Source organism: Nocardia acidivorans NBRC 108247, assembly GCF_001625085.1.
Lineage (GTDB): Bacteria > Actinomycetota > Actinomycetes > Mycobacteriales > Mycobacteriaceae > Nocardia > Nocardia acidivorans.
This window is the reverse complement of the sequence record NZ_BDAW01000059.1, coordinates 1-56,980: the sequence shown is the minus strand read 5'-3', so window position 1 is coordinate 56,980 and position 56,980 is coordinate 1. Positions and strand designations below refer to the sequence as shown.

56 protein-coding genes, 1 other RNA gene and 4 pseudogenes (1 of these 61 cut by a window edge) are annotated in these 56,980 nt (G+C 66.3%); 24 read left to right on the top strand and 37 right to left on the bottom strand.

Annotation, left to right across the window (positions count from 1 at the left end):
• Positions 1-580 carry the final stretch of an elongation factor G-like protein EF-G2 gene (locus NA10_RS27025; protein WP_067572862.1) on the top strand. It extends 1,616 nt beyond the left edge of the window, so 580 of the gene's 2,196 nt are visible here — the last part of the coding sequence; the start codon falls outside the window, past its left edge; the stop codon is at positions 578-580.
• 7 nt (positions 581-587) lie between these two features.
• Here NA10_RS27025 and NA10_RS39625 read toward each other — a convergent pair whose 3' ends face one another.
• Positions 588-713, bottom strand: coding sequence for an excalibur calcium-binding domain-containing protein (locus tag NA10_RS39625; RefSeq protein ID WP_084515284.1), 126 nt, complete (start codon positions 711-713; stop codon positions 588-590).
• A gap of 116 nt (positions 714-829) precedes the next feature.
• Here NA10_RS39625 and NA10_RS27020 point away from each other — a divergent pair, with 116 nt between their 5' ends.
• Positions 830-1,576, top strand: coding sequence for a DUF4191 domain-containing protein (locus NA10_RS27020; RefSeq protein ID WP_084515283.1), 747 nt, complete (start codon positions 830-832; stop codon positions 1,574-1,576).
• A 70-nt stretch (positions 1,577-1,646) separates the two neighbouring features.
• On the opposite strand, the gene NA10_RS27015 is transcribed toward NA10_RS27020, so the two are convergent.
• The 17 genes and pseudogenes from NA10_RS27015 to NA10_RS26955 all read right to left on the bottom strand — a co-directional run bounded on the left by NA10_RS27015 (position 1,647) and on the right by NA10_RS26955 (position 14,447).
• Positions 1,647-1,946, bottom strand: coding sequence for a DUF6510 family protein (locus NA10_RS27015; RefSeq protein ID WP_067572874.1), 300 nt, complete (start codon positions 1,944-1,946; stop codon positions 1,647-1,649).
• A 2-nt stretch (positions 1,947-1,948) separates the two neighbouring features.
• Complete coding sequence (locus tag NA10_RS27010; RefSeq protein ID WP_067572860.1) at positions 1,949-2,722, bottom strand: ferredoxin reductase; 774 nt, start codon at positions 2,720-2,722, stop codon at positions 1,949-1,951.
• A 1-nt stretch (position 2,723) separates the two neighbouring features.
• On the bottom strand, positions 2,724-3,323 hold the full coding sequence (locus NA10_RS27005; protein WP_067572859.1) for a sulfite oxidase-like oxidoreductase: 600 nt from the start codon (positions 3,321-3,323) through the stop codon (positions 2,724-2,726).
• 124 nt (positions 3,324-3,447) lie between these two features.
• Positions 3,448-4,347 (bottom strand): alpha/beta hydrolase, encoded by a 900-nt coding sequence (locus tag NA10_RS27000; RefSeq protein ID WP_067572858.1) that lies wholly within the window; start codon positions 4,345-4,347, stop codon positions 3,448-3,450.
• A 278-nt stretch (positions 4,348-4,625) separates the two neighbouring features.
• Positions 4,626-5,159, bottom strand: coding sequence for an RDD family protein (locus tag NA10_RS26995; RefSeq protein WP_067572856.1), 534 nt, complete (start codon positions 5,157-5,159; stop codon positions 4,626-4,628).
• 45 nt (positions 5,160-5,204) lie between these two features.
• Positions 5,205-5,417 carry a hypothetical protein gene (locus NA10_RS37115; RefSeq protein ID WP_067572854.1) on the bottom strand — a complete coding sequence of 71 codons (213 nt, stop codon included), beginning with the start codon at positions 5,415-5,417 and terminating at the stop codon, positions 5,205-5,207.
• A 656-nt stretch (positions 5,418-6,073) separates the two neighbouring features.
• The gene (locus NA10_RS26985; RefSeq protein WP_157556763.1) at positions 6,074-6,937 is read right to left on the bottom strand and encodes a hypothetical protein; all 864 of its coding nucleotides are present in this window, start codon (positions 6,935-6,937) and stop codon (positions 6,074-6,076) included.
• An 868-nt stretch (positions 6,938-7,805) separates the two neighbouring features.
• Positions 7,806-8,255, bottom strand: coding sequence for a hypothetical protein (locus tag NA10_RS26980; RefSeq protein ID WP_067572850.1), 450 nt, complete (start codon positions 8,253-8,255; stop codon positions 7,806-7,808).
• Positions 8,256-8,741: a DUF6572 domain-containing protein gene (locus NA10_RS26975; protein WP_157556762.1), complete on the bottom strand. Its 486-nt coding sequence runs from the start codon at positions 8,739-8,741 to the stop codon at positions 8,256-8,258.
• Positions 8,742-8,891: 150 nt separating this feature from the next.
• Positions 8,892-9,647 carry a hypothetical protein gene (locus NA10_RS37110; protein WP_157556761.1) on the bottom strand — a complete coding sequence of 252 codons (756 nt, stop codon included), beginning with the start codon at positions 9,645-9,647 and terminating at the stop codon, positions 8,892-8,894.
• A gap of 458 nt (positions 9,648-10,105) precedes the next feature.
• Positions 10,106-10,381, bottom strand: coding sequence for a hypothetical protein (locus NA10_RS37105; RefSeq protein WP_157556760.1), 276 nt, complete (start codon positions 10,379-10,381; stop codon positions 10,106-10,108).
• A gap of 65 nt (positions 10,382-10,446) precedes the next feature.
• Positions 10,447-10,950 (bottom strand): hypothetical protein, encoded by a 504-nt coding sequence (locus tag NA10_RS37100; RefSeq protein WP_157556759.1) that lies wholly within the window; start codon positions 10,948-10,950, stop codon positions 10,447-10,449.
• A gap of 67 nt (positions 10,951-11,017) precedes the next feature.
• Positions 11,018-11,871: pseudogene (locus NA10_RS26970) on the bottom strand (ISL3 family transposase); the annotation flags it as partial.
• A 116-nt stretch (positions 11,872-11,987) separates the two neighbouring features.
• The gene (locus NA10_RS26965) at positions 11,988-12,893 is read right to left on the bottom strand and encodes an IS5 family transposase (RefSeq protein WP_067572844.1); all 906 of its coding nucleotides are present in this window, start codon (positions 12,891-12,893) and stop codon (positions 11,988-11,990) included.
• A 267-nt stretch (positions 12,894-13,160) separates the two neighbouring features.
• Positions 13,161-13,841, bottom strand: a complete 681-nt coding sequence (locus NA10_RS38915; RefSeq protein ID WP_157556758.1) for an IS3 family transposase — start codon at positions 13,839-13,841, stop codon at positions 13,161-13,163.
• A gap of 47 nt (positions 13,842-13,888) precedes the next feature.
• Positions 13,889-14,110 (bottom strand): annotated as a pseudogene (locus tag NA10_RS38910) (transposase); the annotation flags it as partial.
• A gap of 148 nt (positions 14,111-14,258) precedes the next feature.
• On the bottom strand, positions 14,259-14,447 hold the full coding sequence (locus NA10_RS26955) for an IS3 family transposase (protein WP_157556757.1): 189 nt from the start codon (positions 14,445-14,447) through the stop codon (positions 14,259-14,261).
• Positions 14,448-15,064: 617 nt separating this feature from the next.
• On the opposite strand from NA10_RS26955, the gene glnA reads away from it, so the two are divergent.
• From glnA to NA10_RS26940, 3 genes are all read left to right on the top strand, one after another.
• Positions 15,065-16,501, top strand: a complete 1,437-nt coding sequence (glnA, locus tag NA10_RS26950; RefSeq protein WP_067572840.1) for a type I glutamate--ammonia ligase — start codon at positions 15,065-15,067, stop codon at positions 16,499-16,501.
• 100 nt (positions 16,502-16,601) lie between these two features.
• A complete protein-coding gene (locus NA10_RS26945) occupies positions 16,602-17,003 on the top strand; it encodes a hypothetical protein (RefSeq protein ID WP_067572838.1) in 402 nt (133 codons plus the stop codon).
• A gap of 175 nt (positions 17,004-17,178) precedes the next feature.
• A complete protein-coding gene (locus tag NA10_RS26940; RefSeq protein WP_067572836.1) occupies positions 17,179-18,087 on the top strand; it encodes a tyrosine-protein phosphatase in 909 nt (302 codons plus the stop codon).
• A gap of 62 nt (positions 18,088-18,149) precedes the next feature.
• Here the strand turns inward: NA10_RS26940 and NA10_RS26935 are convergent, their stop codons facing one another.
• The 3 genes from NA10_RS26935 to NA10_RS26925 form a co-directional block, all read right to left on the bottom strand.
• Positions 18,150-18,950 (bottom strand): FAD-dependent oxidoreductase, encoded by an 801-nt coding sequence (locus NA10_RS26935; protein ID WP_067572834.1) that lies wholly within the window; start codon positions 18,948-18,950, stop codon positions 18,150-18,152.
• Between the two features lie 66 nt (positions 18,951-19,016).
• Complete coding sequence (locus NA10_RS26930) at positions 19,017-19,610, bottom strand: TetR/AcrR family transcriptional regulator (RefSeq protein WP_067572832.1); 594 nt, start codon at positions 19,608-19,610, stop codon at positions 19,017-19,019.
• Between the two features lie 268 nt (positions 19,611-19,878).
• A complete protein-coding gene (locus NA10_RS26925) occupies positions 19,879-20,313 on the bottom strand; it encodes a TY-Chap domain-containing protein (protein ID WP_067572830.1) in 435 nt (144 codons plus the stop codon).
• A 149-nt stretch (positions 20,314-20,462) separates the two neighbouring features.
• Between NA10_RS26925 and NA10_RS37090 the strand changes: the two genes are divergently transcribed.
• Positions 20,463-20,660, top strand: coding sequence for a hypothetical protein (locus tag NA10_RS37090; protein ID WP_157556756.1), 198 nt, complete (start codon positions 20,463-20,465; stop codon positions 20,658-20,660).
• A gap of 39 nt (positions 20,661-20,699) precedes the next feature.
• On the opposite strand, the gene NA10_RS26920 is transcribed toward NA10_RS37090, so the two are convergent.
• A complete protein-coding gene (locus NA10_RS26920; protein WP_067572872.1) occupies positions 20,700-21,560 on the bottom strand; it encodes a sigma-70 family RNA polymerase sigma factor in 861 nt (286 codons plus the stop codon).
• 373 nt (positions 21,561-21,933) lie between these two features.
• Between NA10_RS26920 and NA10_RS26915 the strand changes: the two genes are divergently transcribed.
• Entirely contained in the window at positions 21,934-22,848 is a 915-nt protein-coding gene (locus tag NA10_RS26915) for an oxygenase MpaB family protein (protein WP_067572828.1), read from the top strand.
• Here NA10_RS26915 and NA10_RS26910 read toward each other — a convergent pair whose 3' ends face one another.
• Positions 22,849-24,807, bottom strand: a complete 1,959-nt coding sequence (locus NA10_RS26910) for a WD40 repeat domain-containing serine/threonine protein kinase (protein ID WP_067572826.1) — start codon at positions 24,805-24,807, stop codon at positions 22,849-22,851.
• A gap of 157 nt (positions 24,808-24,964) precedes the next feature.
• Between NA10_RS26910 and NA10_RS26905 the strand changes: the two genes are divergently transcribed.
• Genes NA10_RS26905 through NA10_RS26895 form a run of 3 tightly spaced genes read left to right on the top strand, consistent with a single transcriptional unit; the run spans position 24,965 to position 28,873 of the window.
• Positions 24,965-26,626, top strand: coding sequence for a CocE/NonD family hydrolase (locus NA10_RS26905; RefSeq protein ID WP_067572823.1), 1,662 nt, complete (start codon positions 24,965-24,967; stop codon positions 26,624-26,626).
• Positions 26,623-27,993 carry a M20/M25/M40 family metallo-hydrolase gene (locus NA10_RS26900; protein WP_067572821.1) on the top strand — a complete coding sequence of 457 codons (1,371 nt, stop codon included), beginning with the start codon at positions 26,623-26,625 and terminating at the stop codon, positions 27,991-27,993. Before NA10_RS26905 ends, NA10_RS26900 begins: the two co-directional genes overlap by 4 nt.
• 43 nt (positions 27,994-28,036) lie before the next feature.
• Positions 28,037-28,873, top strand: a complete 837-nt coding sequence (locus tag NA10_RS26895) for an alpha/beta hydrolase (protein WP_084515286.1) — start codon at positions 28,037-28,039, stop codon at positions 28,871-28,873.
• A 52-nt stretch (positions 28,874-28,925) separates the two neighbouring features.
• Here NA10_RS26895 and NA10_RS26890 read toward each other — a convergent pair whose 3' ends face one another.
• Positions 28,926-29,282 carry a hypothetical protein gene (locus NA10_RS26890; protein WP_157556755.1) on the bottom strand — a complete coding sequence of 119 codons (357 nt, stop codon included), beginning with the start codon at positions 29,280-29,282 and terminating at the stop codon, positions 28,926-28,928.
• Between the two features lie 194 nt (positions 29,283-29,476).
• On the opposite strand from NA10_RS26890, the gene NA10_RS26885 reads away from it, so the two are divergent.
• The 3 genes and pseudogenes from NA10_RS26885 (at position 29,477) to NA10_RS26875 (ending at position 32,224) form a co-directional block, all read left to right on the top strand.
• A complete protein-coding gene (locus NA10_RS26885; RefSeq protein WP_218021593.1) occupies positions 29,477-30,316 on the top strand; it encodes a class I SAM-dependent methyltransferase in 840 nt (279 codons plus the stop codon).
• An 84-nt stretch (positions 30,317-30,400) separates the two neighbouring features.
• Positions 30,401-30,769, top strand: a pseudogene (locus NA10_RS38905) (glyoxalase superfamily protein); the annotation flags it as partial.
• 15 nt (positions 30,770-30,784) lie between these two features.
• Complete coding sequence (locus NA10_RS26875; RefSeq protein ID WP_067572815.1) at positions 30,785-32,224, top strand: PPE domain-containing protein; 1,440 nt, start codon at positions 30,785-30,787, stop codon at positions 32,222-32,224.
• Positions 32,225-32,293: 69 nt separating this feature from the next.
• On the opposite strand, the gene NA10_RS26870 is transcribed toward NA10_RS26875, so the two are convergent.
• From NA10_RS26870 to NA10_RS26855, 4 genes are all read right to left on the bottom strand, one after another.
• On the bottom strand, positions 32,294-32,662 hold the full coding sequence (locus NA10_RS26870; protein WP_067572813.1) for a cupin domain-containing protein: 369 nt from the start codon (positions 32,660-32,662) through the stop codon (positions 32,294-32,296).
• Between the two features lie 85 nt (positions 32,663-32,747).
• Positions 32,748-35,744, bottom strand: a complete 2,997-nt coding sequence (locus NA10_RS26865; RefSeq protein WP_067572811.1) for a bifunctional [glutamine synthetase] adenylyltransferase/[glutamine synthetase]-adenylyl-L-tyrosine phosphorylase — start codon at positions 35,742-35,744, stop codon at positions 32,748-32,750.
• A 143-nt stretch (positions 35,745-35,887) separates the two neighbouring features.
• Complete coding sequence (locus tag NA10_RS26860) at positions 35,888-37,228, bottom strand: glutamine synthetase family protein (protein WP_067572809.1); 1,341 nt, start codon at positions 37,226-37,228, stop codon at positions 35,888-35,890.
• Positions 37,229-37,371: 143 nt separating this feature from the next.
• On the bottom strand, positions 37,372-38,883 hold the full coding sequence (locus NA10_RS26855; protein WP_373862429.1) for an alpha/beta hydrolase: 1,512 nt from the start codon (positions 38,881-38,883) through the stop codon (positions 37,372-37,374).
• 261 nt (positions 38,884-39,144) lie between these two features.
• Between NA10_RS26855 and panB the strand changes: the two genes are divergently transcribed.
• The 4 genes from panB to NA10_RS26835 all read left to right on the top strand — a co-directional run bounded on the left by panB (position 39,145) and on the right by NA10_RS26835 (position 42,491).
• Complete coding sequence (panB, locus tag NA10_RS26850; RefSeq protein ID WP_067572807.1) at positions 39,145-39,996, top strand: 3-methyl-2-oxobutanoate hydroxymethyltransferase; 852 nt, start codon at positions 39,145-39,147, stop codon at positions 39,994-39,996.
• A 207-nt stretch (positions 39,997-40,203) separates the two neighbouring features.
• Positions 40,204-40,644: a hypothetical protein gene (locus tag NA10_RS37715; protein WP_245677923.1), complete on the top strand. Its 441-nt coding sequence runs from the start codon at positions 40,204-40,206 to the stop codon at positions 40,642-40,644.
• The gene (gene pip / locus NA10_RS26840) at positions 40,644-41,600 is read left to right on the top strand and encodes a prolyl aminopeptidase (protein ID WP_067572803.1); all 957 of its coding nucleotides are present in this window, start codon (positions 40,644-40,646) and stop codon (positions 41,598-41,600) included. The genes NA10_RS37715 and pip overlap by 1 nt, the downstream gene beginning before the upstream one ends.
• Positions 41,601-42,491, top strand: a complete 891-nt coding sequence (locus NA10_RS26835) for a CHAD domain-containing protein (RefSeq protein ID WP_067572801.1) — start codon at positions 41,601-41,603, stop codon at positions 42,489-42,491. It begins immediately after the preceding gene.
• A gap of 16 nt (positions 42,492-42,507) precedes the next feature.
• Here the strand turns inward: NA10_RS26835 and NA10_RS26830 are convergent, their stop codons facing one another.
• The gene (locus tag NA10_RS26830) at positions 42,508-43,179 is read right to left on the bottom strand and encodes a TIGR00645 family protein (RefSeq protein WP_067572799.1); all 672 of its coding nucleotides are present in this window, start codon (positions 43,177-43,179) and stop codon (positions 42,508-42,510) included.
• 133 nt (positions 43,180-43,312) lie between these two features.
• On the opposite strand from NA10_RS26830, the gene NA10_RS26825 reads away from it, so the two are divergent.
• Entirely contained in the window at positions 43,313-44,317 is a 1,005-nt protein-coding gene (locus tag NA10_RS26825; protein WP_157556754.1) for a DUF4436 family protein, read from the top strand.
• A gap of 4 nt (positions 44,318-44,321) precedes the next feature.
• Here NA10_RS26825 and NA10_RS26820 read toward each other — a convergent pair whose 3' ends face one another.
• The 4 genes from NA10_RS26820 to rnpB all read right to left on the bottom strand — a co-directional run bounded on the left by NA10_RS26820 (position 44,322) and on the right by rnpB (position 47,929).
• Positions 44,322-45,809, bottom strand: a complete 1,488-nt coding sequence (locus NA10_RS26820; protein ID WP_067572795.1) for an RNB domain-containing ribonuclease — start codon at positions 45,807-45,809, stop codon at positions 44,322-44,324.
• Between the two features lie 15 nt (positions 45,810-45,824).
• Positions 45,825-46,034 (bottom strand): hypothetical protein, encoded by a 210-nt coding sequence (locus NA10_RS38900; protein WP_245677922.1) that lies wholly within the window; start codon positions 46,032-46,034, stop codon positions 45,825-45,827.
• Between the two features lie 522 nt (positions 46,035-46,556).
• Positions 46,557-47,384 carry a slipin family protein gene (locus tag NA10_RS26810; RefSeq protein WP_373862430.1) on the bottom strand — a complete coding sequence of 276 codons (828 nt, stop codon included), beginning with the start codon at positions 47,382-47,384 and terminating at the stop codon, positions 46,557-46,559.
• Between the two features lie 120 nt (positions 47,385-47,504).
• Positions 47,505-47,929: RNase P RNA component class A (gene rnpB, locus NA10_RS26805), an RNA gene on the bottom strand.
• 30 nt (positions 47,930-47,959) lie between these two features.
• Here rnpB and NA10_RS26800 point away from each other — a divergent pair.
• Positions 47,960-48,847 (top strand): alpha/beta hydrolase, encoded by an 888-nt coding sequence (locus NA10_RS26800; RefSeq protein WP_067572791.1) that lies wholly within the window; start codon positions 47,960-47,962, stop codon positions 48,845-48,847.
• 18 nt (positions 48,848-48,865) lie between these two features.
• Here NA10_RS26800 and NA10_RS26795 read toward each other — a convergent pair whose 3' ends face one another.
• Together NA10_RS26795 and NA10_RS26790 are read right to left on the bottom strand one after the other, a co-directional pair.
• Positions 48,866-50,059 (bottom strand): bifunctional RNase H/acid phosphatase, encoded by a 1,194-nt coding sequence (locus tag NA10_RS26795; RefSeq protein WP_067572789.1) that lies wholly within the window; start codon positions 50,057-50,059, stop codon positions 48,866-48,868.
• 101 nt (positions 50,060-50,160) lie between these two features.
• A complete protein-coding gene (locus NA10_RS26790) occupies positions 50,161-50,898 on the bottom strand; it encodes a zinc ribbon domain-containing protein (RefSeq protein WP_067572786.1) in 738 nt (245 codons plus the stop codon).
• 165 nt (positions 50,899-51,063) lie between these two features.
• On the opposite strand from NA10_RS26790, the gene NA10_RS26785 reads away from it, so the two are divergent.
• The gene (locus tag NA10_RS26785) at positions 51,064-51,507 is read left to right on the top strand and encodes an OsmC family protein (protein WP_067572784.1); all 444 of its coding nucleotides are present in this window, start codon (positions 51,064-51,066) and stop codon (positions 51,505-51,507) included.
• Between the two features lie 6 nt (positions 51,508-51,513).
• On the opposite strand, the gene NA10_RS26780 is transcribed toward NA10_RS26785, so the two are convergent.
• Both NA10_RS26780 and cobC read right to left on the bottom strand, forming a co-directional pair.
• Positions 51,514-52,638 carry a Nif3-like dinuclear metal center hexameric protein gene (locus NA10_RS26780; protein WP_067572782.1) on the bottom strand — a complete coding sequence of 375 codons (1,125 nt, stop codon included), beginning with the start codon at positions 52,636-52,638 and terminating at the stop codon, positions 51,514-51,516.
• Positions 52,639-52,669: 31 nt separating this feature from the next.
• The gene (cobC, locus tag NA10_RS26775) at positions 52,670-53,791 is read right to left on the bottom strand and encodes an Rv2231c family histidinol phosphate aminotransferase CobC (protein ID WP_245677921.1); all 1,122 of its coding nucleotides are present in this window, start codon (positions 53,789-53,791) and stop codon (positions 52,670-52,672) included.
• A gap of 37 nt (positions 53,792-53,828) precedes the next feature.
• On the opposite strand from cobC, the gene NA10_RS26770 reads away from it, so the two are divergent.
• The 4 genes and pseudogenes from NA10_RS26770 to NA10_RS36025 form a co-directional block, all read left to right on the top strand.
• A complete protein-coding gene (locus NA10_RS26770; RefSeq protein WP_084515278.1) occupies positions 53,829-54,470 on the top strand; it encodes a hypothetical protein in 642 nt (213 codons plus the stop codon).
• A gap of 71 nt (positions 54,471-54,541) precedes the next feature.
• Entirely contained in the window at positions 54,542-55,024 is a 483-nt protein-coding gene (locus NA10_RS26765; protein WP_067572777.1) for a low molecular weight protein-tyrosine-phosphatase, read from the top strand.
• Positions 55,021-55,860, top strand: a pseudogene (locus NA10_RS26760) (SURF1 family cytochrome oxidase biogenesis protein); the annotation flags it as partial. The gene NA10_RS26765 and the pseudogene NA10_RS26760, both read left to right, overlap by 4 nt.
• 410 nt (positions 55,861-56,270) lie before the next feature.
• Positions 56,271-56,980 (top strand): cobalamin biosynthesis protein (locus NA10_RS36025; RefSeq protein WP_174562559.1); only part of this gene is annotated, 710 nt, incomplete at its 3' end.

The following is a 56,980-nucleotide window of genomic DNA, read 5'->3' as shown; positions in this document are numbered from 1 at the left end:
CGGCCAGTTCGCCATCTGCGAGATCGAAGTCGCTCCGCTGCCCGGCGGATCCGGAATCGAATTCGTGGACAAGGTCGTCGGCGGCGTGGTCCCCCGGCAATTCATCCCCTCGGTGGAGAAGGGCGTCCGCGCCCAAGCCGCCCGGGGCGTCACCGCCGGGTATCCCCTCGTCGATGTCCGGGTGACCCTCTTCGACGGCAAGGCGCACTCGGTCGACTCCTCCGACGCCGCCTTCCAGACGGCGGGCGCCCTGGCGCTGCGCGAAGCCGCCGCCGCCGCCAAACTCGATCTGCTGGAACCCATTGCCGAAGTCCGGGTGGTGGTGGCCGACGAATACGTGGGCCCCGTCCTCGGCGACCTCTCCGGCCGCCGCGGCCGCGTCCTGGGCACCGAACCGGTCACCCTGGGCCGCACCGAAATCCGCGCCGAGGTCCCCGAGCTGGAACTGGCCCGCTACGCGATAGACCTGCGCTCGCTGGCCCACGGCGGGGCCACCTTCACCCGCGCCTACGCCCGCCACGAACCCATGCCCACCCAGGTGGCCGTCACCGTCCGGGACAGGGCCGAGCCGACCGTGTGACGGGCGACTACTCGCAGGCGATGCCTTCGTCGTCGCGGTCCAGGGCGGCGCGGTAGCCGGGCTGCGGTTTCCAGGCAAACAGTCCCAGCCCGCTTTGCCGAATTCGAGGTAGGCCGGTCCATAATCGGGACATGAGTCGCCGCCCGGGGCGTGGAATGACGCCGCCCCGCTCTGAGACTCACGTCACACGGAATCGTCCGAATGGTCCCGTCGCGGACCGGGCGGTACCGGGCAACTATCCTGGTGGGCATGGCAGCAGGTAAGGGCGGTAATACTCCGTCGAAGGAAGCGAAGGCCGCGGCTAAGGCGGCGCGCAAGCAGGCGTCGAAGGAGCGCCGCCAGCAACTCTGGCAGGCGTTCCAGATGCAGCGCAAGGAAGACAAGCTGCTGCTGCCGCTGATGATCGGCGCGTTCGTCGGCGTGACGGTGCTGTTCCTGGTGGTCGGGCTGATCTTCGGACTGCAGTGGTTCCTGCTGCCGATCGGTCTGCTGCTGGGCGCGCTGGCCGCGTTCATCCTCTTCGGGCGGCGGGTACAGAAGAACGTGTACGCCAAGGCCGAGGGTCAGGCCGGGGCGGCGGCATGGGTGCTGGACAACCTCCAGGGCAAGTGGCGGGTCACCCCGGGAGTCGCGGCCACCACCCAGCTCGATGCCGTGCACCGCGTGATCGGTCTGCCGGGTGTGGTGCTGGTGGCGGAGGGCTCGCCGCAGCGCGTGAAATCACTTCTGGCGCAGGAGAAGAAGAAGGTCTCCCGGCTCGTCGGCGATACCCCGATCTATGACGTCGTAATCGGCAACGAGGGCGATCAGGTGCCGCTCAAGGAGTTGCAGCGCTATCTCACCAAGCTGCCGCGCAATATCGACGCCAAGCGTATGGACCTCATCGAAGGTCGTCTCGCGGCGCTCGCGACCCGCGGCGGTCCGGCGCTCCCCAAGGGTCCGCTGCCCGCCGGAGCGAAAATGAAAGGCGTACAGCGCAGCATCCGCCGCCGCTGATTCCCGCACTCCCCGAGGCCCGCGTCCACACCGGACGCGGGCCTCGCACATATCCTCACTCCTCGACTCCTCACTCCTCGACGGGGAGGCAGAGGGCCGCGCCTTCGCCGAGATCGAGCCAGCGGCCGGTGGGGGTGGTGGTGATACGCAGGACCACGGCGGTGCAGTGCGGGCAGCGGACCACCGCGCCCGGGCAGTTCAGGTAGACCAGGGCGCGGGCCAGGGGTTCGACGACTCCGCAGCCGCCGCAACGGCATCCGCGGGCGGTGAGGTCGGAGGTGAAGATCTCCGAGAGGATGCCCGCTATCGCATTGCCGTCGACGAAGGACTGCTCGGCGGCTCCGGTCGCGTAGGTGTACGGGATGGACATGGTCATCCTCCTGTCGGGCCGAAACGTTCGGTCCGGATCGAGCCCGGGTCGTGACCGGCGGAAACCAGTGCGGCGGCGGCGAATTCGACGAAGGGGGTCGGGCCGCAGACGTAGCAGGTGACATCGGGTGCGGGCGGCAGCGCATGTTTCGCGATCTCCTCCGCGGTGAGTCGCCCGGGCGGCCGCGCACCGGATGGCGCGCCGCGGCTGAAGGCGAGGAACACCTCGACATCGTCTCCGGGCATGACGAACTCGGTGGGCGCGACCGGTGATCCGCCGGTCGCTGTCGGCTCGGTGCCGGGCGGGGCGAGTTCATCGCGGTAGTAGAGGTCCGCCGGACTCCGGAGGGCGTAGATGAGACGGAAAGAGTTGGCGGACCGTGCTTTTCGGCGGGCACGCAGGATTGCCGCGAGCGGCACGATGCCGGATCCGCCCGCGATGAGGACCGCCGCGCCGCCGCTGTCCGGATTCCAGGCGAACCAGCCGCCTATCGGGCCGCGGACCTCGATTCGCGCACCGATCGGGAAGACGTCGACCAGGTACCCGGAGACCTCGCCGTCGGGGACCCGTTGAATGGTGAGTTCTATCCGGTCGGCGGCGGCCGGGGCGGCGAGGGAATAGCTGCGTTCGGCGTGGTAGCCGTCGGGGGCGGTGAGGCGGACGTCGACGTGCTGGCCGGGGAGGTGGCCGGGCCAGCCGGGGATGCGCAGGGTGAGGGTGCGGGCGGAGGGCGTCTCGAAGTGGGCGGCGATGAGTTCCGCCGGCTGCCAGCGCATTTCAGTCGTCCTGATAGCGCTGTTCGCGCCAGGGGTCGCCGAGATTGTGGTATCCGGCGGTCTCCCAGAATCCGGGTTCGTCGTAGTCGAGTAGGCGAATTCCCTTGACCCACTTGGCGGATTTCCAGAAGTACAGGTGCGGGACGAGAAGCCGTGCGGGCCCGCCGTGTTCGGGATGCAGGTCCTGGCCGTCGAAGGTGTGCACGATCCACGCCTTACCGTCCAGCAGATCTTCCAGGGGCAGATTGGTGGTGTAACCGCCGTAACTGGAGACGGCCGCGAATTCGGCTTGGGTTTCCACGTTTTCCAGGAGTGTGTCCAGGGAGACGCCCTGCCAGGTGGTGTCGAGTTTGGACCACCGTGTCACGCAATGAATGTCGACATGCGGTTTGGTCTGCGTCATGGACATGAATTGCGGCCAGCTCCAGCCGTATTGGCGGCCGGTCTCATTGGTGATGATGAATTGCCAGCGATTCAGGTCGACCCGCGGGGTCGGGCCCGCCGACAAGACCGGGAAGTCCTCGGTCAGATACTGGCCGGGTGGCAGGCGATCGGCCTGCGGGCGGGGGCGGCCCTGAAATCCTGGCGAGAAGGTGCTCATGTGATCCCTCCGGCGGTTCGGCAGGCGTCACTGCGCTGGCGCTTCGAGACACGTTACGCCGCACCACACCGGAAACCCGGCGTTTCGGACGTGTGATCGCCGCCCGCCCGGGTCCGGTGGCCGATCAGCGCGCGTGCGAGCCCAGGAACCGCACCACATCGGGGGTCACGGTGCGCCAGTAGTCGTCATTGTGCGCCCCCGGGGTCACCAGGGCGACCTCGAGTCGCGCCCGGCTCATGAACTGGCGGCAGCCGTCGATGAAGCGGTCCCGATCGCCCACCCAGACCCCGATCGGGGCCGGGCCGAGCTTGGCGATGTTCTGCAGCGGATCCAGCGCGGCCCACTCCTGGACACTGGCGAAGGCGTTGCGCTTGCTCATCTCGTTCCAGGAGGTGATGAGCCCGGGCGACAGCGTGGCGGTCGCGTGGACCGGCCGCCCGCGTTCGGCGCGGCGGCGACCGTACACCAGTGCGCCGAATCCGCCCATGGACGTGCCGGTGCAGGCGAACGGTTCGGGCGCGAGCCCGCGCGCGGCCAGCCAGCCCGGGGCCTCGTCCAGCAGCATGGTCATCGGATCGTCACCGGAGAAGTGCTGATGCCAGTAGTTGTCGCCACCGTCGATGGCCATGAAACCGAAGGCGGGCACCAGCCGGGCGGCGACCGCGGCCGCGAGCACCCCGCCGATTCCGCCGATGGCGGCGCTGCGCGCGGTCCCGTGCAATCCGTGCAGCAGCAGGGACATCGGCAGGTCCTGGGTCGGCACGCCCGGCGGCAGGATGGTGATCACGTCCACCTCCCGGCCGCGGGCCGCGGAGTAGACGCGGTCGGTGCGGACGATCGGTTCGATGCCGAGTACCGCGCGCGAGCCGTCGCCCACGGCACGTTGCAGGCTGTCGCCGTCGGGCGCGGCATTGACGGCCGCGCTCACGGCTGCTCCGGCGGCCGCCAGGCCCAGCAGACCCGTGGTCGCCAAGAGCGACCGTCGGCTGAGACTCCGCGCGGCAGCCCGGTAGCCCTGACCCATCTATCCTCCATCAGCACATCAACAGCTATCCGCCGGTTCGCAAGCTCGCAGCATGCGCCCCGGCGGATCGCCTGCGACCCTACCGATCGAAGGCAACACGCGGTGAACAAAGGGCTACATCTGCGAGGACTCTTATCCGACAAAGCAATGATGGACCTGGATATATGAGGTAACCGTGAGGATTCGGATCCGGGTGAATCAAATGGAGGCGCGGATCACAAGCGCGCGAGCCGACCCGCGGAGTCGGGAATCAGCACTGGAAAGCCTCGGGCAACCTTTCAGCGCGCGTACGTGAGCGCGGTCCCGGTGGCACGGTCGTGCATTCCGCGCCCGTCCCCGTCGGTGAAGAGCGCGGGCACCACGAACACCAGGATGGCCTGCCGGGCCAGCGCCCGAATGAAACCGACCGGCCCGTCGATATCGATTCGGCTCACCCGCAAGCGCAGGAAGTACTGCCCGGGAGTGAACCCGAACAGCGTCACGGTCGCGATCCCGAGCACGAACCACACCCCGAGATTCGGCGTCGCCAGCGAATTGATGATCACCTCGAAATGCGAGGGCGGCTGCTTTCCGGGATTCGCCGCGACGAACTTGGCGATGAGCGCATTCGCATCGGGCCGCACGATGATCGCGGTCAGCCCCAGCGAGATGAACCAATCCAGGATCAGCGCCGGAATCCGCCGGGTCATCGGGGCCAGCGCTCCCACCCCGCTCTTCGGCAGTCCCAGTTCCTTGCCCTGATACTCACCGGGCGAGTTGTCCCCGGAATCAGCGTTCGGTCCGGACAACCACGAGCCGGTGATGCGTGCCATGCCCCCACCTTATTCGCCGTCCGGCCCGCACCCCGCGCACCCCTACTACACGGTCCCGTAAAAGGTGCGCACCGACCGAATCGGTGCGAAGCTTGCCTCGCATGCCGACAGGCCGCAGGTCAGCACACCAAGCTCGGACCCCGCCACCGCGGCAAGATCGTCACCGTCGTCGAGGACACCTACCTGCGGATTCTGCATGGCGATGAGGAGATCGCGGTCAAACCCAGACAGAATCAGAAACCGATCACCCGTTTCCACGTCACCAGCGCAGGCACCGGCCCCGACGAGACGTCAAGCATCTCCTGATTACGCGTCAAGCGTCTCACGATGCCAAATCGTCAACGATGTCCTGAGCCCTCACATTGACAGTGTCCAGAGCCGAACCCAGCCGGGATTCGCGTCAGGGATTTGAGCCGCTCCCCGGGAAGCGTCCGGTGATTATCACCCGATCGTGACGAGCAGGCCCATCCTCGCCGATCGGCCTCCCGCAGGATGTCCGCCCAATCCTCGAGCAGGGTCACGCATTCGCCGAATTCGTGGAGGTCGCTGTCGGATTCGATGATTTGTGGGGTGAACGCGGATCGGAGCTCCTCCAGCCGCAGCGCGCAGTCTTGCCAGCGGTGTACGGGCTCGGTGACGCGACCGAAGCTTCCTCCTCGGAGACGTCAGCGCCGTAGCGGGAGGACCAACTCATCGCGTCGCGCTAGGGGTGCGTTTCGAGCAACTCCACGAATGGCGCGGCGGAAAGAATTTCGAAGGTGAGGTATACATTGGCGGCAGGTTCGCCACCGCAGGACGATTCAGTTCCCGCCGCGACTGTTCGCACCATCCAGCCTGCCTGAGGCCGGGCCCTGGCTCGGTCGGCCGCCAGCGACATCGATGCGGGCTGTTTCGAAGAGACGTGCCGCTACATGTCAGGTGATCCGCACGTATGTACTGCTCGTCGCGTTGATCGTGGCCTGTGAGGATCCCGCGAACATGTTTCCGTCACTGATCTCAACCGTGAACCGGTCACCCACTGCGACCGCGACCGCAGCGCTGACGATCGCGGGATTAGCCGTCGTGCCAGTACCGATGACCGTGCCATTCTGCTTGAGACGCACGGCAATCGAACTCCCGAATGTGCCTGCGGTCCACGCAATGCTGGCAGCGACCGTAGCTGAGGCCTTACTCCCCTGATTCACCAGAGCGCTGTTGGTATCTACCGTCGATCCGGGATAAGTCGCCGTGTCCGCAACCCAGTTGGTCACTTGCACCCAGCTGTTCTGAGTATTGGGTCCTGTCCCGGCCCCGCTCTTGTTCATGCCGGAAGCCCTGAATCCGAGCGTCACAGTAGCCGATAAGGTTCCGACACTTGATGATTGAGCCACTACCGGCACCCCTGGGTAGGTGATGATGCCGGCTACGGTGACGGTTGAATAGAACGCCGCCGCTGCCCCGGAACTGGGCACGATCTCGGCCGACAGTTCACCTCCGCCGACGGAAACCGCATTCGTTGTCGCGGCGCGACCCTCGCCTCCGAACGCTGCCGAAACGATCACCTTCGCCGAGGGACCAGCCACAACTCGCGCAGTCGCCGACCCGCTGCCACCGAATCCAGCGGTGTTGGGCTGCCGCGAAGCCACCGCGACCCCCAAGAGACCGACCGCGGTGCCCGTCCCCAATACAGTGGACGAAGGAACGACTGACGCGAGCAGCGCCCCACTGCCGGCGACACCCGCGAGCACGAACGGCGGGATGACCGGGATGCTCGCACCCGGGATGACATTCATCGGCACCGACGGCATCCTCATCCGACTGCTCGGGACTGCCGGAATCATTGGTGCCATAAATTGCGGAGCGGGCATCGCCGCGATGATCATCTTGCAGGGCGCATTCACAGCGTCGTCCTCCAAACTAGTTGTTATCGAATATATGTTGAGGCGATCGCGCTCCAATACGACGCCGAGCTGTAAGTTCCGAGGCAACACACCGACATTCGAGGGAGAGTCCCAGTCGTCGATCCTACAAAGAAGCTGGGGTGGGAAGGTGCCGCCATGAGTGGGTTTTCGGAAGACCTTTGGGGATAACATGTTCCGGCAAAGGGTCGACCTCCGGTGCCGCTTCGCGAAGAGCTTCGTCCGTCTCAACAAGCAGTTCGTAATCCTGGTGGCTGAAGAGCTCCACTGCTCCCGGGAAATCACCTGTGAGGAGTTGAATCGCCGTACGACGGAGGCATGCATCTTCCCATCGATCTGCTCGTGAGTGCAACGCCGCTTCAAAAGAGTCATCGATATAGCGATGAAGGCTCCGCCTATTAGCATAGAAATACTAAAACGCGCGCTCGATTGGTAGGCAAAACGCAGGCTCGCTAGCCTGATTCTCCTAGCTCAGCCGCCGCCGTTGACAATGCCCGCGCATGAGCATAGTCAGGAAAGCGTTCCACCAAAGCGGCATCGAATGATGAAGCCCGTTCGAACGAATCCCGGATATTGAACTTCTCAAGCCTCAGGTACCATCGCATGAGCGTCTCCGCATCCGCCATTCGGCCGTTTGCGACGCACAGAGCCACGACTCTCCGGAACCGTTGCGGATTGATATTATTCACTGTATTCCGGTTAGGAGTCTTGGCAATATTGATCAATTTACCGATCGAATCGCGCCCGGTTAACCACTCGGACGCTGGTTTGAAACGATGCGCACAAACCACTCGACCACACCGCCCACCCCTTCTTGATCCGACACATGCCGCGCCAATATGGACGAACGCGGATCAGAAAGCCTAGGAAACTCCTCCAAATCGACAAAACCGAAGCGAAGGGACTCCTCGGACTCGTTGCGAAGCCAGGCTGCCGGCGGCATCGAAACGAGCACTTCGTTAGCCGCCTCGGACTGGATCGCCACATACCCCGCCACACCGATACCGCCGTACCGATGCTTCTCGAACCCCAACGCGACCGCCGCAGTCGCGCCCTGCAGCCCTCCTTTGGAATCAGTAAACCACACGCCCCAATCGGGATTTAGTGGATCTGACGCTACGAAACCGTTGGCCGCCAAGGCTTCAGTCAGTCCCACCTCGACAAGCTCGACCAACTTGACGTTCTCACTTGCACTCACTTACATCCACCTCTTCGGAGCAGCAATTTTGCCCATCTGTCCAACAAGAACTACCCACAACAGCGCCGAATCCCAATTCCAATCCGCTCCGATGAGCCCGATAACCTCGTCCACTAGTGCGCGTTCGATTACCTCGCCATCAATATCTTCGTACGCCAACGACTCCCAAGACACACGGATTCCGTCAGAGCTGAGCTCGCAATTAGTCAGATCAATCATCTCCTGCACTAATTCAGGCGGATAATATTCACTGAATAGAACTAGATCGATAGCGGAATACGCTCTAATGCCCGCCGCATAGGCCAAATCCTGCACATATCCCGATTTCACAGCTCGAACATATGAGTTGATTTTCCGCCGAAAGTCTTCGCTAAGCAGAACCAGGTCGTCGTCGCGATATGACCGCTCTTCCACCATCACCAAGACCAGCCGACCATCGGGTGCGACAGCAACCTGGTCGATGCGATCATGTTCGGATACCGTCACTTTGAACCCTCTACTGTATCGTGACGCAAATCCTGCTCTAGTGGCCCTGGATTCGCTACCGACAGCCGGTGCAGCGGTGTTCACGATCTGGACGCGAGCGCATGACTTCCATCATTTGTTTATATCGACATTACGAGCAACGGCGGGCTCTCAGTCCACGATCCCTGAACTCGAATTCCCCAACTGATTCGTTTCGCCCCGAACTTGAGCATATCCGGGGAATCGATCTACCAATGCCGCATCGAAGGCCGTAGCACGGGCCAAAGAATCTCGCGGATTGAACGATTCCCGGTTCAAATACCACTCCATTAGCGCGGAAGCATCTTCGAAACGATCGTGGATCAAGCACAACATAACAGTGCTACGCAGAAGACCCGGCTTTACATTCTCGCCCAGTACTCCTCGATGTACAGTTCGCGCAATGCTTACAAGCTTATCGACCGAATCGCGATTATAGAACCATTTTGATAATGGACCGGAAACAATCTTCATAAACTTCCCAACCCCTGAACCGACGCCTTCAGCATCGGGAATTGGAAATACCAATGCGATGTTTTCAGGTCTTACAAGTGACCCAAATGCAACCATGTCAACATAGCTAATGAATGACTTATCGTCAACATTATCTTCCAGCTGAGCCTCTCCAGGAATATATCGACCGAGTTCGCCAACTAGATTCGAGACAATGCTCGCATTTCCTTTTATTCGAACTCCACCGCCACGCGATTCGGCGAGAGATGCAGATACACAGAAGGTCAATGCGGGCACCTCACTGAGTGTTCTAACGAACTGTAGCATGTATGGCATTTCGGTCGACTCTTGTCGCCGAAACCCAAGCAGCTTCATCTCCTCGGTAATCGATTTTACGATGAGATCCATCAACCGCACAATCTTATTCTCCCGCATTTGAGGATCCTTCCTACGATTCCAGATAGACAAAAATTCAGCCTACGGACTGAAAGGTCAAGGCCATCCTACGAGGTCGTCCACGAGGCGCTGCTGGATCATATGAAGCTAGCTCCGTAGGTCCAGACATGAGGCACCTCGGCGTTCACTCCACTGCTCGCACTGGTATCGGACTGCCGGATGTTGAACGTTATGGATTGATCTCGTCCAGCCGTTGAAACATCTGCACGACTAATCTCATAGATCGGAACGACCGTTGCCGGAATTGACGATCCATGACCAATCGAGCTACTCACCCATGAGTGGGTCAGTTGGTTCAACAACTCCCAGCTGATGCACCGGCTCGGTCGCCGACCACCGATCGAGTACGAAGCCGACTACTATTCGACCTGCTCCGAGCAACCGGCTGGAGACAGATAACCGGGTGTGCACGAAGGCGGCACGAAAGCCGGGGCGATTCAGGCCAAGAGAATTATCCGAAGTGGAGAGGTCCACCATCGAACGTCGTCCTTGACGGCTCCTTCGGTGCCACCCATTGAGAGGTTCGAGTCCGCGCCTTCGTTCAAGACTATCGCCATGACAAGGCGGGGATCGATACCGGCGGCCTCGCCGTAGACGACAGAGAGGTTTGCCCAGTTTCGGACCGTCGGGTCGATTTCGTCCTGACGGTTTCCGACCTTTTTCCAATCGAAACGTGGTGTGGGACTGTTCCAGGTAGCGGAATAGTCAGTCATACTGCAGCCTTTCCAAATCGCCGATGGCGCATTCCCGAAGCTGCAGATGCCAGGTCTTCCGCCAATCAGCCCTTACCGCAGGTGACTTGAAGCAGGAAGACGCCGATAGATCCGTCCCGCATTCCTGCAAGCTGGGAGCTTGTCAAACGATCTTCGTAGTATGGATTTTCGATTTCTTTGTCTATGGAGACATGGCACCCATTAGTGGCGTCGCCGTATGCGACCCACTTTGCGACCAACGGCTTCTCGCCGAGCAATAATGACGGTGAGGCCGGACCATCAGGCGTGGTTGGCGCGGGTCCAAGCGTCAGACCTGGTGCGGAGACAACCCCGCGGATCTCATCTGTCGGCGGTCCGACGAAGAGCGCCTCCGCCCACGGGCCGGCTCCACTACTGCCGTTTTGCTGTGCCACTTTGACAAAACCGGCTACGGTCACCTGATTCAGATAGCTCTTTGCATCGTTGCGCGGTACGACCCACGCAATGATGACCGCAGCCGTTGCCACGACTACGATTGCCCAAGCCATGACCTTGATGGCTCTTCGGCTTGGCATACGCCGCCAGCTCAATCTCTACTCCTCATACCCCTTGCCCACCTGATATGGGTCAACCTTGGCCGACTGATATGGGTCAACCTTGGCCGAGCAGAGCGTGAATGTCGTGCCAGCGCTGCAAAGTTGTTGTCTCTCGGGTCAATTGCTGGCGTTTGGGTCCGGCCTCGGCCCAGCAGGCGCTGTGGGCGACGACCGCCTTTTCAACCACCCGGCCCAGGCTGTTCCACAGATGCCAGCGATCGGATGCCTGCATCACGCCGGGCAAGGCGCGGCGGGCGCCTTCGGCATAGGCGGTGGAGCCGTCGCGGACGATGATCTCGACACCGGGCTGCTCGCAGAGCCAGGCGCGTAGGGAATCGGACTTGCGGTCGGGTAGCACGTCGATGCGTCGATCAGTGGCGGCGTCGATCAGGACGCTGGCGTAGTGCTGGCCGCGGCGCAAGGTGAAGTCGTCGACGCCCAACGCTTTCGGCGTCGACCATCGCGGCAGCGGGATCCGCATCAGAATCCGGATCGCGGTGTGACGCGACAATCGAACCGGCAGCGCCGTGAGCAGTCGGATGCTGGCGCGGCCGGCCAGCTCCCGCACCACCGACCGGACCGCAACGGTCAGGCGCGCGGTTCGACGCTGATAGCGCTCCAAAACACCGGGCACCGCTCGCGGAAAGTGTTGCGGCAGCCCAGTGTGGGCACACCGGCCGACGCGCTAGCACTTGCACCACCACAGCCCGACCATCCAACGGCACATCGGCCACGATCCGCTGGGTGATACCCGTGCACCCGCCCGGACCGAACCCCACAACCGGGACAAGCCGCCGAACCACCCGGCGCCCGCGCCCGCACCCGAATCTGGGCGCCCTCATCGACGACATCCACCACCACCAGCGGATCCAACCCCGAAAACACCACGGCAGCAGACACATTCACCTCACTCACCGCAACATCGTGCCGTCAGAGCCACTCCGCCACCACCGGAAGTGAGCCAGAGCCGTTATCCTGGACAGTCCTAGGTTCTGTGTCGAAGTCGGTGAGGGTGGGCCGTAGGCCCGCCCTCACCCGTGCCGGAGCCATTGGTTGATCGCGGCGATGTGGATGGTGGCCTGGAAGCGGACGGCGAGTTTGTCGTACCTGGTGGCCACGGCACGGTGTTGTTTGAGCTGGTTGATACCGCGTTCAACCACGTTCCGGTCGCGGTAGAGGACCGGGTCGAACGCCGACAGTCGACCACCGGCACGGCCGCGATTGCGCCGGTGCGCGACCTGGTCGGCCGGGACTGGAATTGTCGCCTTGATCCCGCGCCGACGTAGCCAGTCCCGGTTGCCACGACTGGAATACCCCTTGTCCGCCAACACTCGATCCGGTCGTACCCGTGCTCGTCCACCGGTGAGCTTGTTGACCTCGATCTCGTCGAGCACGGTGGTGAACTGAGGGCTGTCACCGGCCTGGCCAGCGGTGATCAGCATGGCCAGCACCCGGCAGTCCTGCTCGCAGGCCAGATGCAGCTTCGTGGTCCAACCACCCCGCGAGCGGGCCAAACCATGATCAGCGGGTTCGGGCCGACCCTCACCCCCCGGCGGTTCGGCCTGAGAACCACCATCGCGGCGAGCACCGGCAGCGTGGGGATGAGCCCGCATGACCGTCGAGTCCACACTCACCTGCCACCCGAGGCGACCGGCCGCATCGGCGAAAGCCTGCAACAACTTCCAGATCACCAACCACACTCCACCGCGCTGCCAGCGCCGGAACAACCCGTACATCGCTGACCAGGATCGGTACTGCTGCGGCACATCCCGCCACGGGCAGCCAACCCGGGTCCGCCACCGGATTCCATCAATGAGCTGCCGTTTCGTCCATAAGGACGGACGCCCTGCCTTCTTGCCGCGAGGCAGCAACGGCTCCAACCGCGCCCACTGGGCATCGGTCAGATCCGCCCGCCCCGCCACCGCTACGCTGGTCACGAGGTCTCCGGTCGATCTCCGGTTTTTCTTGGTCGTTAAACCAACTACCGGAGACCTCACCCATCTACCAACGCAGACAACCGCTTTCGTGAACAGCTGAAAGTTCACACCGCAGCGCCGAGGCCAACCCTCACTTCACTTCGACACAGAACCTAGATCTCGAGGTATTCGACGATCGCGTTGGCCAGCTCGACGCGAGTGTTCCAGCGTCGCCGGTCCAGCAGCTCGACCTACATCCGGGACCAGAACGATTCCATCATCGCATTGTCATAGCAGTCGCCGACACTGCCCATCGACCGAACGAGCCCAGAGTCCTTGGCGCGCTTGGTGAATGCCCACGAGCCGAACTGCGTGCCCTGGTCGGAATGAATGATCGTTCCGATCCCGGGACAACGGGTGCCGATGGCCATCGCGAGCGCATTGGGTCACCAGCGCGGCGTGCGGGGTGGAGTCGATCGACCAACCGACCACCCGACGGGAATAGCCATCGAGCACCACCGCGTAGTAGACCTTGCCTTCCCTCGTGTGATGTTCCGTAATATCGTTGAGCCACTTGCGATTTGGTGCATCTGAGGTGAAGTCCCGGTTGACGTGGTCTGTGGCGATCTGGTCGGGTTTGGCGTGTTTCCATGCCGGCCGGCCGATCGCGCCGGCGATCCCAGCCCGCCGCATCAGCAGCTCGACCGCCCCGTGCCCGACGACGATGCCGCGGCCCAGCCACAGTTCGGCGTGTACTCGCCGACTGCCGTAGGCGCCGCGGGAACGATTATGAACCTCGGCGATCAGCGCGGTCAGCCAGGCATGACGAACCTGCCGCTGCGACGGCGGGCGTGAACGCCAGTCGTAGAAACCGGATTCCGAGACCCCGAGCACCCGGCAGGTGATCCGGATCGACAACCCTTCCTCAGCCATCGCCGCGATCGCGGCGTACTTGGCTTTTGAGCGCACCGCCCCCTCCACAACTCCGTCGCCCGCCGATGCACCGCCAGCTCCGCTTCCAGTTGCGCGATGCGTTGTTTCGCCGCCATCAGTTCGGCCTTCTCCGCGCTGGTCAGACCTGCTTCCAGGCCGCGGTCGATGCAGTCCTGGCGGCGCCAGGTGTAGATCGTCTGGTCGCTGAGGTCCAAATCCCGTGCAACGTCGGCGATCTCGCGGGCGGCCCCGACCAGATCGAGGACCTTACGCCGGAACTCCGGTGGATACCCACGCCGTCCCATGCCACTGCTCCTCATCAGGGTGACACAAGAACCCAATATCCCGACTCCGAAAAACCCGGGATAGACCAGCGAATTATCTGGTTCCGGCTGGAACTCGTTGATGGTGACCGGCTTCGAACTCGTCCGGCGATCGCCAGCCGAGCTTCTTCTAGATGCGTTGGCTGTTGTACCAGCCATCGATGTAAGCGAACAGCGCGTTCTCGCCCAGGTCGCGGCTGCGCCAGGTCGTGCGATAGACCAGCTCGGTTTTCGGCGTCGAGAAGAAGTTCTCCATCAGCGCGTTGTCATAGCTGCCCCCGACCGAGCCCATCGATTGAGCAATGTCGTTGTCGGCCAACCGATTAGCGAACTTGATCGCCGCATAGGTCGACCCCTGTCGCTAAGGTGGATCAGCTCACCATCGCGCACGTCACGGCTCCACGCCGCGTACTCCGTGAAGTGCTTCTGGATCAAGGCGTCACGGTCGTCGGTGCTCATAAACGGACCGCGGACCCAGGCGCCTACCATCGATACAAATGCTTTGTGCTCAGGATCACCCTCGCTATGGACGCCGACCCGGAGGCCGACATCCTCAGTTGATACCAAAGTATCGGTATGCGCTCAGGTGCGCTCATGCCGATCTCCAGTCTGGTTTGCTGAAGGAATGCCGGGCCTGAAAACCCATCGGCATGTCGAGAAATGGCGTGCCGCCTGGTGTTTCGTGTTCGAGTGGCGGAGTAGTCAGATTCGTAGTCAGATTGGCGGTAAGGTCCGACAACCCTCGGTAAGACCGTCGGCCTGCTCGGGTAATCTGACCTGGAACACGGGTAGCTACCGGTAACCGTCGGTAACACCTATCGTGTAACACTGGCGAAACACAGCCTTGATTGCGGGGAAACACCGCGTCCATACCGTCTGGTCGCGACGAACCCATGCAGTTGAACTGGCTGGGAACCGATCCGTAAGGAGTACTAAGTGGCGTTCAGCACGGCCGACGAGGTCATCAAGTTCCTCAAGGAGGAGGAGGTCGAATACGTCGACGTACGGTTCACCGACCTCCCCGGTGTGCAGCAGCACTTCTCGATCCCGGCGAAGGCTTTCACGGCCGACCTGGCCGAGGAAGGCCTCGCGTTCGACGGTTCGTCCGTGCGCGGCTTCCAGTCGATCGACGAGTCGGACATGCTGCTGCTGCCCGATTTCAGCACCGCTCGGCTGGACCCGTTCCGGGCCGCGAAGACGCTGAACCTCAACTTCTTCGTGCATGACCCGTTCACCCGCGAGGCGTACTCCCGCGACCCGCGCAATATCGCGCGCAAGGCCGAAGAGTACTTGCGTTCGACCGGTATCGCCGACACCTGCTACTTCGGTGCCGAGGCCGAGTTCTACATCTTCGACTCGATTCGCTACGACTCGGCGATGAACGGCGCCTTCTACGAGATCGACTCGATCTCGGGCTCCTGGAACACCGGCGCCGAGTACAACTCCGACGGCACCCCGAACCGTGGCTACAAGGTTCGCAACAAGGGTGGTTACTTCCCGGTCGCGCCGTACGACCACTACGTGGATCTGCGCGACAAGATCTCCACCAACCTGCAGAACGCGGGCTTCGAGCTCGAGCGCGGCCACCACGAGGTCGGCACCGCCGGTCAGGCCGAGATCAACTACCGCTTCAACACGCTGCTGGGCGCCGCTGACGACCTGCAGCTGTTCAAGTACATCGTGAAGAACACCGCGTGGCAGGAAGGCAAGACTGTCACCTTCATGCCGAAGCCCCTCTTCGGCGACAACGGCTCGGGCATGCACGCCCACCAGTCGCTGTGGAAGGACGGCAAGCCGCTGTTCCACGACGAGGCCGGTTACGCGGGCCTGTCGGATCTGGCGCGTCACTACATCGGCGGCATCCTGCACCACGCCCCGTCGCTGCTGGCGTTCACCAACCCGACCGTCAACTCGTACCACCGTTTGGTGCCGGGCTACGAGGCCCCCATCAACCTGGTGTACTCGCAGCGCAACCGCTCGGCTGCCGTGCGTATCCCGGTGACGGGCTCCAACCCCAAGGCCAAGCGCATCGAGTTCCGTGCGCCCGACTCCTCGGGTAACCCGTACCTGGCGTTCGCCGCCATGCTGATGGCCGGCATCGACGGCATCAAGCGCAAGATCGAGCCGCTCGCCCCGGTCGACAAGGACCTCTACGAGCTGCCGCCCGAGGAGGCCAAGAACATCCCGCAGGCCCCCACCTCGCTGGCGTCGGTCATCGACAAGCTCGAGGAAGACCACGACTACCTCACCGAGGGTGGCGTGTTCACCGAGGACCTGATCGAGACCTGGATCGATATCAAGCGCACCCAGGAGATCGCCCCGGTCAATCTGCGGCCGCACCCGTACGAGTTCGAGCTGTACTTCGACGTCTAAATCGTCTGAGTCGCACGCGTTCTCGTGGAGCCCCATCCGCCTCGGCGGATGGGGCTCCACCCGTTTCGGGGCCGGGAGATCGCGGCGGTAAATTGCCGGCATGAACGGCGACTACGAGGTGATCGCGGGGGAAGTGCGGGCACTGCACGGGGATCTGGCGCAGTGGCTGGGAACCACGGGGGCCGCGGCGGCCGGGGCGCGGTTCATCGGGCAGCAGCATGCCGAGTTCTCGATGGTCTCGTTAGACGGGGTGATTCTGGAGCGGGCGGTGCTGGCGGAGGGGTTACGGCGGGCCGGGAATTCCGCGCCGGGGCTGGTGATCGATGTGGTCGATATCGAGGTGCTGCATAGGTCGCCGGAGTGTGCGGTGGTGCGGTTCAAGGAGATTCATCGGGCGGGCGGTGCGGAACGGTCGCGGCTCACCACGGCGCTGTTGGTGGCCGATCCGGCGGCGCGCAATGGATTGCGGTGGCGTAGCGTGCACGAGACCGCTGCCAAGTGATATGTGACTGATCGAAATATGCTGGGGTAGAATAGGTTCGGGAATTCCGAGGCGTTATCAATTCGAATGGGATTGAGCCAGAGGCCGTCTCGGTGAGCGGGGCGTGAATCTCGTTGGGCGGGTGGGGTTCACCGAATCACCGGGGTGCTGGTAAGTCGGCTTTAGCGTCGCTCGGATGAATTTATTGAATGTTTCGCGAGTTCGACGTTCGCTGTTGTCCGCCGTTGTCGTGCCGGTTGCGGCGCTGGCGCTGACCGCCGGGATCGGGGCGGTGGCCGAGGCCGCGCCCGCGGCGGCCGGACCTACCAAGATCGATTTGCAGGGCGCCGTCAATGTCCGGGACCTGGGCGGGTACGGGACCTACGACGGGGCGAAGGTCAAGAGCGGGAAGGTTATTCGGGCCGATGCGCTCGGGAAGCTGACCGATGCCGATGTGCACAAGCTCGCCGGATTGAAGTTGCAGACCGTGGTGGATCTGCGGACCACTGCCGAGGTGCAGGGGCTGGGGGCCGATAAGCTGCCCGCAGGGGTACCCCTGGTGGCCAGGCCGATCGACGACACCGGCATGTTCGTGAAGATGTCCCAGGCGATTCAGTCTCGCGATCCGCAGCAACAGCAGGCGCTGCTGGGAGACGGCAAGGCCGAGCAGATCATGGGCGATGTGTATCGGAGCTTCTTCAGCGCCGACTCCCTGTCGAAATTCGGGCAGACGGTGCGAGATCTGGCCAATACCGGGAACGCCACCCTGTACCACTGCACGGCGGGCAAGGACCGTACCGGCTGGCTGTCCTATGTGACCCTGCGCGCGGTCGGCGTCCCGGAATCGGTGGCGCGGCAGGACTATCTGCTCTCCAACCAGTACCGGGCGGCGGCGGATGCGGCCACCCGGGCACAGCTGAAGCAGGCGGGCCTTATGCAGAATCCGGATCTGCTGATCCCGCTGCAGGAGGTCCGGGACGACTACCTCGATATCGCGGTCGATCAGGTGAACAGCCAGTTCGGTGACTTCGGGAAATTCCTCACCCAGGGTCTGGGACTCGATGCCGGAACCATGCTGAAGCTGCGCGAGAACCTCGTCGGCTGAGCACCCGCGGGTGCTGCCGGTGGCTCCGCACGCGGGGTGCGGAGCCACCGGGTCGCGACGGGTCAGGCGCGGGCGGCGTCCAGGGCGGCCAGGTAGCCGAAGACGTGTTCGACGCCCGCCGACTCGACGACGACCCCGGTGACCCGGCCGTCCGTCTCGAGCAGTTCGACGAGGGAAGTGTTCAGTCGCAGTGGGACATTCGCATCGCGCAGTCCGATGCGGAACATAGCGCTCAGCGCCTGCCCCCGGGCCAGCAGATGCCGGCGCAGCAGTTGACCCTTCGCCCAGCGCGCGCCGATTCGGAGCACCCGGAACGGGGCGCGTGGATTGCGCAGACCGAGGTGGAATTGGCGGAAGTCGGCCTGGGTGGCGACGAAGTTCTTCGGGGCGAGCGTGTAGTCGGGTTCCAGGGTGGCCAGCTCCGCGCCGAGCCGTTGTGCGTCGAACGGTTTCGGCTCGACCGAGCGGCCGTGCGCCCGCCCGCCCGGGGCCTCCGGGTAATAGTCGGAATAGCCGGGCACCCAGCGCAATTCGAGCGGTGCGTGCGCCATCATGAAGTCGAGCGCCTCCGCGCCGCGATCGATATAGGTGTCGATGCGCTCGGCGTCACCGTATTCGCCGGTAATGGACTTCAGATAGGTGCGGGCGGATTCGATATCGTCGGCGGGCGCCTGCCCGCGCAACACGGAGTTGCCGGGAATCCATACCCCGCCACCCGAGCGGGCGGTGGATCCGCCCCAGTGCGAAGCCTTCTCGACAATCAGCACGGAGAGCCCGTGGTGCGCCGCGGTGAGTGCGGCGGCCATACCCGCCGCACCCGAGCCGACGACCACCAGATCGAATATCTCACTGTTTTCGGACATGCGGGAACCCCCAAGGTTCGGATGGTGAATAAGCCTGTCGGCGTGTGGTTTTCGGGTGCGGTGGAATCAGGGCGCGGTATGCCAGCGCTCGCCGATGACGGCGTTCAACGCGCCTTCGACGCAGACCGGTAGCGACGCCCCCGGATGATCGGCGCTGCGCAGCCATTGCAGGTAGCCGAATTCGGCGGCGGCGAGCATGAGGTGGACCAGCAGGCCGGGATGGGAATCGGTGTGCGGATCGAGTGCCATCCGCTCCCCCACCAGCTCGACCAGCCGGGTGCGATGTTCGGGGGTGATGAGCGCGACGCGGTCCAGCCGATGCGGGGCGGTGCGGAATGCCGCCCGCCACTGCTCCAGTTCGGCGGCGGCCAAGGTGGTGGATCGGGTCAGAATCGACTGTGCCAGTGCGATATCCGCCGATTCGCCGGCGGGCCGCTCCTCCAGCAAAGTGGTGATGCCCGCACCGCCCTCGCGGACCGGATCCAGCAGCAGGTCTTCCTTACTGCGCACGTGCCGGAAGTACGTACTCGGCGAAATACCCGCCGCGGCGGCGATCTGTTCGGTGGTGACCTCGTCGAATCCCTTGTGCGCGAACAGTTCGAAGGCCGCGCGCTGGATATCGGCGCGGATCTGACGGCGTTGCCGTTCACGTAGTGACATCGGCGGTCCTCCCACTCGTGCGCGGCCGCAGGACCTGTCACCGCGAATCACCGTGCGATGACAGTATTTGGTTATGTGACAGAAACTGTCAAGAAGAGACCAACATTCAGGATGGGGGCTACTGTTCGGCGGCTATGGCGGCCAGCTCCCGGACACGGGGGTTGCCGGTGTCGGTGAGGGCGGAGACGCCGTGGCGGATCGGGCGGCCCGAGGGGTCTCCGGGGGTCAGAAGGTGCAAGCCGGTTGGAGCGGGGCGAGGCGCGGGAGTTCAGCCCAGGCCGCGGCGGGCTATCGGACCCAGGGCGCTGAGGTCGAGATCGCCGGAGGCTTCGGTCCAGCCGGTGGCGCGGAGTTCGGCGGGGCTGGCTATGCCCAGGGCGTCGTGCAGGCCGATGACCACCGAGCGGGCCAGATCGACCAGGCGGCTGGGCGGGATGGGCCAGAGCAGGGTATGCCGCCAGTTCTCAATTTCCCGCTGCATGACGGGGGCGGTCCAGCCGAGTTCGCGTAGTCGCTGGGCGGCGGACTCCGGAATGGGTTCGGCGAGATAATAATTGCCGGTGAGCTCGGCCGATAGTCGGATGTCGAACTGCTGGAACTGAACGTATCGGTTTCCGGTGGAGGTAATGATGAGGGTGGCGCGCGAGGGTAATTCGGTGAGTGTTCGCGCCAGCGCTCTCGCGAACGCGTCCCAGTCGGTCATTACCTTTTGTTCGTACTGCCCCCGGGTGCCCATCCTGGCCGATCATACGCCGTCATATCGTCTGGGTCACCGAATAATGATGGCGCACTTGTGATCCAAACCAGGAATGCCTCCTGATCATCGCGGCGGCCGATTTTCGGCTACCGCCGGTGGTCGACGGCGCCGAGAACCGCGAGCGGACAGCACGCGAGTGCGTGCGCGGTGCGTTCTTCGACCGTAAAGCTGTGTCGCGCAAGGAATTCCCGAAGAATGCGTACCGCGCCCATCTCACTCCCATTCTCGAACCCGTTGCACCTGAGAGAACATTCTGCCAATCGCAAGGCCAGGTGGCCGTTAATCTCTCGTGAAGAAACCGCACGCGGGCGATCAATCGGCGTGCGGACGGTTCAGGCCGGTGCGCGCAGGTCGAGTTCGCCGAGCAGTTCGGGATCGGCGAGGAGTTCGATGCCGATAATCCGTCCGCCCGCGACGGTGAAATCGAAGACGACGCGTGGATTCCCGCCCACCGACCAGATCGCGCCGGCGCGGCCGTCCACGCGCGCCGGCCGCGCGCCTTGCGCACGGCCGCAGAACATCTCGGCGACGGCATCCATCCCGCGCAGTTCCGCCGCCGAACCGAAGGCGATGGCGGCCGGGTCCGAGCGCAGCACCACATCCGGATCCAGCAGGGCGAGCAGGGCGGCGAAATCGCCTTCGCGGGAGGCGGACAGGAAGGCCTCCACCACCCGCTGCTGCCGTTCCCGATCACCGGTCACCTCTTCGACGCCGCGCACCCGGCGGCGGGCCCGACTGGCCAATTGCCGTGCGGCGGCGGGTGTTTTACCGAGTACGGCCCCGACATCCTCGAACGGGACGGCGAACATATCGTGCAGGACGAAGGCCAGGCGTTCGGTGGGTGCCAGCGTATCGAGCACGATGAGCAGGGCCGCGCCGATCGAATCGCCCAGCAGCGCCTGCTGTTCCGGCCCGGATTCCGCTTCCGGGGCGTCGAGTTCGCCGAGCGGATCCTCGCGGCGGGTACTGCGCGATTGCAGCATATTGAGGCAGACCCGCCCGACCACGGTGGTGAGCCAGCCCGCGAGGTTCTCGATCTCCCCGATATCGGTGCGGCTCAACCGCAGCCACGTCTCCTGCACGGCGTCCTCGGCCTCGGCGCTGGAGCCGAGCATGCGCACGGCCAGGGCTTGCAGGCGGCCGCGCTGCTCCTCGAACCGCCGCGCCACCAGATCGAGGTCGCCGTTGGTCATGATCGAAGTCTCCTTCGGATGCGGCGGCCGGTCCATCCGGCGCGCTCGTCCCCATGACCGTTCGGGCGGCGCAAATGTGACAGGCCGGGCCAGCCCTCATCGAGGCCGGCGCTACCGCCCGGGACGAGATCCGCGATGTCGGCAACGGCCGCCGGATCGCCACCGTCGTCACCGCGGACGGCACCGCGATCGGCGTCCCGCAGAACCCCTGAGACCTCCAGAACCCCGGAGACGCGGTGCGCCGAGCGCGCACATGCCGAACCGGGGGTGTGACGGTTGCCACCCGGCCGACGAGATGAGAAGATTCGAATGCAACTCTCTCATCTTGTCGGGGCCTGGCGCTTCGACGGGACCGTGATCAAAGGAGATCACCATGACCGCCGCCGTCGCGCCGATCGATCATGCGAACCGGGGAGCCCGGCCGGAGCGCCGGCCATTCACGCCGGACACCCGGATCTGGCAGGACACCGGACTCATCACCTTCTCCCTGACCGCCGGATCGGCGTTCCTGCTGCAGACGATGGAGCCGACCATAGCGGCCGTGGTGGATGAGCATTCCACATTTCGTACCGATCCGATGGGCCGCGCGCTCCGGAGTATCGCCTCGGTCATGACCTGGATCTACGGCGGCGATGAGGCGCTCGCCGAGGCGGATCGATTGCGCGCCATGCACGCGAGCCTCAATACCGTCGACGCCCACGGGGTCAAGCATCAGGCGCTCTCCTCCGGACCGTGGGCCTGGGTCCTGCACACCGCGATCTTCGCCTTCGTCGAGGGCAATCGATACTTCTCCTCCGAACCGCTCACCGAGGCCGCCAAGGAGTCGTACTACCGCGAGGTGGTGCAGCTCATGCGCAATTTCTCGGTGGCGCCCAAGGAGATTCCGGCCAGCTTCGCCGAATGGGAGCCGTGGTTCCGGGATCAGGTCGAAAACCATTTGCAGGCCACCGGCGTGGCGCACGACTACCTGCGGGTGATCCGTAATATCGCACCGCCCAAGCAGATTCCCGCGCCACTGCATCCGGTCTGGCGCGCCGCGACCACGCCCATCGGACGCATGCAGTACTTCTTCACGGTCGGCACCACCCCCGAGGTCATTCGCGAAAAGCTCGGTCTCACCTGGACTTCGAGCGATGAGCGCAGACTGCGCGCCCTGGGCTGGGTCATCGGCCGCACCGTTCCGGTACTGCCCGAACGGATTCGCTACTTCCCCATCGCCTACGAGGCGCGCCGCCTGGAGCGCGATCGTGCCCGGCTGCGCCGGATTCTGGATCTGCGCCCGATGTGATCAGCGCAGTTCGGCGATATCGCGCAGGCACACCCGATCATGCTGAGCCGCCGCGAAGGTGCGGCCGTCGGGGGCGAAGACCACGGGCGGCACCGCATCCGCGCCGAGCTGCGCCCGCGCCTCGACATCCCACAGTCGCAGCGCCGTGGCAGTGGTGACGATCAGCAGCGCGCCGTCGGCGCTGAAGGCCACCGAACGCACCGGCCCGGCGTCGGCGGCGAGCGGGAACCGGATGGACTGTCCGGTGTGCCGGCTCCAGAGCACCACCCAATCCTGGTGTGCCACCGCGAATCTGCTGCCGTCGGCGCTGAAGGCCGCCTCGGCGTCGATGCCGACCGGTTCCATCGGGAGCAGGAGTTCGACCCGATACCGGTTGTCGGCGTATACCCAGAGCCGGGCGGCGCGGTCGCTGACGGTGAGCAGGGTCCGGCCGTCGGGGGTGAACAGGACCCGGCGCACCTGTTCGCGCGGATGCTCGAGGGTGTCGCGGGTGGCCCCGAACGGCGATCCGCGCCGGGAGTCGCCGGAGTGATAGTCACGCAGGATCACTTCGTCCCGGCGGGCGGTCGCGACCAGGGTGGCGTCCGGGCTGAAGGCCACCGAACTACAGCCCAGACCGAAGCCGGCATGCATCTCCAGTTTCCCGAAGGCATTGCGCCGGTGGGTATCCCAGAGCAGGACCGATTGGCTGTTCGAGGTGGCGAGTACGGCCGCGTCCGGGCTGAACGCGGGTATGGACGGCACCGCGGTGTACACGTCGTCACACAGTCGCCGACCGGTCTCGGCATGCCACAGTCGCGCGTTGCGGCCGCCGGCCGAGGCCAGCAGACTGCCGTCCGGGCTGAAGGCCACCGCGTGCACCGCGAGATTCTGTGCGAGCGGATCGCCGATCTGCTTGCCGGAGCGGGCATCCCATATCCGCACGGTCTGATCGTCGCCGCCGGTGGCGATGCGCGAACCCCAGGGGTCGAAGGCGAGCGCGCGCACGCGGCCGATGTGCCCGATGAGATCGACCGCGAGGCGTCCGGGTGGCGGCGCGACCGGCGCGGGGGTGAGTTGATCCAATCCGGTGACCGGCCGCTGCGCCGGATCCGATTGCGGCGGAACCACAATCGTGGGCGCGGAACGCACCGGCTCGCGCAGGGCGGCGAACGCGGCCGCCGCCAGCGCACCGCAGGAGCCGTAACGGTCCCCCGGGGCTTTGGCCAGCGCGGTGGCGATGACCTGGTCCAGCCCCTCGGGCATGCCCGGGCACACCTCCGTGATGAGCGGCGGTGGGGAGAACAGATGCGCGTTCACGATCGCGTACACGGTGTGCAGCGGGAACGGCAGCGCACCGCAGAGCAGATGAAACAGGGTGCAGCCCAACGCGTAGACATCGGCGCGATGATCCACCGCACCACCGCCGAACTGTTCGGGCGCGGCGTAGGCGAAGGTGGCCCGCACCGATCCGCTGGTGGTCACGGGTTCCCCGAGTCCCCGCGCGATCCCGAAATCGGTGATCTGCACGTGCGGCTGTCCGGCGTGTTCGCTCACCAGCAGATTCGCGGGCTTCACATCGCGGTGCAGCACACCTTTGTCGTGTGCGTAATCCAGGGCCGCGGCGGCCTGCCGCACTATCTCCACCGCCTGGTACACCGGCAGCGGACCGGTCCGGACCAGTCGTTCGGCATCCGATCCGGCCACGAAGTCCATTGCGATCCAAGGGGTTTCGCCCTCGGTGCCGCAGTCGTGCACGCGCACGATATTCGGATGCTGGAGCGCCGCGGTGAGCCGCGCCTCGCGTTCGAATCGCGCCCGCACCTTGGCGTCGACACCCACGTGGGTGGAGAGCACCTTGACCGCCACATCGGTGCGCAGCCGGGGATGGCGCATTCGGTACACCGCGCCCATTCCGCCCGATCCGGCGAGTTCCAGCACGGTATAACCCGCGAATACCGACCCCGGCTCGAGTGCCACCGGTTTCCCCGCCTTTCCAACCCCCGTACGACTGCCCGGGTTTCGGACGCCTCGAGCACGATTATGGCCGAGGGATCGGATATGCACCGCCCGATCAGGGACCGTACACCCTGTTTCCGGGGGCTGGTCTGCGCTGACGTCAGGCACCAAGGTCACTATGGTGAGCATGCGGATGGTGGTGTGGCGGGCCCTGGTCGGGCTGCTGCTGGTGCTGGGTGTGGTGTCGGCGCCGGGGCGTGCTGTCGCTGATCAGGGGTTTGTCTGGAGGCAGGAGTACATCACCACCGCCGACGGGACCCGCTTGCACGCGGATATCCTGCGGCCCTCCGGTATCGCCGACGATGCGAAGACGCCGGTGATCATGACCGTCAGCCCGTACCGCTCCCATCTGGCGTACCTCACCTCACCGCTCCTGAAGGGCGGGCCGTCGATCGAGAATCTGCCCGTCGCGACGCTGATCGCCGCCGGGTACACCTATGTGATCGTGGATCTGGGCGGCTATGGCGGTTCCAGCGGCTGTCCGGACTTCGGCGGCCCGAATGAACGCTCCGAGGTGAAGACCGCGGTGGAGTGGGCGGCGGGGCAGTCCTGGTCCACCGGCAAGGTCGGGCTCATGGGCATCTCCTATGAGGCGTGGACCGGGCTGATGGGTTTGGCGGAGCAGCCCGCCGGGCTGGCCGCGGTGGCGGCGTTCGAACCGGTGCCGGATCCCGGCGCGTACCTGTACATGCAGGGCATCGCCTGGAAGTTCTCCGGTAAGCCGGTGACCGAAACCGGTGTGCGCCCGGGCGATTTCGCGGGGCTGGAGCATCTGCTCATCGCGTCCACCCCGGCCCGCTGGGACGATTCGCCGGAGTACCAGGCCAATGCGGTCAGCATCGATCCCGCCTGCTATCAGAAGATGGCCGCGCAAACCCAGAACCACGATGCCTCGTCGGCGTTCTGGCAGGACCGGGATCTGGTGGCGAAGCTGCGCGGCAACACCATTCCGCTGTTCCTCGGACAGGGCTTCATCGACTACAACACCAAACCCGATCGCGTCTTCCAGCTGTGGAATGAGCTCGGACCCGGTGAGCACCGGGCCTGGTTCGGGCAGTGGGGGCATCGCACCTGCGAGGACAAGTGCGGCACACCGCAATTCAGCGCCGAGCTGGTGGCCTTCTTCGATCGACTGGTGGCGGGCAAGGATATTCAGGTGCCCGGACCGCGCATCACGGTGGGGCAGTTCGACGGTAAATGGCGCTCGGAAACTCGATGGCCGCCCGCCGATATGCGACAGGTCCCGGTGGATCTGCGCACCGGGACCTACACCGATCGCGGGCTGATCCCGGGCGCGGATCGCGAAATCTGGTCCGTCAGTCAGCCTTTGGCACAGGACCAGCATCTTTCGGGCGCGGCGACGGCGACCCTGAGCGTGGACGGTCCGCCGCAGGCCAGTGTCACCGTGGAGATGTACGACGTGGACCCGAACGGGCGGGGCACGGTGATCACCCGCGGTATCGCGCCCGCCACCCCGACCACTCAGCTGCGACTGCTGGCACAGGATTGGCCGATCGCGGCCGGGCATCGTCTCGCCTTCCGCATCACCGATGTGCTCGACGATGTGTGGGCGCACGTCCCCTCGCTCGCCAAGGTCACCGTCACCGCGGCACGGCTGCGATTGCCGCTGCTCACGGCGGTGCGGACCGCGGATCTCCAGGGCGGTATCTCCGAGGGCATTCCGAAGTGGACCAATGAGAAGTGGGTCGCGGTACCCGCCGACGCCCTGAACAATGCGACAGTGAATATCGACTTCCCGCCCAGAACAGGTGATCGATGACACGGACCGCGCCCGGCAGCACACCCACGGTGGACGATGCCACCGCCGAGCGGCTGGGCGCGGCACTGCGCTGCGTGACCATCGCGCGCGAGGATCCGGCAGAGACCGACACCCGCGAATTCGACCGGCTCGCAGCCCATCTCGAAGCCTGCTTCCCGCGGGTGCACCGGCAGCTCGAACTCGAGACCTTCGGGCACGCCCGCCTGTACCGCTGGGCCGGGGCGAACCCCGGGACCCCGGAGCGCGGCGCGGCGATCCTGCTCGGCCATATGGATGTCGTACCCGTCGACGACGAACAGGGCTGGACACATCCGCCGTTCGCCGGTGTGGTGGATGACGAATTCATCTGGGGGCGCGGGGCCATCGACGACAAGAGCCGGGTGCTGGCCATCCTGGAGGCCGTCGAATCCGCGCTGGCGGCGGGCGTACAGCCCAGCGGGACAGTGTATTTGGCCTTCGGCCACGATGAAGAGGTGTTCGGGATCGAGGGCGCCGGGCGCATGTCGGCGCATTTGCGCGCGGCCGGTGTCCGCGCGGAGCTGCTACTGGACGAGGGTGGTGTGATCACCACCGGGGTCGCGACGGGCGTGGCCGCGCCCGTCGCCACGATCATGGTGGGCGAGAAGGGTTTCGCCACCGTTCGCTTGTCGGTGACCGCCGTCGGCGGGCACTCCTCCATGCCCGGCCGGCAGACCGCCGTGGGGCGGCTGGCGCGGGCGGTGGCGCGGCTGCAGGATCATCCCTTCCCGCTGCGCCTGACCCCGGTGACGCTCGATATGCTCGCGCGGCTCCGGAGCGTCATGTCCGAACCGCACCGTACGCTGCTGGGCCTGGTCGGGGTGGCGGGTCCGGCGGTGGCCCGGGTGCTGGCGGCCTCGCCGACCACCGAGGCGCTGGTGCGCACCACCACCGCGCCGACCATGATCCATGGCGGGGTGCGGCCGAACGTCCTGCCGCAGCGCGCCGAGGCGTTCGTGAATTTCCGTATCCTGCCCGGGGATTCGGTCGACGGGGTGCTCGCGCACTGCCGTCGCGTGATTCGCGACGAACAGGTCCGCATCAAACTGGTCGGCACGGCGTCCGAGCCCTCCCCCGATCCGGCCGCCGGACCGCTGTTCGACCTGATCGCCGATCTCACCCGTGCGGTGGTCCCGGGCGCGGCCGTCACCGTCGGCATGGTCCCCGGCGCGACGGACTCCCGCTACTACGACGATCTCGCCGTCACCCGCTGCAATTTCGCCCCCATCGTCCTGACCGCGCACGACCTGGAGCGCATCCACGGCACCGACGAACGCCTCGCCCGCGCCGACTACGCCCGGCTGATCTCCTTCAATCGGCGACTCATCGACCGCCTCGCGGAGCGCTGAATGCGAGAATGACCCGGCGGATATTCGACCACAGGGAGCGATGATGACCCGAACCGAGACCGGCGACTTCCAGGGCAGTACGGGGCGGGTGTTCTGGCAGGCCTGGCTGCCCGAGGGCGAACCGCGGGCGGTGGCGGTGATCGTGCACGGGTACGCCGAGCATTCGGGGCGATACGCGCATGTGGCCGAGCGTCTCAACGCCGCCGGCATCGCGGCCTACGCGCTCGACCACACCGGGCACGGCCGCTCCGAGGGCACGAAGGCCAATATCGTCTCGCTCGACGGCGCGGCCGACAATGTGCGGTCGCTGCTGGATATCGCGACGCGGGAGTATCCCGGACTGCCGCGGTTCGTGATCGGGCACAGCATGGGCGGGCTGACGGTCGCCTACCTCGCCACGCGCGCGCCCCTGGATGTCGCCGGGGTGGTGCTGTCGGGTCCGGCGATCGTGGTCGACGCGGGCAATGCGGTGCAGAAGCTGTTCGCGCCGATCGTCTCCAAGCTCGCACCGACGCTGCCGGTGGTGAAGCTGGATTCCACGCTGGTGAGCCGGGATCCGGAGGTGGTGCGCGCCTACGACACCGATCCGCTGGTGTATCACGGTGGGGTGCCCGCGCGTACGGCCGCCGAAATGCTCAGGGCCGGAACGTTCGTGCTCGCGCATCTGGATCAGCTCACCGCACCGCTGCTGGTGCAGCACGGCGCCGCCGACGGGCTGGCCTCACCGCAGGGCACGGATCTGCTGGAGCGGGACGCGGCCTCGAAGGACAAGACCGTTATCCGCTACGACGGTCTCTTCCACGAGATCTACAACGAGCCCGAACAGGACAAGGTCCTCACCGATCTGGTGAACTGGCTCGAGGCGCATATCGACGCCTGACTCGCCGCATACCGGAGCCTCGTCGAAAGGGCTCTGGCACAGCGTGTTCCGGCTATTTGCAGGTGCTGAGGCAGGCGCTGTCGCCGTCCAGGACGCCGGTGCGGAAGGCTTCCAGTCGGATGAAGCCGCTGGGCACCACGCTGCCGTTCGCATCGGAGGCGGCCAGGCCATCCGAGAGCAGTGCGGAGTTGCCGCGGGCCCGATTGGCCGGTGCGGTGACATCGACGCCGAGGGTGCTGTCGGCCGGGCAGAACGACACCGGTTGGGCGCTGTCGCTCGGGCGCACTCCGAAGCGACCGCGACGCGTGCCGACCGCATCACCCGGGACCGGCCCATCGAACCCCACCGAGCGCGGTGCGGTGCCGCCCGGTGTCACCGCCGTGACGTCCTCCGCGCGCTGCTGTTCCACCACGACTCCCCCCACCCCGGCGCTGTCCCGCCGCCCTCACCAGTGACGACCGCGGCATATCCGCCGGAGTTCGGTCGGACAATTCCACCGAAACCCCCGCGACCGGCAAGTCTCCGACCACCCTGCCGCACCTCGCACTGGCGCTGACCTGCGTGCGACCCGCGGGTAAATGACCGGCGCGGTAGGGCATCGGCATGGCACAGTCGGTAGACGTGAGCGATTACCGGGTTCTGAACCGCGACAATTGGGATGAACGCGCGCCGCTTCATGCCGTCTCCTCCGACTACGCCCTGGAGAAATTCCGCACCGACACCAGCTTTCTGAGCGAGGTGGTGCGCTTCGATCTGCCGCTGCTCGGGGATATTCGCGGCCTGCGCGGGGTGCATCTGCAATGCCATATCGGCACCGACACCCTGTCGCTGACACGGCTCGGGGCGAATATGACCGGGCTCGATTTCTCCGCGGCGTCGCTGGCGCAGGCGCGGAAACTGGCCGAAGACGCAAGCGCCGCCATCGAATACGTGGAAACCGAGGTCTACGAGGCGGTGAATGTCCTGGGCGCCGGGCAATTCGATCTGGTGTACACCGGGATCGGGGCGCTGTGCTGGCTGCCCGATATCCGGCGCTGGGCCGAGACCGTGGCCACCCTGCTGCGACCGGGCGGGCGGCTGTTCATTCGCGACGGGCATCCGGTGCTGTCGGCGATCGACGAAACCCAACTGGATCGGCTCGTCATCGGCTACCCGTATTTCGAGACCGCCGAACCCATGGTGTTCGACGAAGGCGGCACCTATGTCGAGACCGTTGGGGTGGTCAGCAAAACCGTTACCCACGAATGGAATCACGGCCTCGGCGAGATCGTCGGCGCGGTATTGGCCGCGGGACTGTCCGTCACCGGACTCGTCGAACACCCCACCGTGCCGTGGAATGCCCTGCCCGGACGAATGATTCACGATGAGCGCGGCGAATGGCGAATGGCCGCGCACCCGGAACGACTGCCGCTGAGCTTCACCCTGCAGGCCCGGAAGGATTGAACCGAGCACGAGGAACTCGTCCCGATCCTGCGCGTCACCGATGCCGCCACCGCACTGCCCTGGTAGGAGCGGCTCGGCTTCACCAAACAGTGCGAGCACCGCTTCGAACCGCATCTCCCGGCCTTCGTCGAGGTGGCGCGCGGGGAGCTGCGCACCTTCCTGTCCGAGCACACCGGTGACGCGCGACCGGACACCCTGCTCTATCTCCGGCTGCCCGATGTCGATTCCATCGCAGCGGAATTCTGGGTGACGGCCGAGGACGCCCCGTGGGCACGCGAAATCGAGCTCCGCGATCCGGACGGCAACCGCCTGCGCATCGGAACGCCGTTCGACTGGACCGCGTGCCCGCGCCTCCGACCGGCCCGCACGGCGGCGATCCCGCGGAACCGAATCCCTGTCGGATTCGGCTCGCTGCGGGAACCACCCGCTCGCTCGCCGCGTCCAAACAGGTGAGGAGGGGAGGATTCGATGAACTCGAATCGATCGCTCGGACAGGCCGAGCGGGCGCAACGGGGTGCGGAGCGGGAGCAGCAACGCGTTTCGGGGGGCGGGGTCGATCCCGACTATATCGAGCGGCTCGAACACTTCCCCGGCATGTCGCACGGGGAGATCTACGCGCACGTTCAGGCCATGGACCCGGCCGCCATGCGGGCTCAGGCCGAAGTCTGGATCGATATCGCGGACAATCTCTCCGGCGCGATCACGGGATTGCACACCACCGTGCAGTCCGCGCTCGCTACGGGTCTGCGCGGCCATGTGGGCGATGCCGCCGTCCAGGCCGCGCGGGACTTCGTCCAATGGGCCACGGACATCACCGAAATCGCGCACAGCACCGGACATCGCATACTCGCCGCATCGTATGGGGCCGAGGCCGTGCGGCGCACGGTTCCGCCGCCCGCGGCCGATGACTCCAGCGCCTCCGCGGCCACCATAGCCACGATGGTCGGCGACCCGCCCGGCGACGCGCACACCCGCGAGGCGGCCCGCGAAGAGCTCCGTCAGGTCGCCATTGCCGCCATGGAGGCCAACTACATTCCGACGTATCCGCCCGCCGGTTCGGGAGTTCCGGCCTTCGGCTCATACACCGGTGCCGATGGTGCGGCATCCGGTGGCGATGCGCCCGAGGGCATCTCGACGGCCGGGATGAATTCTGTTCGCGGCACACCGCACCGTGCGGACCCGGCGGAAACGATTCGCGCCACCGGCGGCGGTGGTGGTGCGCGGCGGTCCGGCAACCCGAATCAGGCAGCCGCACAGGGCAATAACGGGCAGCCGAGCGCTGCCGACACGGCGGCGACATCCAGCGGCGCGCCGTCCGAGGAAGACACCTCGCCCTCGTCAGCCGCACAGGACCCGACCGCGAATGCCGACCGCTCCGCAGCGCTCACCTCGCCCGCGAACACCTTGAACAGTGGAAACCCGCTGTCCACAACGGATTCCACCGATCCGAATCGCGCGACACCCGGAGGTCCGGACAGCACCTTCACACCCCGCACTCCGAGCGGTTCTCCCGACCCGAGCGGATCACCCAGTTCGCGTACTCCGAACCGACTCCCGACCCCGGGTCGATCACTCGGTCCTCGCATTCCGAACAGCCCTCCCGCACAAGCCGATCCGGGCCGCAGCTACCCGGCCCCGCCCGCCACCGGACAGTCCGCCGCCCCGACGCCTCCCACCACCGCACCGCGATCGGCTTCCCCCGCGATGGGTTTCCTCCCCGCCACGCATCCCGGCTCGGCCGGGACCGCCGCGGATTCCGACAGCGCCCATCGCACACCGGACTGGCTGATCCGCAATCGCCAGCAAGAACTGCTCGGCAACCCTCCCCCGGCGGTCCCGGCCGTCCTCGGAGCCGAAATACCCGCGGCCAGAACAGACCTCACCGCCCATCCCGACGCCTTCACCTGACCACACCGGGGACGCAGTACAGCAGTCCCACATTCCAACCCTCGACCAGTGGTCGGCGAAGACCCTCGATCAGTCGTGGGCGAAGACCGAGTACACCTTCCGCAGGGTCTCGTGCACGGTCCAGGTGGTGCGATCACCCTCGCGCAGCACGCAGGCGTCGCCCGGGCCCAATTCCAGGGTCGGGCCGCCCTCGATCGCGACCGTGGCCCGCCCCGACAGCACCACGAACAGCTCATCGGCCTCGGTATCGGTCACCACGCCGGGGGTGATCTGCCAGATCCCGTGCGTCCGCGCGCCGTCGGCGGACTCCCACAGCACCAGCCCCGACACCTCCGGGGTCCCGGAGACGATCTGCGCGGGATCGAGCGGATCCGCGGTCAACTCGGCATCGGGAACGTGCATCGCGAAGGAGGGAATCAGCTGATCAGCGGCGCTCATGAGCATCGAGCCTACTGCGGCCCGCCGCCGGAACGGGCCGACGGAACGTATGGACTACCCGGCCGCCCCATACGTTCTGTAGCCCCTATTCGCCGCCGAAGACTCGCTCGACGACCGTCTTGGCGCGCCGGGTCACGCGCATGTAGTGGTCGAGGAATTCGCTGCCGTCGTCATTGGGCCACCCGGCCACCCGGGCCACCGCGGACAGCAGGGTGCCCGGACCGGGAAGCTGGTCGGCGGGCTTGCCGCGGACCAGGACCAGCGCATTACGGGCCTTGGTGGCGGTGAGCCAGGCATCGCGGAGCAGAGAGATATCGTCGGCATCCACCAATTCCGCGGCCTCGATGGCGTCGAGACATTGCAGGGTGGAGGTGTTGTGCAGCGCCGGGACCTCGTGCGCGTGCTGGAGTTGCAGCAGCTGCACCGTCCACTCGACATCGGCGAGACCGCCGCGACCGAGTTTGGTGTGGGTGGCCGGATTCGCCCCGCGCGGAAGACGTTCCGCGTCCACCCGGGCCTTGATGCGCCGGACTTCGCGCACCCCCTCGGGGGACATACCACCCGCGGGATAGCGCACCGGATCGACGGTGTGCAGGAAGCGCACACCCAGTTCCGGGTCACCGGCCACCTGGCGGGCGCGCAGCAGCGCCTGCACCTCCCACGGTTGCGCCCACTGCTTGTAGTAGGCGGCGTACGCGGCGAGGGTGCGCACCAGTGCGCCATTGCGCCCCTCGGGACGCAGGCCCGCATCGACCTGGAGCGGCGGATCGGTGCTGGGCGCGCCGAGCAGCCGCTGCACCTGTTCGGCCACGCCGATTGCCCATTTCACCGCGACGGTCTCATCCACCCCGGGGCGCGGATCGCAGACGAACAGCACATCGGCATCGGAGCCGTAGCCGAGTTCCATACCGCCGAGGCGGCCCATCCCGATGACCGCGAAGTCGGCGGGATGCGTTCCACTGGAACGAATTACGGACTGTAGCGCGGCCTCCAGGGTCGCGATCCACACCGAGGAGAGCGCCTCGCAGACCTGCGGCACATCGAGCATGCCCAGCACATCGGCGGAGGCGATGCGCGCGAGTTCATGCCTGCGCAGTGAGCGAGCGGTGGCGACCGCACGCTTGGGATCGTCGTAACGCCGTGCGCCGGAGAGGATTCCGCGCGCCACATCACCGGTGGCGGGGGCCAGCAGCAGCGGACCGTTCGGCCCGTCGGCGTACATGCGGATGGTCTCGGGCGCGTTGATCAGCAGATCCGGCAGGTACGCCGAGGAACCGAGCACGATCATCAACCGCTGGGCGATGGCCCCTTCGTCGCGGAGTTCGCGCAGGAACCAGATCTCATTGTCCAGGCCCTCGGAGACCCGGCGGTAGGCCAGCAGTCCGGCATCGGGATTCGGTGTCTCCCCGAGCCATTCGAGCAGGGTCGGCAGCAGCAGCGCCTGAATACGGCCCTTGCGGCCGACCTCACCCGTGAGCGCCTTCAGATGGCCGAGCGCGTTCTCCGGTGCGGCGTAACCCAGCGCCGCCAACTGCCGGACGGCCGCCTCGGGGCTCAGTCGCAGCGAGTCCGCGTCAAGGCGCGCAACCGATTCCAGCAGCGGCCGGTAGAAGAGCTTGGCGTGCAATCGCCGCACCCGCACCGCATTGCGGCGAATCTCGCTGGTGAGCACGCCGACCGCGTCCTGACGACCGTCGGGGCGCATATGCGCGGCGCGCGCCAGCCAGCGCATACCCTCTTCGTCCTCGGGCGCGGGCAGGGTGTGCGTGCGCTTGAGCCGCTGCAATTGCAGACGATGCTCGAGCAGGCGCAGAAACTCGTAGGAGGCGGTCAGATTCGCGGCGTCGTCGCGGCCGACGTATCCGCGCGCGGCGAGGGCGCCCAGCGATTCGACGGTGCCCTGCGTATGCAGCGCCTCATCGGCCTTACCGTGCACCAATTGCAGGAGCTGCACGGCGAATTCGACATCGCGCAGACTGCCGTGCCCGAGCTTGAGTTCACGCTCGCGCATATCGGCGGGCACCAGATCCTCGACGCGGCGGCGCATGGCCTGCACATCGGTGACGAAGTCCGGGCGCTCCGAGGCCGCCCACACCATGGGCATGAGCGCTTCCCGATACTGCTGTCCGAGCTCGAGATCGCCGGTGGCGGGACGCATTTTGAGCAGCGCCTGGAACTCCCAGGTACGCGCCCAGCGCCTGTAGTACGCGATATGCGATTCCAGGGTGCGCACCAGCGCACCCGCCTTGCCCTCGGGGCGCAGCGCGGCGTCGAGGTCGAAGAACGCGGCCCCGCCGACGCTCATCATCTCCGCGGCGAGCCGCGTGGTGGTGGTGTCGGCGGGTTCGGCGACGAAGATGACATCCACATCGGAGACGTAATTCAGTTCGCGCGCACCGCATTTGCCCATGGCGATGACGGCCAGCCGGGCGGGCACCTCGCGATCGGGGCATACCCGCGCGACCGCCACCGACAGCGCCGCGGTCAGGGCGGCGTCGGCGAGATCGGTGAGCTGCCAGCCGACCCGCTGGTACGGCAGCACCGGTTCATTCTCGACGGTCGCGGCCAGATCGACGGCGGCCAGCAGCATGAGCTCATCGCGATACCGCTTGCGCAGCAGTGCGACCGCCTCGGGTCCGGCGATTCCGGCGCGGAACAGCATGGGCCCGGCATTGGGCCCGGTCTCCGGCGTCGCGTGCACGGCATCGAGCAGTGAGGTGAGCACCTCGTCCCGCGAGGGCAATTCCCGCAGCAGCAATCGCCAGGCGGCGGGATCGGCCACCAGGTGATCGCCGAACGCACTCGACGATCCGATCAGCGCGAACAGCCGCCCGCGCAGCGCCACATTGGTTCGAAGCGCCGAATCCAGCGCACCCCAGTCACTTCCGAGCTGCTCCCGCAATCGCATGAGCGTCAGCAGCGCCAGATCGGCATCGGGTGAGCGCGACAGCGCCCACAGCAGTGGAACGCTCTCGACGTTGTCCCACGCCAACTCTCGCAGTGAATCGGCGGCCGACGGCTCGAGTAAACCGAGCCGTCCGACACCGGGGACAGCGGAGCGGGTCGTCGGTGGCCGGACCATGTCGTTCAAATTACATGTCACGTTCTCTGCGCGGTGCGGCCAACCCTCGTAAACCAGACAATGTGGCCGAGCCGAGGCCAAGGCGACTACCGCCCGAAGCCGTAGCGGCTCCGGGCGAGGTCCTGACGTTGAATTCGAGCCGATTACAGGCCGAGGTATTCCTTCAGCTCGTAGGGGGTCACCTGGTTGCGGTAGCCCGCCCATTCGCGGCGCTTGTTGCGCAGGAAGAAGTCGAAGACGTGTTCGCCCAGGGTCTCGGCGACCAGTTCGGACTTCTCCATGTTCTTGAGCGCCTCGTCGAGGCTGGCGGGCAGTTCGCGGAAGCCCATGGCGCGACGCTCGGCGGCGGTCAGCGACCACACATCGTCCTCGGCCTCGGGCGGCAGAGTGTAGCCCTTCTCGATTCCGCGCAAACCGGCCGCGAGAATGACTGCGAAGGCCAGGTACGGGTTGCAGGCCGAATCGGGGCTGCGGACCTCGACACGTCGCGAGGACGACTTGTTCGGGGTGTACATCGGCACCCGAACCAGCGCCGAGCGGTTGGAGCGACCCCAGGACGCGGCGGTCGGCGCCTCACCACCGTGGATGAGTCGCTTGTACGAGTTCACCCACTGATTGGTCACCGCGCTGATCTCGTGCGCGTGCTCGAGAATGCCCGCGATGAACGCGCGCGCGGTCTCGGACAGGTTGATCGGGTCGTCCGGATCGTGGAAGGCGTTCTGCTCACCCTCGAACAGCGACATATGCGTATGCATCGCCGAACCCGGGTGATCGGCGAAGGGCTTGGGCATGAACGTCGCCCGCACGCCCTCGTCGATGGCCACTTCCTTGATCAGGTAGCGGAAGGTCATGACGTTGTCGGCCATGGACAGCGCGTCCGCGTACCGCAGGTCGATCTCCTGCTGGCCGGGTGCGCCCTCGTGATGGCTGAACTCGACCGAGATGCCCATGGACTCCAGCGAGTCGATGGCATGGCGGCGGAAATTCGGGGCTTCGTCGTGCACGGCCTGATCGAAGAACCCGCCCTGATCCACCGGGATCGGGGTCGAGCCGTCATGCGGGCCGGGCTTGAGCAGGAAGAATTCGATCTCCGGATGCACGTAGCAGCTGAAGCCGAGATCGGCGGCCTTGTTCAACTGCCGGCGCAGCACATGCCGCGGATCCGCCCAGGACGGTGAACCGTCCGGCATGGCGATATCGCAGAACATGCGCGCGGAGTGCTGATGCCCCTTCGAGGTGGACCACGGCAGCACCTGGAAGGTGGACGGATCCGGCCGGGCAACCATATCGGCCTCGGAGACGCGGGCAAACCCCTCGATGGCGGAACCGTCGAAGCCGATGCCCTCCTCGAACGCGCCCTCGAGCTCGGCGGGCGCGATGGCCACGGACTTGAGATAGCCCAGCACATCGGTGAACCAGAGCCGCACGAAACGAATATCGCGCTCTTCGAGCGTGCGGAGGACGAATTCCTTCTGACGGTCCATGACCGCGAGCGTAGGCAGTCGGAGTTAAATCCGTGTTACATGCGACGCCCAACTCGCGTCGCGATCCGAGAGATTCGGTTCCGAACCCTCGAAAAGCGGGTTCGGGGGCGTTCGGCCACGCCCCCGAATCACGGGAATCCGGCTCAGCAGGTGAGTCCGGCGGCGGGCTCCTTCAAGTCCACCAGGTAGGCGATCACCGGGTCGTCCACGCACTCCACACCCGAGAGCGAGACGGTGTGGCGATCACCGTTGAACGTGATCAAGCTGGCTTTGAGCTGATCCGCCAGATCAACACCGGCCTGGTACGGGGTGGCCGGATCGTTGGTGGTGGAGATCACCACGGTCTTGGGCAGGTCCGGAATCGAAAGCCGGTGCGGGGTGCTGGTATTGGGCACCGGCCAGATGGCGCACAGCTCCAGCGGCGCGGCATCGCTGCCGTGCGCGTCGTCCAGGAAGGGCGCGCCCCTGCGGTACTCGGCATCCTGTTTGGCGGCCACGGCGCGATCGGTGATCGGCGGATCGTCCACGCAGCGAATGGCGTTGAAGGCATCGGCACTGTTGTCGTAGGTGCCGTCGTCGCGGCGGCCGTCGTACATATCGGCCAGCGCCAGCAGGGTGTCGCCCTTACCGGCGGCCAGTTCGCGCAACCCCTTGGTGAGCGCGGGCCAGTACCGGTTGGAGTAGAGCGTCTGCTGTACACCGGTGATGGCATCGCCGTAATGCAGGCCGCGCGGATCATCGGTGGGAACGGGCTTGTCCCACAACGGGTTCACCAGCGCGCGGAAGCGGGCCACGGCCTGTCCCGGATCATTGCCGAGCGGGCAGTCCGGTTTGGTGGCGCAGTCCTGGGCGTATTTGTTGAACACGCTCTGGAAGCTGGTGGCCTGCAGCACCGACTCCTTGACCGGATCCTGCGACGGGTCCAGCGCGCCGTCCAGCACGAGCGCGCGCACCTTGTCCGGGAACTTCTCGGCGTAGGCGTAACCCAGGCGGGTGCCGTAGGAGTAGCCGACGTAGCTGAGCTTGGCATCGCCGAGCGCCCCGCGGATCACGTCCATGTCCTGCACGACCTCGCGGGTGCCGACGTGGGCGAGGAATTCCTTACCGGTGCGCTCGACGCATTTGTCCGCGTACTGCTTGTTCTCGGTTTCGGCAGCGGCGATTCCCGAGGGCGAATTGTCCTTGGGCGCTTCGGCGCGCTGGGTGTCGTTCTCGCTGGCGGTGAGGCATTTGATGGAGGGCTGCGAGGCCCCGATACCGCGCGGATCGAACCCGACGCGATCGAAGCGCTCGGACAGCCGGGTGTTGTCGGCGATATTCACCATGGAGATGCCCGGCACGCCCGGTCCGCCCGGATTGAAGAGCAGCGACCCGATTTTGGTCCCGGTGGCCTTGATTCGCGAGATGGCGATCTTGGCGGTCGCGCCGTCCGGATTGTCGTAGTCGACCGGCACGGTGACACGGGCGCACTCGGCCCCCGACGGCATCTCGTCATCGCCGAAATCGCTACAGCTACCCCACTTGACCTGCTGGTTGTAGAACTGCCCCATCCCCTTCGGCGCGGTCACCGTCGGGTTACCGTCCACCACCGTCGAACATCCGGCGGCGGCCATCACCAACGCCGCCGCTATCAGCACGGCTCGGTTGGTTCGCATCAAGACCATCCACCGATCGTGCCATCCCGCTGTACGCACCCTCGAATTCCCTTCGGTTACCGCGACGCCGCGCTAGTGGATCGCGCGTGTCGCACGCTTCCGCGACAACGCGGGAGCAATGCAAAGGGTTCGGAGCCGCGAGCACCCGTGAGTGTGAGGAATTGCATCCGGGCGGAGAGCTGCCGCGATGGCACACTGAGAGGCGTCAGCTAAACCCGGGGACCCGGTCATGGGCCTCGAGGATCGACGAAAGGGACGATGATGTCCGTATCCGATGCGGAGACCCCCGCCTACGGTGCCGCACCCGCCAAGACCGCCAAGCGCAAGACCCGTGTTCCTCATCTGCAGCAGATGAAGAGCGAGGGGGAGCGCTGGTCCATGCTCACCGCCTACGACTACTCCACCGCCCGCCTCTTCGAAGAGGCCGGTATTCCGGTACTGCTGGTCGGCGATTCCGCCGCCAATGTGGTGTACGGCTACGACACCACGGTCGCCATCTCGGTCGACGAATTGATTCCGCTGGTGCGCGGTGTGGTGCGCGGTGCGCCGCACGCGCTGGTGGTGGCGGATCTGCCGTTCGGCAGCTACGAATCCTCTCCCGAGCAGGCCCTCGCCACGGCCGTGCGCTTCATGAAGGAGGGTGGCGCGCACGCGGTGAAGTTGGAGGGCGGCGAGCGCATGGCCGACACCATCGCCAAGATCACCGCCGCCGGCATCCCGGTGATGGCGCATATCGGCTTCACCCCGCAGAGCGTCAACACCCTCGGCGGTTTCCGGGTGCAGGGTCGCGGTGACGGCGCGGAGCAGCTCATCGCCGATGCCATCGCGGTACAGGAGGCCGGGGCGTTCTCGGTCGTCATGGAGATGGTTCCGGCCGAACTCGCCGGACAGGTCACCCGCAAGCTGACCATTCCGACGGTCGGCATCGGCGCGGGCGCGGACACCGACGCGCAGGTGCTGGTGTGGCAGGACATGGTCGGCTTCACCTCGGGCAAGACCGCCAAATTCGTCAAGCAGTTCGCCGATGTGGGCGGCCAATTGCGCAGTGCCGCAGCCACTTACGCGGACGAGGTACGGCACGGGGTGTTCCCCGGCCCGGAGCACAGCTACTGAGCCGGTTCGCCCGGATCGAAGTCGACGACGCCCCCGAGATCACTCGCGGGGGCGTTTTCATAGCAGTAAGCTATTAATTCACGGTTCCGCATTGTCTTCACAGACTGCCGTCACAGTTTGATGGCAGACTCGATTCGAACGAGCTGGACCGACCAAAGGGAACTCATGTCGCATCGCCGTTGGATCAGTAGTCGCCGGGTTCGGCTGGTGCCGGTAATCGCCGGAGCCGCTGCCGTACTCGCCGTCACCGCCGCGTGCGGCGGTGGCACCACGACGGGATCCTCACAGCCGCAGGGCTCCTCCTCACCGTTGACGACCACGCTCGGCAAACCCTCGCCATCCGGCAGCGCCAGCCCGACCACCGGCAACGGCTCGCCGCTGAATATCTCCGATGAGGCCGGAAAGCAGTTGTGCGACATGCTGCGCCCCCAGCTCTCGGATTGGCGGGTGCAGGGTCCGACGCTCGGCAAGATCTCGCTGAACGCCAGCGTGCACGAATGGGCGCTGCGCAATGGCGGCATCAACCTGCAGGTGCTCGGCGATAAGGATGTGGTCGACCGGGTCACCACCAAGAACTGCTCGGACGTTCGCGATCAGGCGATTTCGGCGCTGGAGATCCCGAATCTCGCGTCGGGTCTGGCGGGCTGATGCGCACGCTGTATCCACCGATCGAACCGCACGAGCAGGGCATGCTCGATGTCGGCGACGGTCAGCTGATGTATTGGGAGGTCAGCGGCAATCCGAACGGTAAGCCGGTGGTCTTCCTGCACGGCGGGCCGGGCGGGGGCACCGCGCCGTTCCATCGGCAGTTCTTCGATCCGGCGGCGTACCGGATCGTGCTGCTGGATCAGCGCGGCTGCGGGCGGTCCACACCGCATATCGCCGACGGCGCGAGCCTGGAGACCAATACCACCTGGCATCTGGTCGCCGATATCGAGGCGCTGCGAACGCATTTGGGTATCGAGCGCTGGCAGGTGTTCGGCGGATCCTGGGGATCGACGCTGGCGCTGGCGTACGCGCAGACCCATCCAGAGCGGGTCACCGAGCTGGTGCTGCGCGGGGTATTCCTGTTGCGCCGCAAGGAGATCGATTGGTACTACAATGGCGCTGCGGGGTTCGTCTACCCCGACGAGTGGGAGAAATTCCTGGCGCCGGTGCCCGAGGGCGAACGCGGGCAGGATCTGATCGAGGTCTACCACCGCCTGCTGCACTCCCCCGACAGCAAGATCGCCACCGACGCGGCCGTCGCTTGGTCCACCTGGGAGGGCGCCACGAGTTCCCTACTGCCCCAGCCGGATCGGGTCGCCGAGACCGCAGATCCGCGGTTCGCGCTGGCCTTCGCCACGATCGAGAACCACTATTTCCACCATCGCGGCTTCCTCGACGACGGGCAACTGCTGCGCGATATCGAGCGCATCGCGCACATTCCCGGCGTTATCGTGCAGGGCAGGCATGACATCGTCTGCCCGGCCGTGAGCGCGTGGGATCTGCACCGGGCCTGGGCGAATTCGGAGCTGCACATCGTTCCCGACGCCGGACATGCCGCCGCCGAACCCGGTATCACCCACCATCTGGTCGAGGCCACGGACAAATACAGGATGTAAATGAACAGCACAGCCGGTCCCGCCCTGGTCGACGCCCTCGCCGCCGATGTGGACCGGCTGCGCGCCGCCGAACCCGAAGTGCGCCGCGATCATCCGGATTCGGTGCACAAGATGCGGGTGGCGACCCGGCGACTGCGCAGTCTGCTGAAGTCGTATCGGCGGATCCTCGCACGCCCACCGGTCGGCGAGCTGAGCGAGGAATTGCGCTGGCTGGCCGGGCTGCTCGGGGTGGCGCGCGATGCCGAGGTGCGCGGTGTGCGGTTCGCCGAACTCCTCGGCGAGAACGGCGCGCTCCCCGACGACAAGGCCGCACCGGGCGAGAAGGCAACGCCCCGAAACGATTTCGGGGCGCTACTGGTCGCCGAGGAAAGGAAGCGCTACGAGGCCGCGCACGCCGAGGCGGTGGCGGCGTTCGATTCCCAGCGCTACCGAACCCTGCTGCACCGGTTGCGCGAGACCCTCGCCGATCCGCCCTTGCGCGCGGCGCAGGCCGATAAGCCCGCCGACGAGGTCTTCGCCGAGGTGCTCCGGCGCGACTTCCGCGATCTGCGCCGTCTGGTGCGCACCGAACCGCAGGGCGGCGAGACCGAACGCATCGAGCATTTACACGAAATCCGTAAGGCCGCCAAGCGTTTGCGCTACTCGGCCGAGGCCGCCACCGCCGTCCTCGGCGAACCCGCCGCCCTACTCGCGCGGCGGGCCAAACAATTGCAGACCGTGCTCGGGGACCACCGCGATGCCGTCGAAGCCCTGGAGACGCTGCGCGCGCACGCCGCCATGGCGGATGAGCCCGGCTACCAACGACTGTGCGATGCCGAGCAGGCCGCGGCCGCCAAGGCGCTCGAGCGGTACCCGGCGGCCATCGAATTCCTTCGGCACCACGCGCTCTGAACGCGGTGGTCCACCGTCAGTAGGCGTGCCTGGAGGTGAAACCGTCGTACGGCGCGCCACCGTTGGGCGTAACGACCGCGGCGGTATGCTCGTTCGAATTCGTTTGGTGGACACTGTGATTCGCGTGCTTGTGCGCGGCGTGCGGCATGATGCGGTCGATCCAGGCCAGCATGACGGCGGAGACCACGAAACTCAGGTGGATGATCACCGGCCACATATAGCGGCCGTTGTGCGCGCCGGGATTCGGATCCGAGCTGATCTTGATGAAGGTGGTCAGCAGATGGATCGAGGAGATGCCGACGATCGACATGGCCAGCTTGACCTTCAGCACATTGGCATTGACCTGCGCCAGCCACTCCGGCTGATCGGGATGATTGTCGATGCGCAGTTTGGATACGAAGGTCTCATAGCCGCCGACGATCACCATGATCAGCAGATTGGAGATCATCACCACGTCGATCAGGCCCAGCACCGAGAGCATGATGGTGGTCTCCTCGCTGCCGTGGTCGAACAGACCCCGCACCAGTTCGACCAATTCGCGCAGGAACTGCCAGACATACGCGGCCTGCGCGACGATCAGGCCGAGATAGAGCGGAAATTGGAGCCAGCGGCTCAGGAAGATGAAGTAGCCGAGATTTCTTGCCTGGGGTGGCTGGTTGGACAGTGCCGAGGTGGAGAGAAAGGCCATGTGCCCCAATACAGCACGGTGGCCGTCACGGATCGATCATTCCGGCATCATGGCTGGCGGGCGCACCGCGGGCGGGTTCGGGAAATGATTGCGGGATGACCGGAAAATGATGGCGCACCGCTAATTTCGGGGCGTGCAACACGGAATGAAGAAACGTCGCGGCGGCGCCCTTTGGGCCGTCGTGACGGTCGCGCTGACCATTGTGGGCCTGGTGCTCGCACTCTCGACCTATGAGGTCGGCCGAACCCGTTCGGAGGCTTCGCATCCCTTCGGCAATACCTCGGCCAAGGATCGTGTCGAGCTGAACGTCTGGGTCGGCAAGATCGACACCGTCACCCAGACCGCGACCCTCGAGGTGCTGGCGCGTCCACTCGGCGCGCTCGCGGACAAGTCCGGGTTCTTCCGATCCGATGCCACCGTGTTCACCTCGGCGCTCAAGGCTGATCCGATCAAAATCAAAGCCGGGCAGCCTATTTCGGCCGCCGAGGTGAAGGTCGTGGTCGAGGGGACGGTCACCGACTATCCATTCGACAGCTACGACAGCGTGCTGGCCTTCGATGTGTTCAGCGGTGAGACCGAACTGCCGGTCTCGGCGAGCATCTCCAGTGGGGACACCTTCTTCGAAATCGGCGAATCGCCCGTGGACGGCATTGTCAACGGCATCGATGTGAACCTGACGGCCGAGCGCTCCCTGCCGTCGCTGGTGTTCGCGCTGTTCATCATGGCGCTCATGCTGGGTCTGGCCCTGGCCGCCGCGACGGCCTGCTACTACGTGATCAAGGGCCGTCGCGGTCTGATGTTCCCGGCCGTATCCATGATGGGCGCACTGCTTTTCGCGCTGGTGCCGCTGCGCAATGCGGTGCCGGGCGCACCGCCGATCGGCTCGCTCATCGACTTCACCTCGTTCTTCATCGCCGAGGGGATCATCTCGGTGGCATTGGTCGGCACGGTCGTGATCGGCTATCGCGTCGAATCGGCCAAGGAGCGGGCCGAATCGGAGCAGCAGCGGCGCGACCGGGAGGCGCAGCCGCCGAAACCGCCGCAGCAGCAACCGGTCTCATCGCCGCAGTTCCCGCCGCCGCCGCAGTATCAACCGCAGTTCCAGCCGATGCCGCAGCATCAGGGCAGGCCGCGGTGAGGACTCAGCTCTCCGGCGGCGGATCCGACGGGTAGGCGAAAGTCACTGTGCGCGTGCTCGGATCGGCGACCGTGAGCCGCACCCGGACCTGTTTGCCTTCGGGTGGTTCGCCGGTGCATTTGGCCAGCACCGGCGGATCGGCCACGAAGATCTCGGCGGGGCGGGTGCCATTGTGTTCGCGCAGTACGACGGCGTCGAAGTCGGTGCCCGCGCGCGGGGCCAGCAGCGTGGATTCGGTGAGGTCGATACAGGCGCGTTCGAGTTTGCCCGCCACCGCATCGCTGCGGCGCATGGATTCGGCCGCGGCGGCCAGACCGTCGCGAACCCACCGCGGGATATCGCTGCCCGCGCACCGGCTCAGGCAGATCTCGGTGCTGTAGCGATCCGAGAGGCGGCGCAGCGGGGCCGTCACATGGGCGTACGGCGCACCGATACCGCTGTGCTGCACCGTGTCCGGGGGTTGACCGTTCAGCAGCGTGTAGGAGGCTCCGCGCAGCAGTCCGGTGGCCTCGGACATGAGCACCAGGGCCGCGGGGGAATTGGGATCCAGACCGGCCAGCATGCGGCCCACGGCCTCCCCCTTGGGCCAGGGCACGCCGACGGCCGCGGCGGTGCGCCGCATGGACTCCACCGTGGCCGCGGCGGGTGGCGGCATGGTGCGCAGCAGGCCCAGGTGATCGGAGCCGCGCGCCTCCAGCATGATTCGCGCCGCGCACATTCCGGTGAGCAGCGAGACCTGTTCGTTCCAGTCGTCCGCTGCCGTGCGCGGTTCGATCACCAGCTGCCAGTGGTCGGGGCCGACCGGGCTGTCGCCGGTCGGTGCGCCGCTCTCGGGTCCGTCGACCCGGATGACGCTCTGCGCGGGCAGGCGCAGGTTGATCGCCCCGCGATTCAGACCCGCTTCGATGCGCAGGCGGCCGAACTCCGGCAGGGCGGCGAGGGCGGGATGCGGTCGGCCCGCGTCGGCGTCGGCCTGCACGGTCGCGTAGTCGAGCCGGGCGCGCGAGCGCACCAGGGCGCGCGTCACCGAATAGCTTCGCGGCTCGGCCTTCTCATCGCAGTCGATGGTCCACAGGGCGGCCGGGCGGTCCTGATCGGGCAGCAGCGACGCCCGGCCCTCCGACAGCACGGTCGGGTGCAGGGGCACGGTGCCGTCGGGCAGGTAGAAGGTTTGGCCGCGGGTTTGCGAGATGCGGTCGAGCGGTCCGTCGGCCGCGACGAAGGCGGCCACATCGGCGATCGCGTAGTAGAGCCGGAATCCTCCGGCGGGCGTGCGCTCGAGCGCGAGCGCCTGGTCCAGATCCATGGCACCGGGCGGATCGATGGTGACGAGTTCGATCTCGGTGCGATCGACCCGGGCACCCGCGAACGCGTCGACCGCGTCGCGGGCCTCCGAGACGGCCTCGGCCGGATACGCCGAGGCCAATCCGAATTCGGTTCGGACGGCCCCGAAATCAACCGGGGCCGACAGAATCCGCTGGTGCAGTTCCACTGAGCTGCGCTGTCCCTACTGCAGGGCCAGCATGGTGCCGTTCAACTGATCGAACGGGCCGTACACGGTGAAGACCACGCGGCCGCCCGGGTACTGCGACGATAAGGCCGCCGCGGAATCGAGCGACTCACCGAAGGACGCGGCCGACGGATGCGGCAGGCCCGCAATCGCCTGCCCGATGTGGGAATTCGCCACCCAGGCGGTATCCGCCGGGGTGAGATCCACCTGAACTCCGCCCGGGAGCGGAGTCACCGCAAACGCGGAGGCCGAGCCTGCGCCCAGCACAACCGAAACGGAGGCGGCAGCGGCGAGGAGGGCACCCGCTGCCAATTTGCGAGCAATTCGCATATAGACGAGACCTGCTTTCCGACGTTCGATGTTGAGACCCTTTGTCCGTTGCGGGCCGCAACGGAACTTTCCAACGCGCAACACTTTATGACGTCGATCACGTTCGGTGCCAGTTCCGGGCCAATCACCCGTTCGACACGCCGAGCCGCGCCGATACGCACCATGCGACGCGCCGTCATTGTCGTTCAACTCGGCGGTTTTCGCACAGGTCTCGGCGAGCGGTGTATCTCACGCCGCTACGAGGTTTGGCAGCGCCGGAGCCGTATGGCCGGCGGGCCGCCCGCTATCTGCCGCGCAGTCCACCCGGCAGCGTCGCCGAGAGCAGTTTGAACAGATAGGCGATGGCGAAGAGCACGATTACGGCCAGCGGCTGGATCAGCATCGAGGTGGACATTGCCCTCATCCTTCTTCGGTTTTCTCCGGGAGCGCCTTGTTCTCGGGGGCAACGTCGACCTCGGGGACGGAGTCTTCATTTTCGGTGCCGGCCGCATTGCGCACGGTGCCGCTCTCCAGGAAGCGCAGCAGTTCCACCGGGAACGGCAGCACCAGCGTCGAATTCTTTTCCGCCGCAACCTGAACGACGGTTTCCAGCAGGCGCAGTTGGAGTGCGCCGGGCGCCGCGGACATGCGGGTGGCGGCGTCGGTGAGCATCTGCGAGGCTTGCAATTCGCCCTCGGCGGAAATAATGCGGGCGCGACGTTCCCGTTCGGCCTCGGCCTGACGCGACATGGAGCGTTTCATCGAATCCGGTAACGCCACATCCTTGATCTCCACGCGATCGATATGCACTCCCCAGCCCAGCGCCGGATTGTCGATCATCAACTCCAGGCCCTTGTTGAGCTGTTCGCGGTTGGAGAGCAGATCGTCGAGGTCGCTCTTGCCGATCACCGAACGCAGCGAGGTCTGGGCGACCTGGGCGATGGCGAACAGATAGTCCTGCACCTCGATTATGGCGCGCATGGGATCGATGACACGGAAGTAGACGACCGCGTCCACCCGCACCGTGACATTGTCGCGAGTAATACCGTCCTGCGCCGGGACCGGCATGGTGACGACCTGCGTGGAAACCTTGCGCATGCGATCTACGCCGGGGATCAGCATGCGCAGCCCCGGATCTCGCACCGCGCGCACCCGGCCCAGCCGGAACACCACGCCCTTCTCATATTGGGCGATGATCCGCACCCCCGAAGCCGCGGCCATTCCCGCCACGACCACCAGCACTGCCATCAGAGCGACGAGCACTAACAGAACGTCCATAGCGTGTCCTGCGTATTTCCCACTGTGCCACGGGTATCCGGCCGCGGCCCACCCTCCATCATGGCACTGTGCGATCACCCCTGAAAGGGGCGGACGAGTCGGTATATAAGCCGGATCCTGTCCCCGGTGCGAACACCGGGTGGCGACCATCCATCTGGACACACCGTTGCCGGGTGCCTCGAGCGGTCAACCCGCAGGCTCGGGCGAGCAGCCCTCGGACACCTGCGCAGCCGCACTCTCGCGAATGCGACCTTCGACCTTGCTCCGGGCGGGGTTTACCTAGCCGCGCCGGTCACCCGGCGCGCTGGTGCGCTCTTACCGCACCGTTTCACCCTTACCGGTTTCGGACTCTTGCGAGCCCGCCACCGGCGGTTTCTTTTCTGTGGCACTGTCCCGCGGGTCACCCCGGGTTGCCGTTAGCAACCGCCCTGCTCTGTGGAGTCCGGACTTTCCTCGACGACGGGCGGCGGCACTGGCGTGCCCGTTCCCATCGCCGCGGCCGCCCAACCGACTCGTCCGCGGCCACCAAGGTACCGTAATGGGCCATGGAGCGTGTCGAGGTGGGGTTCCCTTCCGGTGGTGAGCAGTGCGCGGGGTGGCTGTATCTGCCGGATGGGCCGATACGCCCGCGTCCCCTGGTGGTGATGGGGCACGGGCTCGGGGCCGATCGGGAAATGGGATTGGATCGGTACGCGCGGCGCTTCGCGGCGGCGGGAATCGCGGTGCTGGCCTTCGACTATCGGCATTTCGGGGCGAGCGGCGGTGAGCCGCGCAATGTCATCCATATCGCGCGCCAGCGCGAGGACTGGCATGCGGCCATCGCGTACGTGCGGACCATTCGGGGGATCGACGCCACGCGAATCGCGCTGTGGGGCAGTTCGTTCGGCGGCGGACATGTGCTCTCGGTCGCGCCCGACGACCATTACATCGCCGCGGTGGTGGCGCAGTGCCCGTTCACCAGCGGCTGGTCCTCGGCCATGGCCAAGGGGCCGATCAGTCTGGTGAAGACCGGGACGCTGGCGCTGACGGACATGATCGTGGGGCCGGTGATCCGCAGACCCGTCACGGCGCGATTGGCGGGCAAGAGACATTCGGCCGCGCTGATGAGTGCGGCCGACGTACCGGACGGATATGGGCGGCTCGCCGAGGAATCCAGTCAGTACCGGCCGAAAGTGCCCGCGCGGATTGGGATGTCGACCCTGTTCGACGCACCGGCGCGGCGCGCCAAGGACATCAAGGCTCCGGTGTTCTACGCCATTTGCGAGAACGACACGGTGGCCCCCGCCGGGCCGACGCTGCGCGCGGCGGAGAAGACCAAGCACGCGGTCGTGAAGCAGTACCCGATAGGGCATTTCGACATCTACTTCGACGACTGGTTCGAGAAGGCCGTGTACGACCAGGTCGAATTCCTCACCGCCACACTGCGGCCGTAAGGAATCCGCCCCGGAGTTTCAGAGGTACGAGGTGTCGTTCGCCAGGCGGACCGAGGAGCCGCCGTCCGGGTAGAACTCGGCAATGGACAGCGATGCCAGGTCCAGGTGCAGGCGGTACAGCAGCGACGGGCCCACGCCCAGGGCGAGTTGGAGCAGCATCTTGATCGGCGTGACATGGCTGACCACAAGCACATTCGCGCCCGGATACAGCGCGACCAGATCGCGGCGGACGCCTTCGATCCGCTCACGCACCCGATCGAAGCTCTCGCCGTTCGGCGGGGCGATCGACGGGTCACCCAGCCAGCGGGCATGCAGCTCCGGATCCCGTTCGGCCGCCTCGGTGAAGGTAAGTCCTTCCCACGCACCGAAATCCGTCTCGATCAAGCCGTCGAGCACCCGCACCGGCAATCCCAGCGCTTGACCGGCAGCCTCGGCGGTCTCCCGCGCCCGTCCCAGCGGCGAGCAGACGATCGCGGCGATATTCCCCTTGCCCGCAAGCATTTTCGCCGCATTGGCCGCCTGCTGACGCCCCAATTCGGTCAGCGGCGGATTCCCCCGCCCCGAATACCTGCGCTCCACCGACAATTCCGTCTGCCCGTGCCGCAGTAGCAGCAAGCGGGTGGGCCGCCCCACCGCCCCGGTCCACCCGGGCGCGGGCGTTGACGCCGCCTCTGCGGTAGCGGCCGAGCCCACCGAGGCCGAAGGCGCAGCGGAGGGAGTTGCTACCGAATCACGCTGGACCGGAGCCGATTCCACGGCCGCCGACACCGGCTGGCCGAGCGCGTCACGGACCTCGCCGACAATCGCCGCATCATCCATGGCCTCATTGGCCAGCTGATCCGCGTGCGAATTCTCCTTGCGCGGAATCCACTCGAAGCTCACCCGATCGAATCCGGCGACGAGCCGTCGCGCGCGATCCGCGAGCGGAATCATGGCCTCGTGCTTGACCTTCCACCGCCCGGACATCTGCTCGACCACGAGCTTGGAGTCCATGCGCACCGAAACCTCACGCGCGCCGAGTTCGGCGGCGGCCTCCAGTCCGGCGATCAGGCCGCGGTATTCGGCGACATTGTTGGTGGCGACCCCGAGGAACTCTTTCCGCTCGGCGAGCACATGGTCGCGCGCCGCATCCCACACCACCGCGCCGTACCCGGCGGGCCCAGGATTCCCCCGCGACCCGCCATCGGCCTCGACAACAACCTTGTCCGTCACCGCAACTCACCTTCCATATGACTGGAAGGCGGCCCGGATCCGCGGGCCGCCACCGCATTACCGCATGTCCGCGCCGCTCGACCGGGCGAGCGGCGTTCCGGTCAGAGCCCGGAGTGCTTGGTGCGCACCAAGATCGAATTGCATTCGGGGCAGCGCAGGACCACATCGGGGGCGGTCTTGGCGATGCGGGCGATCTCGCCGCGGTCGAGTTCGATGCGGCAGGCGCCGCAGCGGCGGGCCTGGAGCAGGGCCGCGCCGACACCATAGGAGGCGCGCTGTTTGTCGTAGGCGGCGAGCAGGTCGGCGGGGAAGCCGCCGGCCAGGGCCTTGCGGTCGGATTCGCAGCGCTGCTGGGCGACGTTCAGATCGGCGACGGCGTCGTCGCGGCGGCGTTCGGCGTCGATCAGGTCCTGTTCGGCCTGGTCCAGATTGGCGCCGGCGTGCGCGTGATCGGCGGCGGCGGCCTCGCGGCGCTCCAGCACATCGATCTCATCGTCTTCCAGGACCTTGCGGCGGCGTTCCAGGCTGGTGAGCTCGTGCTGCAGTTCGGAGAGCTGTTTGGCGCCGACCGAACCGGAGGTCAGCATGGCGCGGTCGCGGTCCTCACGCTTGCGGACGGCGTCGATCTCGCCCTCCAGCTTGCGGATATCGCGGTCCAGATCGTCGATGAGGATCTCGACCTTCACCGCCGCGTCCTTGCGCGCCGTCCGCTCGGCCTCCAGTCGCTGCACCTCCTGCTCCTCGGGCAACACCTTGCGGCGGTGCTCGATCCGGCTCAGTTCGGCGTCGACGGCGGCAAGGTCGAGCAGCTTGGACTGGATCGAAGGTTCGGCATTCAACGCGGAAGGTCTCCTGGACGCTATGGACGGATCAAGACTCCCACCGTACCCGTCCGGAGCACCCCGATCGCCCAACCCCACCGCAACCTGGACATTTGATCGCGACAGCGGCTCACGCCGGAAAATAGCCGGACGCGCGACCGGGCGATATGTCAGGCTCGGCGGATGAGCGAACACCGCTATGAGGTCGAGGTCACGTGGTCCGGCGCGACCACCGGATACCGCGACTACACCCGCAATCACGAACTGCTCGCCGAGGGGCGACCGAATATCGGGGCCACCGCGGACCCCAAATTCCGGGGCGACAAAACGCGCTGGAACCCGGAGCAACTACTGGTCGCATCGCTCTCGGACTGCCACATGCTCTGGTATCTGCACCTGTGCGCCGAGGCGGGCGTGGTGGTCACCGACTATCACGACACCGCGCTCGGCGTCATGGATGACGAACGCTTCCAGCAGGTGACACTGCGCCCGGTAGTCACCATTCGCGACCCGGCGATGCGCGAACAGGCGGTTGCCCTGCACACCGACGCCCACGAGAAATGCTTCATCGCCAATTCGGTGAATTTCCCTGTGGCACACGAACCGACGATCGTCACAGCCGACTGAAACGCTTCAGCAGTCGGCCGCGCCGACGGTCCAGGGGTCGGTGCGGATGGTCGATACTCGGGTTTCGAGGGTGGGGTGGGCGGTGCGGAGCACGGCTTGCGCCTGTGCGCACCAGGGGAATTCGGTGGCCCAGTGGGCGGCGTCGATGAGGGCCGGGCCGCCGGCGCGCAGGTGTTCATCGGCGGGGTGGTGGCGCAGGTCGGAGGTGACGTACGCGTCCACGCCGAGGCGGGCGACGGTGTTCAGGTAGGAGTCGCCCGCGCCGCCGCAGACGGCGACCGTGCGGATCAGGCGGTCCGGGTCACCGGCGGCGCGCACACCCCAGGTGGTGGCGGGCAGGGCCTTGGCGACGCGAGCGGTGAACTCCCGCAGGGTTTCCGGGGCCGCCAGTTCGCCCACGCGGCCGATGCCGAGCGTCGAGGGCAGCTTGGCGCGCTCGGTGACGTGATAGGCGGGTTCCTCGTAGGGGTGGGCGGCGCGCAGGGCCTCGAGAATCTCCGCGCGGCGCGACGGCGGGGCGACGACCTCGATGCGGTCCTGATCCTGCCGGTGCAACTCGCCGATCTCGCCGACGGCCGGGTTCGCGCCGTCGACCGGGCGGAATTGGCTCGTTCCGGCCGACCGCCAGGCACTGTCGCGGTAGTTCCCGGTCCCGCCCGCGCCCGCCACGAACAGCGCGTTCAGCACCTGCTCGGTATGCGTGCGCGGCACGATGATTTCCCACTCATCCAGGGCGGCAACGGGTTTGGGGTCCAATGGCCCGATGACCGTCAACCCGATGGCGTGCGCGAGCGCATCCGAGACACCGGGATCGGCGGAGTCGGCATTGGTGTGCGCGCTGAACAGCGCGCACCCGGAGCGAATCAGCCGGTGTAGCAGCGCGCCTTTGGGCGTATCGGCCGCCACGGTATCGACCCCGCGCAGCAGCAGCGGATGGTGCACCACCAAAGCCTGTGCGCGCCAGTCGATCGCCTCGTCCACCACGGCCGCGGTGGCGTCCACCGCGAACAGCACCCGCGACACCTCCTCGGCCGGATCGCCCGCGACCAGGCCCACCGAATCCCAGGACTCGGCCAGCCCGGGCGGATATGCCGCATCGAGCGCCTCGATCACCTCGGCAAGTCGCACCATTACCGAACCTCCTCCGCCACAGTCACTTTCATTACAGCCCGACCTCGGCTATCGCGGCCACGAGCCGGTCCACCGCCGCCGCGGGCCGCACCGCCAACCGCAGAAATCCGGTCTCCAGCCCCGGGAAAGTATCCCCGCGCCGCACCGCGATCCCCTTGTCCGCGAGTTTCTTCCGCAATAATTCCGCATCCGGCACCCGAATCAGCAGGAACGGCCCACGGGCGGGCTCGTGCACAGCGATGCCGAGCGCACGCAGCCGCGGAATCATGGCCTCCCGGTGCGCCGCGATACTTTCCGCCATCCGCTGCGATTCGGCGACCGCCGCGGCCGAACAGGTAGCCGCGATGGCCTCCAATTGCAGTGTCCCCAAAGCCCAATGCGCCCGCCCGTGATTCAACCGCGCCAATATCTTCGGATCCCCGAGGAAGTATCCGCACCGCAGCCCGGCCAGCGCCCAGGTCTTGGTGAGACTGCGCAGCACCAGCACATCCGGAAGCGCTTTTCCCGCAAGCGATTCCGTCTCCCCCACCACGGCATCCGCGAACGCCTCATCCACCACGACAATCCGTCCGGGTCGCCGCAGCGCCAGCAGACTCTCCGCCGGATGCAATACCGACGTCGGATTGGTCGGATTCCCCACCACCACCAGATCCGCCGCCTCCGGCACACCGCCGGCCGCACCGTCCGATGCCTCCGCGCGGTGCATATTCTCCTGCGCCACAACGGATTCCAGCGTGTACGGTGCGTCGAGCACGAGCCGCGCGACCGGAACCCCCGCCGTCCGCAGCGCCAGCTCCGGTTCGGTGAAGGACGGGTGGATCACCGCGGCGAGTTCGGACCCCAATCGCGGGAGCATCGCGAATCCCTCCGCGGCTCCCGCCAACAGCAGCACCTCGTCGGCCCGCCGGCCGTGCCGGGCGGCCACCGCCTCGCGAACGGCCCACTCCTGCGCCGCGTCCGGGTACCGCCCCAACTCCCCCAACCGCCCGGCCAGTCGCGCACGCAACCACTCCGGCGGTCCGCTCCCCTGCACATTCACCGCGAAGTCCAGCATCCCGGCCCGCATCTCCACATCCCCGTGGTGCCGCAACTTCTCGTAGTCGACCGGACTGTCGACTACGGGGGCGGGGTTCGAGGTGGCGTGCTTCGACACAGCGAACACCCTACGTGCCCCCGATAGGGTGTCCGGCATGCGAGGACTCACCACCATGGCAGTGACGCTGGGGATCCTGGGCGCGGGCGCGCTCCCCGCGACGGCCGTCGCGGATCAGGGCATACAGGCCCCCTGGGCCACCCCGGTTGCGACCGAACCCGCCGGGAACTTCACGCTCTTGATCGCCTACGCGTTCGGATATCACCGGGAGGGCGACACCTTCACCCCCGGGACCATCAATGAACAGCTCGCGGATACGGTCGTCGCGACTCTCGGCCACCGGGATATCCCGGTGTACGCGCAGACCGAAATCGCCGAGGTGCTGAAGAACAAGTACGGCATGAATTCCGTGCATTCCATCGGCGCGGCCACCATGGCCGAGGTGGAGCGGAACAATCCCCGCACGATCGGTGTCGCCCAGGTGGTCGCCGGTGAGCGGGCCGCGTCGAAAGAGACTGACACGGTGGGGGTTATCGCGTTCCAGGATCACCTGTGGCGGGCCACCCGAACCACCATGTCCGTCGGGTTCCGGGCTTACGCACCCGCGGGCATTCCCATGCCCGATGTGTACGCCGCGGACAACGATCAGGAGACGACCAAGACTCCCGAGGTCTACCGGCCGATGGACACCGCCGCGAGCATCCCCTTCCTGGTGGGCACCGGATCGGCCGCCCGCTAGGACACGATCGCGACGTCAGGGGCTATCCGGGGTGCCGGGCCACACTCGGCCGTCCATTACCCTGGGCAATCATGGGTGAGCTGCACGTGTCGTTCATTTGCACCGGGAATATCTGCCGGTCCCCGATGGCCGAGAAGATGTTCGCGGCGCATCTCGAACGGGCCGGTCTGGCCGATCGGGTGCGGGTGAGCAGCGCCGGGACCGGGAGCTGGCATATCGGTGAGGATGCCGATCGGCGGACCACGGCGGAGTTGCGGAGTCACGGGTATCCGGTCGGTCATCGGGCGGCGGTGATCGGGGATGAGCATCTGGACGCGGATCTGCTGATCGCGCTCGATACCGGGCATGAGCGCGCGCTCGCGCATCTGGGTGTGCCGTCCGAGCGGCGGCGACTGCTGCGGGGCTTCGACCCGCATGCCGACGGACCGGATGTGCCGGACCCGTACTACGGCGACCAATCCGATTTCGCACTCGTACGCGAGCAGATCGAGGCCGCCATACCCGGTCTGCTCGACTGGGTTCGCGAACAGCTCGGTGAAGGCGATCCCGCATGAGTTCCCTGTTCCGCCGCCTCACCTTTCTGCTGCGCCCGAGCTGGGTGATCCTCGCCGTCGTGGTGGCGGGTTTCGCCTACCTGTGCTTCTCGGTGCTCGCGCCCTGGCAGCTGGGCAAGAACACCACCACCTCCGAACGCAATCAGCGCATCGCCGATTCGGTGCACGCCGATCCGGTCGATGTGAGCACCATGTTCGGCGGATCCGGTGGGGACACCGAATGGCGGCGGGTGACCGCAGACGGCGCGTACGTCCCGGACTCGACCGTGCTGGTCCGCCTGCGCCACCTCGGCCAGGATCCCGCTTTCTCAGTGCTGACCGCCTTCACCCTCGACGACGGCCGCACGGTGCTGGTCGATCGCGGCCTGATCGCCGCCGTCAACGGCTCCCGCCCGCCCGCGGTCCCGAACCCGCCCGCGGGCAAACAGCATCTCGAGGCGCGGGTGCGCGCCTCCGAAGGTGTGGTCGATACCAAGCCGCCCGTCACCGAGGACGGCTACCGTCAGGTCTATTCCATTGACACCCAACAAGATTCGACCGTCCTGAAGCTTCCCCTCACCCCCATCCCCACCAGCGACCGCGGCGGCTACCTCCAACTCGACGAGAACCAGCCCGGGGCCTTCACCCCCGTCCCACTCCCCCAACTCGACGCGGGCCCCTACCTCTCCTACGGCCTGCAATGGCTCGCCTTCGGCGTCATGGCTCCTCTGGGCCTGGGCTACTTCGTCTACGCCGAGATCCGTGCCCGCCGCCGCGAACACGCCGAAGCCACCGCGGAATCCGCAACGGCCTCGGAACAAATCGACCGATCCGCAGCCGCCGGCGCGTCAGCACGGGCCGAGCCCTCCACACCGGCCGACCCATCAGCGCAGGTCGATCGGTCCACACCGGCCGACCCATCAGCGCGGGCCGATCGGTCCACACCGGCCGAGTCATCAGCGCGGGCCGATTCCTCCGCGCGGGCCGATGCGACTGTCGCCGCAGCACAGGCCACGGCGGCCGCCGCGAAACCCGAGACGCCGAACGCTCCCAAGCCCCAGACCAACGAGGCCCGCTTGGCCGACCGCTACGGCAACACCCGCCGCTGACTCCGCCCCGGCCCAATCGATGTGTATGCAATGACGCCGGCATCCGTCGAGTGACCCTCCGCGTGAGTACATGCACGTGGGGGTCACCTGCCGGTCGGTAGGCTCGCCGGGTGCGTACGGGGACTGTTGCTGCGGCTGGGCTGTTGATCGGGTTCGCGATGGATCGCGGGGTGGGCGATCCACGGCGCGGGCATCCGGTGGCGGGGTTCGGAACCGCGGCAATGGAGTTGGAGAACATCACCTATCGGGACAACCGCTCGGCGGGGGTGGTTCATGAGATCGCGCTCGTCGGGGGCGTCGTCGTGGTGGGGGCGGCCGCGCGCCGGGTGATTCGGGCGGGTTCGAGCGCCGGTGCTTCGTCGGCAATGGCGTGGGGCGGCCGGCGTGATCGGCGCGGGGCTTCCGGTCGGGGCGGTATGCGAGGGCGTGGGGCTTTGGTGCGCGGCCTCTGTGAGATCGCGCTGACGGCCGCGGCGACCTGGACCGTTCTGGGCGGGACCACCCTGGCCCGGACCGGAAGGGAGATGGCGGATCTCCTCGAGGCCGGGGATATCGCGGCTGCGCGCGACCTGCTGCCCGCACTCTGCGGACGCGATCCATCCCTGCTCGACGCGGACGGTCTGGCGCGGGCGGCACTGGAGTCGATTGCCGAGAACACCTCGGATGCGACTGTCGCGCCACTGTTCTGGGGCGCGCTGGCCGGAGTACCCGGACTGCTCGGATATCGCGCCGTGAACACCCTCGACGCCATGGTCGGCTACCGGAACGAGCGATACCACCGCTTCGGCTGGGCCGCCGCGCGCACCGATGACGTGGCGAATCTGGGCCCCGCCCGGGTTGCGGGGCTGATCACGACCGCCCTCGCCCC

What these genes read in the sequence shown, in the direction of transcription:
- NA10_RS39625 (WP_084515284.1), bottom strand. Translation starts at nt 713, where the DNA reads ATGTCCCGATTATGGACCGGCCTACCTCGAATTCGGCAAAGCGGGCTG.
- NA10_RS27020 (WP_084515283.1), top strand. Translation starts at nt 830, where the DNA reads ATGGCAGCAGGTAAGGGCGGTAATACTCCGTCGAAGGAAGCGAAGGCC.
- NA10_RS27015 (WP_067572874.1), bottom strand. Translation starts at nt 1,946, where the DNA reads ATGTCCATCCCGTACACCTACGCGACCGGAGCCGCCGAGCAGTCCTTC.
- NA10_RS27010 (WP_067572860.1), bottom strand. Translation starts at nt 2,722, where the DNA reads ATGCGCTGGCAGCCGGCGGAACTCATCGCCGCCCACTTCGAGACGCCC.
- NA10_RS27005 (WP_067572859.1), bottom strand. Translation starts at nt 3,323, where the DNA reads ATGAGCACCTTCTCGCCAGGATTTCAGGGCCGCCCCCGCCCGCAGGCC.
- NA10_RS27000 (WP_067572858.1), bottom strand. Translation starts at nt 4,347, where the DNA reads ATGGGTCAGGGCTACCGGGCTGCCGCGCGGAGTCTCAGCCGACGGTCG.
- NA10_RS26995 (WP_067572856.1), bottom strand. Translation starts at nt 5,159, where the DNA reads ATGGCACGCATCACCGGCTCGTGGTTGTCCGGACCGAACGCTGATTCC.
- NA10_RS37110 (WP_157556761.1), bottom strand. Translation starts at nt 9,647, where the DNA reads ATGCGGGAGAATAAGATTGTGCGGTTGATGGATCTCATCGTAAAATCG.
- NA10_RS37105 (WP_157556760.1), bottom strand. Translation starts at nt 10,381, where the DNA reads ATGACTGACTATTCCGCTACCTGGAACAGTCCCACACCACGTTTCGAT.
- NA10_RS26945 (WP_067572838.1), top strand. Translation starts at nt 16,602, where the DNA reads ATGAACGGCGACTACGAGGTGATCGCGGGGGAAGTGCGGGCACTGCAC.
- NA10_RS26940 (WP_067572836.1), top strand. Translation starts at nt 17,179, where the DNA reads ATGAATTTATTGAATGTTTCGCGAGTTCGACGTTCGCTGTTGTCCGCC.
- NA10_RS26935 (WP_067572834.1), bottom strand. Translation starts at nt 18,950, where the DNA reads ATGTCCGAAAACAGTGAGATATTCGATCTGGTGGTCGTCGGCTCGGGT.
- NA10_RS26930 (WP_067572832.1), bottom strand. Translation starts at nt 19,610, where the DNA reads ATGTCACTACGTGAACGGCAACGCCGTCAGATCCGCGCCGATATCCAG.
- NA10_RS26925 (WP_067572830.1), bottom strand. Translation starts at nt 20,313, where the DNA reads ATGACCGACTGGGACGCGTTCGCGAGAGCGCTGGCGCGAACACTCACC.
- NA10_RS26920 (WP_067572872.1), bottom strand. Translation starts at nt 21,560, where the DNA reads ATGACCAACGGCGACCTCGATCTGGTGGCGCGGCGGTTCGAGGAGCAG.
- NA10_RS26915 (WP_067572828.1), top strand. Translation starts at nt 21,934, where the DNA reads ATGACCGCCGCCGTCGCGCCGATCGATCATGCGAACCGGGGAGCCCGG.
- NA10_RS26905 (WP_067572823.1), top strand. Translation starts at nt 24,965, where the DNA reads ATGGTGAGCATGCGGATGGTGGTGTGGCGGGCCCTGGTCGGGCTGCTG.
- NA10_RS26900 (WP_067572821.1), top strand. Translation starts at nt 26,623, where the DNA reads ATGACACGGACCGCGCCCGGCAGCACACCCACGGTGGACGATGCCACC.
- NA10_RS26895 (WP_084515286.1), top strand. Translation starts at nt 28,037, where the DNA reads ATGACCCGAACCGAGACCGGCGACTTCCAGGGCAGTACGGGGCGGGTG.
- NA10_RS26885 (WP_218021593.1), top strand. Translation starts at nt 29,477, where the DNA reads ATGGCACAGTCGGTAGACGTGAGCGATTACCGGGTTCTGAACCGCGAC.
- NA10_RS26875 (WP_067572815.1), top strand. Translation starts at nt 30,785, where the DNA reads ATGAACTCGAATCGATCGCTCGGACAGGCCGAGCGGGCGCAACGGGGT.
- NA10_RS26870 (WP_067572813.1), bottom strand. Translation starts at nt 32,662, where the DNA reads ATGAGCGCCGCTGATCAGCTGATTCCCTCCTTCGCGATGCACGTTCCC.
- NA10_RS26865 (WP_067572811.1), bottom strand. Translation starts at nt 35,744, where the DNA reads ATGGTCCGGCCACCGACGACCCGCTCCGCTGTCCCCGGTGTCGGACGG.
- NA10_RS26860 (WP_067572809.1), bottom strand. Translation starts at nt 37,228, where the DNA reads ATGGACCGTCAGAAGGAATTCGTCCTCCGCACGCTCGAAGAGCGCGAT.
- NA10_RS26855 (WP_373862429.1), bottom strand. Translation starts at nt 38,883, where the DNA reads ATGCGAACCAACCGAGCCGTGCTGATAGCGGCGGCGTTGGTGATGGCC.
- panB (WP_067572807.1), top strand. Translation starts at nt 39,145, where the DNA reads ATGTCCGTATCCGATGCGGAGACCCCCGCCTACGGTGCCGCACCCGCC.
- pip (WP_067572803.1), top strand. Translation starts at nt 40,644, where the DNA reads ATGCGCACGCTGTATCCACCGATCGAACCGCACGAGCAGGGCATGCTC.
- NA10_RS26835 (WP_067572801.1), top strand. Translation starts at nt 41,601, where the DNA reads ATGAACAGCACAGCCGGTCCCGCCCTGGTCGACGCCCTCGCCGCCGAT.
- NA10_RS26830 (WP_067572799.1), bottom strand. Translation starts at nt 43,179, where the DNA reads ATGGCCTTTCTCTCCACCTCGGCACTGTCCAACCAGCCACCCCAGGCA.
- NA10_RS26810 (WP_373862430.1), bottom strand. Translation starts at nt 47,384, where the DNA reads ATGGCAGTGCTGGTGGTCGTGGCGGGAATGGCCGCGGCTTCGGGGGTG.
- NA10_RS26800 (WP_067572791.1), top strand. Translation starts at nt 47,960, where the DNA reads ATGGAGCGTGTCGAGGTGGGGTTCCCTTCCGGTGGTGAGCAGTGCGCG.
- NA10_RS26785 (WP_067572784.1), top strand. Translation starts at nt 51,064, where the DNA reads ATGAGCGAACACCGCTATGAGGTCGAGGTCACGTGGTCCGGCGCGACC.
- NA10_RS26780 (WP_067572782.1), bottom strand. Translation starts at nt 52,638, where the DNA reads ATGGTGCGACTTGCCGAGGTGATCGAGGCGCTCGATGCGGCATATCCG.
- NA10_RS26770 (WP_084515278.1), top strand. Translation starts at nt 53,829, where the DNA reads ATGCGAGGACTCACCACCATGGCAGTGACGCTGGGGATCCTGGGCGCG.
- NA10_RS26765 (WP_067572777.1), top strand. Translation starts at nt 54,542, where the DNA reads ATGGGTGAGCTGCACGTGTCGTTCATTTGCACCGGGAATATCTGCCGG.